Consider the following 57,671-nt stretch of genomic DNA (forward strand, 5'->3'; position numbering starts at 1 on the left):
TTTAAAGCATGATTAATGCCTTGCTTGCTGACACCCAACCGTTTGGCGCGCTCGTACTGATATGCGTCCGGATAATTCTTGACGTCCTGCGCCAACATTTCCATGTTGATCCTGGTAGGCAGGTTTGTTGCGGGTGGTCTTGGGATCGGGAGTTTTGATCCAACGCATCACGCTGGCGACCCCTACATCAAAACGCTTGGCCACTTGTACGATTGAGAGGTTCTCCTTCTCACGAACGGATAATACTTTACGGCGAAATGATATCGGATAGGTCATCTGTAAATTATAATCAATTTATAGGAGGCATGCTATAAAGCTGGATACTCAAAATGGCTCCCAACGGAGACTTTAGTTCAAGAAAGTATTATCTGATTTTTATAAATTTTTTTGGTTTTCCTCTGTTGCAAAAGAAAGAGCGCTTTTACTTTCAAGTAATTTGCGAGAATAGATGTTAAAAATGAACAGGGTGAGTGTTGAACCTACTCTACTGGTATGTTACTTTTGATGGTACTAAAAAACGTTTGTCGCAATGGGGTGGCAAGACTTGAGTCTGTGGCTTGTATTTTTACATTAGATAATATATTAGGTATATTAATGATGTGAGAAATAGATTGCTGGGTTTTAGTTCTGTCGCCTTGCGCGGTTTCCCTGACTTGTCGGGCGTTGCCCGTCGTCCCGAAGTCGCCAATACTTGCTCCGTGAAGCGCGCATTGCCAGCGCGTTGCGCCATTCGCTTCTTTTATCCGCCCTGATGCCAATTCATAACATAACAGCTTGCGGTCAGCTCCCTATCTATTAGGTGAACCGTGGCTCGTTCTCCCTTTCTCCCTTCAGAGGAATGTTGATTTTTATACTACCGCCGTACATTATCGATATGAAGATGCCAATATTACATTCTAGTTGGAAAACATTGGTAGACATCGAAGCTACGTCTTCCCTTATTAACCTCCGAAACAGGAACAATAGTATCGCCGTTAATTAACGCCGCTTCATTCCGCGCAAGATCAGCAAGTTCATCTGCAACTTTTTCTTGATCACGGTTAAACACTATTTTACTGACTACTTTAGTTTCAACTCTGCCAATTTTTTTGCATGGCTGGACTGCTTTGGCTGAGTGTACCAAGCGTACTCCTTCGCCTTTGGAAGTAACCTTAACCCATGTACAGGAAGAGAATATTAAACAACTGGCAACAGCAATAAGAATCTTTATCATTACACTATCTCAGTTATAGGGAAAAATTTTAATGAATAGTTTATTCGCAAAATAGGGCGCTCCATATTTTTTGGTTGTCAGATAATCGTTTTGCGCGAACGGAAGTGATTGTAAGGATCGTTTACATAGGTTCGCTTTATTTTTACGAGGTGGTGGTAGCTTTTATCGAAATAAGTTTGGGTAGGTACTGAACTGTCTTTAAAGCTGATGAAAGCACCTGAAGTATTGGGAATATCATAATCACGGCAAACTTCCATCCAGTCGAGCGCCTGGTTGACGCGAGTATACACATGATTATTCTCACCTTCTCTTTTTTCTTTTTCAGTTTCATTCCACCAGGTTTGGTATTGTATGGTGAAAATTTTATCCTTGTAAGGAAAGGCGCTTTTGTCTTTCTGCTCCAGGGTCATGACCTGCTGATAATAGCTGCCGGTAATAGCCCCTAAGGTAATATAAGTAAAGAGTCCCAGGTGCACGTTGCCGCTTAATACCAGGGGAGAAGTGAGACTTTCCAATAATTTATAGTGGCCTTCTGTGCCAAGCCCCTCTTTATTTACTAAACGTGAGGTGATTTTGTGGGGGGCCGGCTGGTCTTCATCAGGTGGAAATGGTGTGCCTTCTAGTCCCTGTTTCAGCAAATTCATATTGTGAAACGAATAGCGATCCCAAGCACTCATCAGGTGATCGCCATAGGGTAAATCTTGGTACTTGCGCCCAGCTTTGCCCATTATGGTTACCGTGTAGGTGCCAGTGTGTCTAAAGTGTTTATCTACAAATTTCTGCAGGCTGTTTTCATCTCCTTCCCAATAGCCATACATCACGCAGTTGTGGCTTACAGTATGGGGATTAAAGTGCTCACCTTCGCTGGCATGTTTAGCCGCAATTTTCAGATTAGTCCCTACTAACTGGTTAGCGTCTGGCTGGGTGGAAGCAATGACTTTTTCCCATGTTTGCAACACATGCAAGGTAGGTGTGGTATCGCGCAGAGCAAATAATTTGTTTTCAGGCACATAGTGGTATTTATTCCACTCAATCTGAAACTTAATCATTTCATCGGGCAGGTCAAAGGTTTCAATTACAAACTCGGTCACTATGCCGTAGCTGAAACCACCTCCACCTTTTATAGCCCACAGCAGTTCTCGATCGCCAATTATTTCACTATTCATACTCAACTCGCGTATGCTGCCATCGCCCAGCACCAGGGTAGCCCCTACGACACTTTCGCAGCACATGCCATGCTTGCGAGTCCAGGGACCCCAGCCTCCTCCCATGGTATAGCCTGCTATGCACACGGTAGCACAAGTGCCATGCGGAATCATGACATCACATTTAGCCAGCTCCGTGGTTAGGCTCTGAAAGCGTATACCAGGCTGTATGCGAGCAATCTTACGCTCACGATCAATTTTGACCTTATTCATCTTCGAGAGATCGAGCAGAAGGGTATCAGTGCCGCTGCATTCTCCTTCATGATCATGCCCACCCGAGCGCACACGTAAAGGCAAAGCATGTTTACTGGTAAATTTAACCGCTACGCTTACCTGTTGAGCTGTCTCACATAGCACAATAGCAGTAGGCATAAATTGGAAGAGACGGTTAAAAATTTGACGATATTGATCATATTTTTGCTGGTCTTGCGCACAGTTAAAAAGAATTTCGGGAATTTCCACACCGTCTGAGCAGTAGGTCTCTTTAAGTTTTTCAATTAGGTCATGCATCTGTTTTATATAGGTTAAAGGTTTCTTATAAATGAGATAATTGATATTTCTGACTAACTATAAGCAAGTACCAGATTCGGAGAAAAGGTAGGATTTGAGCGCCTGCGCGGTAAGCAGTCATGTAAAAGCAAATTAACACTGATATGTTTTTTAAACCGTGCAATGCACAGTGTTTCCTTCTAATGCCATTCTTACAAGCGCGAACTAGGTATGCCTGCCAAGTACTTCCATTTCTAAATCAAAACTGACTTTGTCAGTTTCACTTTGCCATATTATTGATACTGTCGGCGGCTCGCCTTCGCGTCATTTTTGAGTTGGCAATCGAATACACCATGACTGATAACCCTCACAACTTTGATTGAGTGAGATTGCACGTCAGCCGGACCGGAATGGTGAAGTCATACTAAAGTTGGGCTTTCCACAATCACGCTCTACTTTTTGTCATAGGTTATTTTTAATATCCCGAAATGCCTGCATGATGTATAAGATTTTATCTATTTACCAGAATAGGGCATATTAATAACTGGGAAACTGTAACTTTAGCGCTGATCTCAAAAACTCATTCCCACCATATAATAAATATTAACTCAGAAAGGGAACATTATCTATTATTGAAATTAGCATATGATTAATGTATGCCAAGAGCAAGCTGAATCATATTTGTTGATAAACCCTATTGTAATAACCTGAAATGAAATCCGGGAGAATGACTTCACCATTGCTGTTGGAGGTAGTTAATATTCCGGCTATTGCTCGGTGTCAAGCTGGCTTTGCTTGTCATTCCTGGCTGGCTGCATGATTATAACTAGCTTTAACGTGATTCATGTGTTATACATTAACAATCATTTGGAATTCTTATTCTTTCTGTTGATAAAAATTTTCCCATGATCGGATTAATAATGCGCTAGCCAGATTACAAGGAAAATTGTTTTCTTCGTGTTATGGTAGCGGGATACAGATGGTATGCTCGTGCATTATTGCCTGGTCATTAGTCATTCCCTGGCATCGGCATGTAATAAAGATGGTATTCCCTTATGGCTCGCTTTCGTGCCAGTTTGATCTGGAGGTGGATGTTTGATTTCAGGACAGAATTAAGACCAATACGACATTGATATAGCCTTTTATCTTATTGATGATACTCTTGTCCTAAAAAGCTCCCGGTTTACACCAGTACACCATCAATCAGTTGCAAAACCCGTTCTGCCTGGTTGGCGAGTTGCGGATCATGCGTAACGATGACAAGAGTAGCATTCACTTTGCGATTGAGCTCCAGCATTAAATTGAATACTCCTTCTGCGGTATGGCGGTCAAGATTGCCAGTAGGTTCATCGGCCAGCACGCAGGCTGGCTGAGTTACCAATGCTCGTGCTACGGCTGCCCGTTGACGCTCCCCTCCAGAAAGCTCACCAGGCGTATGAGTCAGGCGATGGCTCAGGCCGACGTGCTGCAGCATGTCCGCTGCACGCTCCATCGCTTCTTGTTTATTCATGCGCCGTATCAGCAGTGGCATGGCCACGTTTTCCTGAGCGCTGAACTCGGGAAGCAGATGGTGGAACTGGTAAATAAAACCAAGTGAATGATTGCGCAATTGACACCTTTTTTCTTCGCTGATAGTGGTGAGTCCTTGACCTAGCAGCAAAATCTCCCCTTTGCTCGGTGAGTCCAGTCCGCCCAGCAGATGCAGCAATGTACTTTTGCCCGAACCGGAGGCACCGACCACCGATACCATTTCGCCCCTGCTCAACGTTAGGTTAACTCCTTGCAAGACGGGCACTTCGAGCTTGCCCTGAAAGTAGCTTTTATAGAGATTCTTGCATGAAATGACGGTGTTATTCATAGCGCAGTGCCTCTGCCGGATTAACTTTTGATGCGCGGTAGCTTGGGTAAAGCGTTGCGAGTAGTGTAAGCGTAAAGGATACCACTGCCACTGTCACGATATCATCCAATTGTGGATCAGAAGGTATTTCGCTGATGTAGTAAACTTCCTGTGAGAGAAACTGAATGCTAAATAGCCGCTCGATGAACGCAACCACTTCTCCCACGTTATAAGCCAGCAGCGTTCCACCAATGAGACCCAGCACTGTGCCAAGGACGCCGATTAGGGTCCCCTGCACAATAAATATTTTCATAATGCTGCCAGGGCTGGCACCCAAGGTGCGCAGGATAGCGATATCCGGTTGCTTGTCAGTCACGGCCATGACCAGGGTTGAGACGATGTTGAAGGCTGCAACCGCGATGATTAATGCCAGAATCAACGACAACATGCGTTTCTCGATCTGAATCGCCCGGAAGTAATTAGCGTGCTGATGCGTCCAGTCAGTGATGTAGTTATCAGCAGAAAGCATCAATGATAGTTCTTTTACCACCTGGGGCGCTTGAAACATATCCTTCAGCTTCAGCCGCACTCCCGATACCTGGTTAGGTTCCATGCGATAGAGTTTCTGCGCATCTGCCATATGAATAAGTGCTAAGCCAGAATCATATTCATAATGGCCGGCTTCAAATACGCTCGTTACGGTGAATTGTTTTAGACGAGGTAACATCCCTGCAGGGGTTACTTGGCCTTGCGGGGAGATCAGGACAATCTTATCGCCCGGAAATGCACCCAGACTACGTGCCAGCTCGATGCCAATGGCAATATCGAATTCACCTGCTTTCAACTGATCAAGTTCGCCCATCACCATCATTTGCGCGAAATCAGCTACACGATTTTCATAGTCTGGCAAAATTCCACGCACCATAATGCCTCGTACTACCTGATTGTGAGAGAGCATGCCTTGTGCGCTGACATAAGGGGCTGCTGCAATTACTTGCGGATGTTTGCTTGCCATGTCGGCAATTTGTTGCCAGTTAGTTAAAGTACCGCTAATGGTGCTGATTTGAACATGTGAAGCAACACCGAGTATACGTGAGCGGATTTCCTTATGAAAACCATTCATGACTGACATGACGGTGATGAGTGCCGTCATGCCCAGCGTGATGCCCAGCAAAGAAATCAAGGAAATAAAAGAGATGAAGTGATTACGCCGTTTTGCGCGTGTGTAGCGTAAGCCGATTAGCAGTTCATAGAGGAACACGAATATTTTTCCTGGAGAAAATGAGATCTTATGGGCTATATATTCTAATGAAGCTGGGTAAGTAAATGTCAGGAAATTTCCACAAAAAGTTTGAATTTTTGCCAAATTGCAGAAAAGTACCTCTCGTCTTCAGTATAATTGATCAAGAGAAAACAGAATTTGATGTGGTTGGTTTTATGGTGCGAGAAGGAAAGGTTCGAATTATTGGTGGCAAGTGGCGCAGCCGGGTGATCACTTTTCCTGATGAGAAATATTTACGGCCAACACCTGATCGAGTTCGAGAAACGGTATTTAATTGGTTGGGACAGGACTTAACTGGTAAATATTGTTTGGATTTATTCGCAGGAAGTGGCGCAATGGGTTTTGAAGCAGCCTCACGAGGGGCTGAGCGCGTCGTGATGGTGGAGTTGAGTAGGCGCATAATGCATCAATTGGAGGCAACCCGGAAGAAGCTGGATGCAACGCAAGTAGAATTAGTGCAAATGGATGCGCTGGCATTTATTGCCTCGGATGTGAGGCAATATGATGTCATATTTTTAGATCCTCCTTTTCAGTTTAATCTGCTGCCTGAATTATTGATGCGGCTTCCTTCACATATGACAGGAGACAGTTTGGTTTATATAGAAAATGATCATAAATTTGATCTGGATGAACAATGGCTTGTGTGGCGCAGCGGACGGGCAGGCAAGGTTTGCTACCACTTACTGAAATTGAAAAAAAATGGATAAAGCGGTTTATCCTGGAACTTTCGACCCATTAACGCGTGGCCATGAAGATCTGGTGCGTCGTGCCGCAAAATTATTTAAACATGTTATCGTAGCCGTGGCTGCGGATAGTGGCAAAACCCCTTTTTTTTCCTTGACCGATCGTATTCAAATGGCCCAAGAAGTGCTAAAAGATTGTCGCAATATCGAGGTGATGGGATTTACTGGTTTGTTAACCGTGTTTTTGCAGCAACAAAATGCCCACATCATTCTGCGTGGTTTACGTGCTGTGTCTGACTTTGAATATGAATTTCAATTGGCGGGAATGAACCGTCATCTCTATCCAGAGGTTGAAACTGTTTTTTTAACCCCATCTGAGCAATATATGTTTATTTCTGCCACGATTGTACGAGAAATTGCCAGATTGGGAGGAAATGCAGACGAATTCGTGCATCCCATTGTTGCAGAACTGTTACGAAAGAAAATGAAAAACTGATTTTTTGAGGTGGTTGAGATGGCATTATTAATTACTGATGAATGTATTAATTGTGATGTTTGCGAGCCGGAATGTCCGAACGAAGCAATTTCGCAAGGTGAGGAGATTTATGAGATCAATCCCAATTTATGCACAGAGTGTGTAGGACATTATGATACTCCTCAATGTGTTGAGGTTTGCCCCGTCAATTGTATTATTACCCATCCCAATGTGACTGAGAGTCATGAGCAATTACTAGCTAAATATCATGCGTTGATTACTGGCGCGGAGCGAGCTCCTCAGGAATAGCATAACGCCTCGGACCAAAAATGGCGGTACCTATCCGTACAATTGTGGCGCCCTCTGCAATCGCAATATCCATATCCTCAGACATACCCATGGATAGGGTATCGATATCGAAGCCATCCTTTTTGAGCTGCTCAAAGATCTGCCGCATGATTTGAAATTGCTCGCGTTGCAGTGCAGTTGCTGAAGTCAGCTCGGGTACCGCCATTAATCCTCTTAATTTTAAACGAGGCAGTTGATTAACAAAGGTGGCGAGCTCTGCAGCCTGTTCAGGCGCAATACCACTTTTGGTCACTTCACCACTGACATTGACTTGGACACAGACTTGTAGCGGCGGAAGCGATTCAGGTCTCGCATTGGATAGACGCACAGCAATTTTTTCTCGATCTACACTGTGTGCCCAGGCAAAATTTTCTGCAATAGGTTTGGTTTTGTTGCTTTGGATCGGGCCAATAAAATGCCACTCTATAGGTAAATCAGCAAGTGCGCGAATTTTGATCAATCCCTCCTGCAGATAGTTTTCTCCAAATACAGTTTGCCCCGCTTCCCAGGCTTCTCTTACCTTTTCAGGAGGATTGGTTTTGCTGGCAGCTAATAACAGAATGTCCTCTGGTCGTCGTCCTGCATTCCTGGCAGCCTCTGCAATATGGGATTTAACTGTTTGCAGACGTGTGGCAATTGTTGTCATGGTTTACTAATTGGTAATAATGGCAATAAAAAATAATGAAATAATGCTCGCTGGGAAAAGTGGCGCTGAATAAGATTAACTATCCGCTACCAAATATCTTCTCAATTTTTATTTATCCCTACCGTTATAAACAAGCAGGCTGTTACTTTGAGCTGGAAAACCAGGAAGAAATTCATGAAGACCAACCTTACCTACTTATAGCATCTAGGGAAAACGTAAATGAACATAGTAGAACTACTTGCCTTTGTGGTCAAGAATAATGCATCTGATTTGCATTTGTCTGCGGGTATGCCACCAATGATACGTGTACATGGTGATGTCCGGCGCATCAATCTGCCAGCCATGGAGCATAAAGATGTCCATGACATGATTTATGACATTATGAATGATGGTCAGCGCAAATTCTATGAAGAGCATCTCGAATGCGATTTTTCTTTTGCCGTACCTAATCTTGCGCGTTTCCGAGTTAATGCATTCAATACTCATCGAGGTGCAGCTTCAGTCATGCGCACAATTCCATCAAAGGTGCTAACACTGGAACAGATCAAGGCGCCCAAGATTTTTGCAGAAATTGCGCAGCAACCACGAGGCGTCGTGTTGGTGACAGGTCCAACCGGTTCGGGTAAGTCAACTACGCTGGCGGCGATGATCGACGATATTAATGAGAATCAGTATGGTCATATTCTTACACTTGAGGATCCGATCGAGTTTGTTCATGAAAGTAAGAAATGCCTGATCAATCAACGTGAAATCGGAAAAGATAGCCATAGTTTCGCTAATGCATTGCGCGCAGCCTTACGAGAAGACCCGGACATTATCTTAGTGGGTGAGATGCGAGATCTGGAGACGATTCGTTTGGCATTGACAGCGGCAGAAACAGGTCATTTGGTATTCGGTACCTTGCATACCAGTTCTGCCGCCAAAACCATTGATCGTATTATCGATGTGTTTCCTGCGGAGGAAAAGGAAATGGTTCGTGCCATGCTATCGGAATCCCTGCGGGCAGTGATCTCTCAGGCATTGTTGAAAACTAAAGATGGGACTGGCCGGGTCGCAGCGCATGAGATCATGATCGGTACCCCTGCCATCCGTAATCTGATCCGGGAAGGAAAAGTGGCTCAGATGTATTCAACTATTCAGACCGGTCAGAGTGTAGGAATGCAAACACTTGATCAAAATCTGGCTGATCTGGTGAAGCGTAATGTCGTTTCCATGGTGGAGGCAAGAGCCAAAGCTATGAACAAGGACAATTTTCGAAGTTAATATACCTAATCCATTTCTAAATCAAAACTGGCTTTGTCGGCTTCACCTTGCCGTTTATTGAAACTGTCTGCGGCTCACCTTCGCGTCATTTTTGATTTAGAAATGGAATAAAAGGAAAGGATATTAAAATTTATCATGGAACAAGAGCAGACAACAAAATTTATGTACGATTTGCTGCATTTAATGCTCAGCAAAAAGGCTTCCGATTTGTTTATTACAGCTGGCTATCCGCCTGCGTTTAAAATTGACGGAAATATGACCCCCGTATCCCAGCAGCCCCTTTCCCCCCAGCACACGGCGGAGCTGGCGCGCGCTATTATGAATGACAAACAGGCGGCAGAGTTTGCAGCGACCAAGGAGTGCAATTTTGCCATTCATCCAGCGGGCATCGGGCGATTTCGTGTGAATGCATTTATTCAACAACAGCGAGTGGGTCTCGTGATTCGCACGATCACTACACAAATTCCAAAATTTGATGATTTGGGTCTACCGCTTGTGCTAAAAGACGTGGTGATGAGCAAGCGTGGTTTAGTTATTTTTGCAGGTGGTACCGGCTCAGGTAAATCGACCTCACTTGCCGCTCTGATCGGACACCGTAATCAGAACAGTTATGGCCATATCATCACTATTGAAGACCCAGTAGAATATGTGCATGAGCATATTAACTGCGTTATCACACAACGAGAAGTGGGCGTGGATACGGATTCCTGGGAAGCGGCACTCAAGAATACCTTGCGCCAGGCACCCGATCTTATTTTGATTGGTGAAATTCGTGATCGTGAAACCATGGAGCATGCCATTGCTTTTGCCGAGACGGGCCACTTATGCATGGGGACACTACACGCCAATAGCGCCAACCAGGCACTTGACCGTATTATTAATTTTTTTCCGGAAGAACGCCGAGCACAGCTGCTGATGGATTTATCATTAAATTTGAGAGCCTTGATCGCGCAACGGCTGATTCCCAGGAAAGAGGGGAAAGGGCGGGTGGCAGCCATTGAGGTGATGCTGAATTCTCCATTGATCTCAGATCTGATTTTTAAAGGAGAAGTTCATGAAATCAAAGAGATCATGAAGAAATCGCGAGAGCTCGGTATGCAAACTTTTGATATGGCGTTATTTGAGCTTTATGAAGCTGGCCTGATTAGTTATGAGGATGCGCTGAGAAATGCAGATTCCATGAATGAGCTACGCTTGCAAATCAAACTGCACAGCTCAGAAGCGCAGCACAAAAACATCAATGAAGGCATTGAACATTTGACGATTACCTGATGTATGGCGGAATGAACTCGTCATGTTATATTTTAGAAAGCTTCTGGCAGTTTGGCTTTCACCAAACTGCCGTTTAGGATGATTGCTTCTCAATAACAACCTGATTATTCAGTACTCAGCTATCGGTCTATCAGTATAGAATTATTTCCCTGATAAAATATTTCGACCGTTTAAATTTTGAGGTAAACGATTATTATTGGCGTAGAAGCTTTTTAATTGGGTAAGTTGTGCATCTGAAATGGTGATCAATTTGGGCAGAATATACCATTGAACACCTTCGCTACAGGGCGGGGTAGTTAACGATCCTGCTAAGGTGAAGTACTGGATCGGTTGATCAAGTTTTGGTAATAACGCTGCAGGGTCGAATTGCAAACCGGAGTTTTGATTTTTACCACCTGAATCAGGTGGCATATTGTCTAGAATCGTTTGGAATACTGGGTTTTGATCCCCTAAATTGATTGCCACCGCCAAAACGACCAGTCTGCCATCACTCTTGACATGAACATAGTGCAATTCAGCTGGAAAACTAGTGGTACCCACGACATGTTCACTTGGTTCATGAAAATGAAATTGAGTTAACGGAAATGATTCTTCTCCAATCTTAAGATGGCCTGTGTAACCGGAGGAAGTATTAACTTGTATCGCATGACCCGTATTGAAAAAAACGGGTGCATTATCAACAGGATATGAAATTTCCAGAGGATTCACCTCTGTCCCCTCAATTTTTGCTTTAGCCAAGTCAATAGGAGATTGATGCTGCCCTACCCCGCATTCAGCAAAAGGAAAACTTAACGGTGGTGTTTGAGAGGTGTCTTGAAGGGACCACCAATTTTCCTGCTCAGTATGATCCCAGTGAGGTGGGTCTGAAAAAACACTGGTTGCGTAAGATACAATGACAGCAGCGAATAAATTAGTTAATAATTTTCTTTTCATGATCACTCCAGCAGTAACTAGTTATGAGATTAGCAAGTATGTTCTTTGCAGTAGTCTTCCATTGGATGCCCCTTTTTGGGAGTGGAAGATTCTTGCCCTGCCCCTGAATCGTTATCTTTTGATGATTCTGAGGTTTCATTTTTAGTTGATGTATCAGATTGCTGTGTTGGCAGTATCAGCTCATTTGAGCTTGTTGATGAATTGGGTGATGTGGATGATTTGGATGAATTGGATGTCGTGTCTGCTGCGGAACACGAAATGCTGAAACTTAGCAAGACAATTAACAAAACTTTAGTAAACATAATAAAGTCCTTGTGTATTAAAAGAATTTATAAAAACATACTTAAATGGTGAATAATTAACTTTTTAAGCCCTTCAGTTAGCTTGCTTTTAATTTATATGACTGATTTTCCGTTCAAGTAAGATGATCGGCTAAAAATCCATCATCTTTAGTCCTAACAGCTCAGCAACGCTTCTAAAAGAGCAATTTTTTAATAGACATAGAATTTTCCTCCCTTGTAAAGAAATAAAGTGAAAATGGTGAAATCAAAATGAGGCAGCAGGAGAAATGCTGTCAATTTGTATTTATCTTTCGCCCCAGAATATTGACTAAGCTTCATTCAAATTCTCGTGTAACATCCGAATCTAAAACCATGGAAAGCGCACCCTTGGATAAAGGCAGTACTGTCACGTCGGTGTTGTATTCCTTCGTTTCAAGCGAGATTTCAGAGGATGTGCCTGCTATCTGCGAGGGGATCAGCTTGATAATGACCTGTTCGATAGCATAATTTCTATTCCCGTTGTAAACGCTGCCATTAAAGATTCCCCAACCGAAGCCGGCAGCAATTTTGATCTTATTCTCCGCGTCAGAGGGAAGCGTTATTACATTTGAATTGTCACCAGGAGAAGCCTCATCACACTGATTGCTCAATTCATGTTTTTGATTATTATTTTGCATAGAAGCTTTTAAGCAATGATCATAATCAGCTAAAGCTGGACTAGCGATAGTTGTAAGAGGCCAGAGAGTAATACCGATCAGCATAAACCTGGCTAATAAAAATTGTTGCATTAACAAACTCCTTCTCTGTTTTCGCTTATTGAGATCTCAGCTTTTGTATAAGGTACATTACTTAACCTAAATAAAATGTGAAGATGGAATAGTCTGAAGCAGACTAAATGAAATTTTAGGTGATTACCAATCGCGCTTTGCTGTTAAATGGGGTTACGTGCCCTGGTTCGATATGCAGGTCAATCCGACTATTGCTTATTTCATTTCCAGATAAAATATGACACGAAGATGAGCTACAGGCAATATAAATAATACGGCAAGGTAAAGCTGATAAATTTTGATTTAGAAATGGAATGACATTCACGCATGAGGCCGGCAATCAAATTAAAGTGAGATGCTTGAACCTCATGAAAAATAAAAAAATGAAAGCAAGGTTAAGGATCATCCCAGTCAATTTTGCTATTGAGTTGCCGTACTTGTTTATCTCTCAACTCATCAATTAATGACTCGTGCATTGAAAGGATAGTGGCGCGGCTTGTGCTGAATACTGATCCATTGATCAGTAGTAAATGCTGCGACGGCCCAGGCGCCGTTGAAACGACCGATTCCTGAATTTTTTTCACCACCAAATGGGTTGAACGGTAAATCATTGACCGGCTGATCATTAATATGCACCATGCCTGATTCAAGCTCTTGTGCGAACCGAAGGCCGCGCTCGGCATCTTGTGTAAACACAGCAGCAGCAAGTCCAAGGTCTGTGTCATTGGCGATTTCCAGCGCATCGGCTTGATCGCGTGCACGTATGATCGGTGCGATAGGACCGAATGATTCCGTTTGTGCCAACTGCATTCGATTAGTTACTTGGGAGAATACATGGGGTGGAAGCACTAAGCCTTGTGCTTCACCCCCCACTATCTGATGGGCTCCTGATGAGATGGCCTCATTAATCCGGCGCTGCAACCCGTTTAGCTGGGATTCATTAATAATGGGGCCAATCATGGTATCTGGCGCATTGGGGTCGCCTACTTTCAGCTGGCGTACCCGATCAGCGAAGCGCTCCACAAACTCATCGTGAATCCGATCATCAATAATAAAGCGATTCACACTCATGCAGGTTTGGCCTTGGTGTAAAAATTTACCAAACACCGCAGCTTCCACAACTTGCCCCAGGTCGGCATCACTCAATACCACGAATGGGCCATTACCGCCCAGCTCCAGTTCAAGTCGTTTCAGCATGGAACCTTCTGCCGCTAACTTTGCGATATTGCGGCCAACCGGTGTGGAACCGGTAAACGATATGACACGAGGAAGCGGGTGAGTAACAAATGCATCGCCAATCTCGTTGCATGCACCGACGGTAATGCTGAGTACCCCAGCAGGAAGTCCGGCCTCCTCCAGAATTTTAGCCAATAGCAATCCGCCCGTTATGGGTGTGTCACTGGCTGGCTTGACCACAACAGCGTTATCAACGGGCCAATGCAGGTGCTGCAGAACGAGCAGTGAGCTGGAATGGCCAGTTCCAAGGACTGATCACACCGACGACACCGACGGGTTTACGATACATGCGGCTTTCCTTGCCGGGAATCTCCGCCGGAAGAATCCGGCCTTCTACCAGATAAGGCAGCGTGGCTGCCTCGAGCAGTACGCCATGCACGGCAGTCCATTCCAGATTGGCTTTGATGCGGGTTCCACCGGATTCATGAATGATCCATGACACAATCTCTTCACGGCGCGTTTCCATGATCTGTGTCACTCGCCGCATGATTGCCGCCCGCTCACCCGGTAATAATGCCGCCCATTCAGGTTGGGCCTTGGCGGCACCTCGATAGGCTTCGTGCATGTCATCACGATCGGCATGCGGTATCTCGACCAGAACATTGCCATTATAAGGATTCAAGTCATTTAAAACCTTTGTTCCCTTGTCATGGCGCCACTGGCCGTTGATCAGTAACTGATCGAAATTTGAATAGGGTGGTGGAGCCTCTTTTTCCTTTTCCATCATGCATTCCTCATGCGTGTTTTCATAGAGAGCCCATTTGAAAAGGGAGTAAAAAAATTCGTACTACAGCCGGATGATCGGTTTAATCGTGACCCCTTTCTCGCTATCTTCAGCCGCCTGATTGATTTGATCGAGCGTATAGAATTTCACCAGCTTGTCAAAAGGAAATTTCCCCTGCTGATAAAGCTCAACAAGCGCTGGAATAAAAAGATCCGGTTTGCTATCGCCTTCGATAATTCCGATAATGCGCTTCCCTGCTGTCATCACCCCATTCACGTCGAAACTCGCTTCAGTACCCAAAGCAGGGGCGCCGACAATGCCGCATGTTCCCCGAATAGCCAGTGCATCAATGGCTTGACGCAATACAGCAGGGCGTCCACTCGATTCCAGCGTGAAATCAGCGCCTCCTCCGGTAATTTTGCGAACCGCTTCGACAGGATCGGTTTCCCGGCTGTTAATGGTATGGGTTGCGCCCAGTTCCATAGCCAGAGTCAAGCGCGCAGGCACTACGTCTGCCGAAATGATGGTGGTTGCGCCGGCCGCACGCGCCGCCATCACGGCACTGAGTCCCACTGCGCCGCCTCCAAAAGCGGCAAAACTGCTGCCAGGATTGACTTTGAGAGCATTTATGACAGCTCCGGCACCGGTTTGAATGCCGCAACCCAGCGGGCCGAGTAGCTCTAAAGGCGCATCGCTGGGGACTCTGATGACGTTACGCTCATGCACGAGCGCAAATGTGCCAAACGACGACTGCCCGAAGAAATGATCATGGACTAGCTCTGGAGTATTACCTGCTGTAAAGGTTGACGTACTGCCGTCTTCGCGTGCTCCATTGAAATTCAGCGCATAAAAATGTTCGCAATAGGTCAAATCACCACGTAAACAGGGCTTGCAGTGTCCGCACCACATATAGGTCAGCACAACATGATCGCCAACAGCGACTTTCTTCACATGGCTACCTATCTGTTCGACTACGCCCGAGCCTTCATGACCTAACACCACCGGCAGCGGCACCGCATAAAGCTGATCGCGCGCGACCATATCAGTATGGCACATGCCCACCGCTAAGATGCGAACGCGTACTTCATCGGATCGTGGATCATCCTGCATCAGATCTTCAATTTGAAACGGCCCACCCTGTTGGCGAATTACTGCTGCCTTGATTTTTCTCACTGTTACCTCCGCTTTAGAAGGGGTGTTTTCTGTTCACAGTTAAGGCGAAGCTAGCGAATGCCTGATTTTCCCGGAGCAAGAATTCCATTGGGATCCAGTGCTTTTTTAAGTGTTTTGTGCACATTTCTCTGCACGGGGCCATAGGTTTCGGCCACTTTATCCATAAATGCCGTATTGACGCGATAAGTTCCATATCCGCGCGCCGAGAATTCGGTCAGCAATTCATCGAAACACTGGTAAGCTGCTTTGGTCTGCTCCGGGTCAGTTTTATCGTACAGTACGTCGACAATATGATGCATATCACGCATGCCGACGATAAACTCACCGGAATAATCCAGGCCGTATTTGGCAAGAATCTGCTTGGTCAGAGCCATCTGCTTGAGCGTTTCACTGCCCCGTGCCTGTGAGACGGGTGCGAACCACATCGACCCGCCACCACCGCGCCAGTTATACAACGAAAATTCTGTAAGTGTCATTTCTCCACGCATGAGCTTGGCGCGATAAACAAATGCGGGATCCTCCGCCGCTTCCTGCTCTGTCAGGATTTTTGCCTTGCCGGATCGACCAAAAGCCTGTGTCACGATTTTCCAGTTCACATCAATCTGCTCCTGCGTGCCATAGAGAGCCGCATACACATTCCAAATACCCAGTTTATGGTCTTTCATAATCCGATAGACTGCTTCATCCGGGATTGAACCAGGCCCGGACACATAATCACTACGCCGAGCTTTTACGGGTGCCTCATACAGTGCATGAGCAATGACTACCGCATTCGGAATGACACCACTGATGCGCAGCGGACGGATCGTTTCCACGATCTCTACGATATCTTCTTCGTATTCATATTGAATCACAAACGGTTTGAACGCTGGTGGTTCAGGCATCAACCAGAAACCGAATTTAGTGACAATACCGTAGTTGGATTGTGTAAAAATGCCATCCAGATAGGGGCCGTATCCCCATTTAAATACCTGCCAAGTATTGGAATTGGGCATTGAGCCCATTCCTGTGCGCAATACTTCACCATTGGCCAGAACCACTTCCATGCCGCAGGCAAACAGAAAATGTTCTCCATAGGGCGTATATCCGACTCCACGATCGAGCGTATTACCCACCGGTCCTGCAATGGCAGAGGGCGCTGGCATGGATAGCCATAAGCCCAGTTTGTGTTCTTTGATGTAGTCATCGAGCTGCTGATAGGTGACACCCGGTTCCACCAAAGCAAAGGCTAAATCTTTATCTACTTCGAGAATACGATTCATACGTTTGAGATCAAGCACGACCTGTCCGCGCTCAGCAGGAGCTGCCGAGCCATAACCCAGATTTTTCCCAGTGGAAATCGTCCAGATCGGTACTTTGTATCGGTTACAAATCCCAACAATCTTTTGAATCTGCTCGACAGTCGTGGCCAGAAGTGCCGCTGAGGGTGCATGTTCGGCATCGGAAACCGGCATCATCGTCTTGATGTAGGGTGCCAGTTGTTCTGCGCTGATGAGCACAGCGGCATCGCCAAGCACGCTGCGAAAATCGTTGATAGCTGCATCAAATACTTTCTCTGTTACGCTTTTAGGCAATGCAATATATTTACTGGTCATGCTGTGTTCTCCCTACACGTCGATTACAAACGAAACAAAATGTTTTCCCGCTAACCCATGCTGATCCGGATAACGCTGAACCGATCGATGCACGAATGCGCGACTGGAGCAAAGTTCCTGATGTATCCCCTTATCCAATGCGGTCGCTACAGTCGCGTAGCCGGTGACTTCTATCCAGTTGTCAAATTGGGGAAGCTCAATTGCTGTAGCACTGGCTGTCTTATCTTGATAGGTGGAAGAACCATCGGTCTGAGAAAATATAGGTTGCCAATTTTCTGATGCCCTCCAGCCAATGAGTTGACTGGCTTCCAGTGGAGATACGCCAGCACAATGTAAACGGATTGGCGCCTGATCAGCCCACTGATAAGATAAAAATTCGGATAGGTTTGCCTCTTTTCCTGCCCTATCTCCGCGCGGCGGTGCAAGAAAATTTTCGACAATAGAAAAATTGTGCTGATTCTGCATGAGTATTGATGCGAGTAACTCCCCGGCACTGTATGCGGGTGATGCCGTCGTCCACACATGACGCAAGGGGAGGGAGATGTTATCGCTGGATATAGAAGTATGTGAACCTAATGCCAGCAGGCGCCCTTCAGCATTCCGTACCAATTCAGTGAATATGGCCGCATTGGCATCATCCATGACGGCAACCCAGCGCATATTATGAGATTGTGTCAATAGATCGACTATGCGCACAGGATTCGTTAATAGCTCATCCTCTAATTGGAATGCCGGCAATATACCTTGACGGTAACTGCTATAGAGAGCGCAAGCAGTTTGGGCGCCTTTGGCAAACGCTTCGTCGATAGGTGTAGCCCCCATCAATAACTTGCAATTATGTGTACTGTCGAACAGCGATTGATTGATGGGGGCTGCTTGAGTGATTCTGGGAATACCCAAAGCCAATAAGGTTCCACCGGTGAGTATGCCTTTGATGAGGTGACGTCGAGTTTCATCCATAGGATGTGACCTCCTTAATGCTGAGCTTCCGTTTTTGAAATGAAATCCGCCAGTTTTGTCAGTGATTCATCGTCGATCTCTGAAGAGCGGAAAGAGGGCATGGCCCGGTTTCCATTACGAACGATAGTGCGGATATAGCTTATGGGAAGCTCACGGTTACGAATGGGTGGCCCGACCTGGGCTTCATGGCAATAAGCGCAAATTTTGGCATAAATTTCTGCACCATCCTTCCACGCAAACCCAGCACTAAGTTTCTCTTCCTGCGCTGACCATGCATGGTTTATCGCGGGGAAGAATATTACCAACATGAAACCGAATACTACGAATGCGCCTCCCAATCTTGTTTCTTTCATACTGGTCCTCCGCAGAATTTCAGTGAGTTGTCGGGTGGGTAATGTGATGTATCTCCAGAAGAGTTAATAAAATTTTTCTGCTACTGCCACAGAAAGCTCGTAACTCTTTTACCCATGATTTCCTGGTTAAACACAACTTTGGCTGTCGGTGTGTCGATACAGACAGCACCATAACAGACATGTAACGGTAAAAGATGGTCTTCTCTAGGGTGGCAATATCGAGCAGAGGGAGCTTTTTCCCACTCAATCAATCTTTGCTCGCGCTCATCTGGCAGAAAATCTCTGCTGGCACATGTTTCTATCAGCCAGCTATCAAACTCATCGTTTTCTTTGTTGCCATCATTGCCACTCGAAAAGAACCGCTTCAAATTATGAAAGGACATCCCGGAACCAACAATCAGAACATTTTTCTTTCGTAAAGAGGTGATGGCTTTCCCTAAATTAATGTGTTGACCTGGGTCTAAATTCTTGAGTAGGGATAACTGGAGGCAGGGGATGTGTGCCTGTGGATACATCAGCATGAGTGGAATAAACATGCCATGATCAAAGCCCCGCTGTTCGTCCAGTTTAGCTGGAATTCCACTGGCTGTTATCATTTCAAGGGTTGCTTGCGCGAGTTGCGGATGACCTGGAGCAGGGTAACGGATTTGATAGGCTCTTTCCGGGAACCCATAGTAATCATAAATTAATTCAGGATGGCTGTTACTCGTGATGGTTGCTTGATCCTCTTCCCAATGAGCACTGATGACTAATATGGCTGAGGGCTCACTCAAATTTTTTGCGATCTCTTTTAGAAAAAAAACCATCCTTTCATGCTCTTTATCGCCCATAACGGGTAAGGGCCCTCCACCATGTGGTATATACAACACTGGTGAAAGTGTCTCTGATGGTTGATTGCTCATATACTTATTCCCTATCGCAAGAAAAACTAATATATTCCAATCATGAGAGGGATTTTTGGTTATTCCTTTTCTAATCAAACCTGACTCTGTCGGCTTCACCTTGCCTTATTATTGATACTGTCTGTGGCTCACTTTCGCGTCATTTTTGATTTGGAAATAGAATGACATTCCCTCTTGAATCAGAAATTCAGGCTAATTTTCTGGTTATCTTGGCTACATGAGCTCCCTGAAAGCGAGCAATTTTTAGTTCATTTTCTGACGGTTGACGGCTGCCATCTGCGCCGGCGAGTGTGCCTGCCCCATAGGGAGAGCCTCCGGTAATTTCACTCATATTCATGATTTCCTGGCAGGAATAGGGAACACCTACGATGATCATGCCCTGATGTAATAAAGTGGTATGAAAGGATGTAATGGTAGTTTCCTGACCCCCGTGCTGGGTAGCAGTGGACGTAAAAACGCTCGCAATTTTACCAATCAAGCTACCGTTAAGCCATAAGCTACCGGTCTGATCAAGAAAATTGCGCATCTGTGCGCACATATTGCCAAATCGGGTTGGCGTACCAAAGATAATAGCTTGATAGTTCGGTAATTCATCTACTGTCGCGATCGGTGCTTCCTGATCAAGCTTGACACCAGCCTTTCGTGCCACCTCTTCCGGGATCAGCTCAGGCACTCGCTTGATAATGACTTCAGTATTCTCGACGCTTTGCACCCCTTCCGCAACTGCTTTCGCCATGCTTTCAATATGTCCATACATACTGTAGTAAAGAACAAGAACTTTCGTCATGTTTTCTCTCCTGTCTTGATTTCCTGGTTCGAAAAATGGCTTGTATTGAATTCATCCGTTTTTATTTCTATTTTTATTTCTATTTCTAATAGGCTTCTATTTTTTAAAAAAGTTTTGTAACTTTAATAAGGTTATTCCTGAACCAAATTTATGGCAATAAAAATTTTGATTATCAATTTTAGATTAGATGGGGCTCTAATTTTTGAGTTGTCAGATCAAATTTTAGTTACTGCACGTCAAGATATGACGGCACTATCTTTACGCTTGCCGCCTGAGATTGGCCGCGTAGCTCGGCCGCGTCAATACGGTGGATATATGCATCGGTGTACGCTTGCCGAATACCACAGTTAGCTAACATAACCATAACCGCATGGGCTCCATGTTTGAAAACACACCTCGCACTGAAATGCACTCATTCATCAAAATATCATTAAAGTGACCTAAAAAGCTGGATAAATTAACTTAAAAGATCATTTCTACTTATTATTTCTTTAAGCTCTTTCAAATAAAGAGTTATTAATTTTCTGTGTAATCAGGATATTATTTTTTATTAATATCCAGAAATACGCTTCTTAATAGCAGCGTGAACAAAAAAGGAATAAAACTCATTCCTGTTACCCAATAATGCTCATAAGTGAATTGATCGCCTTCATCCATTATGATATACGTAAAAAAGATACCGACGGGTGCAATCAAGGAAAGGAATTGAATTAATAAAAATAGTCTTTTGATCATATGGGGTTATCTTATATATTAATTTCTATCAGTTATTATAAACTTGATAGATTCCTGCGTAGTCAAAGTAATTTGAGTTTAGTATAAAAAAGAATAAAAGGCTTTTGAATCTTCCCGGCTTTTGAATCTTCCTGTGTATGAGACAAAATGGAAGCTATACTTATTATCACCAATTTTCCTGACAAAACGAGCGCGTTAACGCTCGCTCAAAAACTCATTGAACGTCGAGCTGCAGCGTGCATCAATATTTTGGCCGAATCCACTTCAATATACCGATGGCAGGGAGAGACTGAAGTAAGCAATGAGATACCGGTTTTCATTAAAACATTAGCAAAACATTATAGGGCGGTAGAAGAAATCATTAAAGCCATCCACCCTTATGAACTCCCTGAGATTATTGCAGTCCCTGTAAAGTTGGGATTGCCAGCCTATATACAGTGGGTTGCCGATGAAGTGACCAACCATTCTTGAATTAGCAATATAAAAAAACAAATTTGGGTCAGCTATGCGTTTAATTCAATTTTTTTTAATTTTATTTATTTTTGTTAGTACAAATGTAGTGGCTGAAGAAGAAAGACGCTCTAGCGTGCTATCGATCTTGCAGAAATTCGGTGCTAGCTTTGGGGAAGCAGAACAGGAGTTGCTGCCTCCGGATGAGGCATTTAAGTTTTCGATTGAGGTGAGAGATGAGCATACACTCATTGCCAATCTTATTCCTGCAAAACACTACTACCTTTATCGCGATAAAATTGCCTTTGAGCCGAAAAGTGATGGTATCCATATAGAAAAAATCACCTTGCCACCCGGCAAGATAAAGGAGGATCAGACCTTTGGTAAGACGGAAGTTTATTATCAGCCTGTTCAGGCAGTTATTTCATTAAAACGAGAAGCACCAGCTGTAAACCAGCTTTCTATTGCCGCAACTTATCAGGGATGTAATGAACCGATCGGTGTGTGCTATGCACCGATCAAAAAAGAAAACGATATCACCCTGCCGACAATCAAAGCCGCTCTGAATACGGCTGCTGAGACGATCAGTGGCAGCGCAGCGGCTGCAAATGTGGATGCTACTGCAGAGTTGTTCCAAACACCCGCAGGCTTACCCGCTATTGAAACGGAGTCGTACAAAATCGAGCAAATGTTTGCGAGTGGTAATTTCTGGTTGATATTGACCGGTTTTTTTGGCATAGGCTTATTGCTCGCGTTTACGCCATGCGTTTTTCCTATGTTTCCGATTTTATCGGGCATTATTGCCAATAGGAGTCAGCATCTTACTAAACGACGTGGCCTTGTTCTTGCGCTGGCTTATGTCCTGGGAATGGCGATTGCTTATGCCATTGCAGGTATTGCGGCCGGCTTATCAGGTGCGATGCTGGCTGCGGCTTTGCAAAATGCCTGGGTACTAGGTACCTTTGCGCTGATCTTTGTGGTATTAGCTTTTTCAATGTTTGGCTTTTATGAATTGCAGTTACCCAGCTTCCTCCAGAGCAAGCTTTCAGAAGAAGCAGGACATTTGAGAGGAGGGCACTTATCTGGTGTCTTTGGTATGGGGGCGCTGTCTGCCTTGATTGTCAGTCCTTGTGTGGCGGCGCCCCTTGCTGGTGCGCTGCTCTATATCAGTCAGACCCGTGATGTCGTATTGGGTGGAGCGTCATTATTCATGATGGCGCTGGGTATGGGTGTCCCGCTGTTATTATTGGGGGTTTCAGCAGGTGCGCTGTTACCTAAATCAGGCCCATGGATGGAAGCCATCCAGCAGTTTTTTGGTGTGCTGTTATTGGCGGTTGCCATCTGGCTGATATCACCGGTGATTTCTGAAGTCGCTCATATGTTGCTATGGGCCGCGCTACTCATTATCTCGGCAATTTATCTGCATGCGATCGATCCGTTACCTGAAAGAGCATCTGGTTTCAGAAAATTTCTTAAAGGCCTTGGGGTCATTGCGTTACTGACCGGGGTCGCTCTTTTGATCGGCGTATTGTCTGGCAGCCGGGATATTCTGCAGCCTCTCTCAAAATTGAGTGTTGCTAGTGCAGGGAACAATGAAGTGGCGCAGTCTGTAAGCTTGAATCAAGCTGACCATCTGCCATTTCAGCGAATAAAAACAATTGCTGAGCTTGATGAAGTGATCCAGCAATCAAAAAATAAATACATTATGGTAGATTTTTATGCTGACTGGTGTATTTCCTGCAAGGAAATGGAGCGCTTTACATTTGCTGATGCAAACGTGCAAGCGCGATTAAAAGATGTGGTGTTATTACAAGTAGATGTGACTGCTGGAACACCGGATGATACAGCGCTACTGAAACGTTTCAAATTGTTTGGTCCACCCGGAATTCTATTTCTTGACCGCCAAGGGAACGAGATACCGAACATCAAAATTATTGGCTATCTCAATAAGGAAGATTTTCTTACTGTATTGGATGCCGTATTGATTTAGCTTATCTGTTTTACCGTTTAATTAATCCACAAGGAAAGATTGCATGTCAAAGTTAGGCAAGTGGTTGCTTTATGTTGCTATCGCTTTGGGAGCGATAACTGCAGGATTTATGTTCAAGGCTCACCAAGTGAACCCAAAGTTAAGCAGCACCCAGAAACAAGCGGGCGCGGAAGCGTTCTTTGCGGCTAGTTTGCCGGATATCGAAGGGAATATACAGTCTTTCTCTCAATGGCGCGGCAATGTGTTGCTCGTAAATTTCTGGGCTACCTGGTGCGCACCCTGTCGTGAAGAAATACCAGAATTTATGGAAACACAAGATAAATTTCGTAAGCAGGGATTGGTGGTAGTAGGTATTGCTATCGATCAAAAAGAAAGGGTAGATGCATTTAGTAAAGAATTTGCCATTAATTATCCTGTCGTGGTGGGGGATTTGGATGCTTTTTCACTCGCAGAGGCAATGGGTAATCCGCAAGGTGCGCTACCTTACACAGTAATGATCAATCGCGCGGGAGAAATTGTTGATACTCATTTAGGCCGCATCCACATGGATAAAGTCGAAAAAGTACTGAAACCTTTGCTATAACTTTGGAAGGGATGCAGTTAGCGGACATCATATTGATCATTCATTTTTTGTTCGTGTTATTCGTGGTAGGCAGTGTTCCTCTTATTTGGATGGGTGAGTGGCTGCATCTAAAATTTGTCCGGAATTTTGTATTTCGACTCACCCATCTTGCAGCCATACTGTTTGTTGTGGCTGAGTCGCTGATCGGTGTAATTTGCCCACTCACGAGTTGGGAAAACGAGTTACGTGGAATCAAAGCAGAGCAAAGTTTTATCCAGTACTGGTTACATCGAATGCTATATTATGATTTTCCTGAAGGCGTACTCACGGCAAGTTATGTGGTATTTGCGCTGTTAGTAGCGATCACTTTCAAGTTGGTTCCCCCAGACATTCCCAGCAAATTTAAGTTTAAGCGCTAATAAGGAGCAATCTAATCACTTTCTCTTTCGGTTAAGTTATTTTTAGTCAGAGAAAGGAGCTCTGCAATCGGTGGCTCAAATATTTCTTCATCAAAAGCCTTATCCCCATCAGCGGCGGGAGCGCCATTGGGTTTGAGCCCTTGGAAATTGTAGCGCGCTTTGTCTGCTAAGTGAGATAATTGCACATTCTGGAGCGCAGTAAACATCGTTTCGAGCCTTCCTGGGAATTTTTTATCCCATTGCTGTATCATTTCTTTGATTACCTGGCGTTGCATATTTTTTTGAGAACCACATAAATTACAGGGAATAATTGGAAAATTCTCAATTTCAGCGTAAACAGTCAGATCCTTTTCTTTGCAATAAGCCAATGGACGAATGACGATATGATGACCGTCATCACTAATGAGCTTGGGCGGCATTGCTTTGAGCTTGCCGCCATAAAACATGTTGAGGAAAAAAGTTTCGAGTATGTCGTCCCTGTGATGACCTAAAGCTATTTTGGTTGCGCCAAGTTCAGTTGCCACACGGTAGAGTACCCCTCGGCGTAAACGGGAACATAAACTACACGTGGTTTTTCCTTCAGCGATTACTCGTTTCACGACACTATAGGTATCCTGCTCAACAATGCGAAATGGCATCCCCATTTGCGTAAGATATTCAGGTAGGACATGCTCAGGGAAACCAGGTTGTTTCTGATCCAGGTTGACCGCAATCAGTTCAAAATCCAAGGGAGCATGTGCCTGAAGATTGCGCAAAATATCGAGCAGAGCATAGCTATCTTTTCCACCCGATAAACAGACCATCACCCGGTCGCCAGGTTCGATCATATTGAAATCAGAGATAGCCGTGCCTACCAGGCGACGTAATCGTTTACGAAGTTTGTTGGTGTTATATTGTACTTTTTTGGATAAAGGTTCCATCATGAGAAATGCTGTCGTGTAAAAGTTCTAAAATACTTTATTGGTTAGGTTATATCACTGCTTTCGTAACAAACTAAAAAATAAATAGTTTAACAGCCGGAACAATAAAACAGTAACGCGTTCTAATGATAGGATTTAAAATCACAGTTTTGTACCATAAGCACAGAGGGCAGAATTATATGAAGAAGCACATCACCGTATTCTTCTCGATTATGATGTTCTGGGTGATGAGTGTATCGGCTGGTTTGAATCACAATCAACATAGTATCAATCCTTCTGCCATTGGTAAGCCAGGTGATCCTGCCAATGTGACACGTACGATAGAAATCACGATAATGGATAATTACTTTTTACCTTCCAAAATTAATGTGAGGCAAGGTGAAACGATCAAATTTATTGTTAAGAACGAAGGTGTGAGGCGACATGAAATGGTCATTGATTCCTTGGAAAATTTAAAGAAACACGCCAAAATGATGCGTTCGAATCCTGGTTTCATCAGTGACAGTCCCAACTATGTTGATATGCTGCCACGTGAGCAAAAAGAGCTCATATGGCATTTTACAGAAAGTGGTATAGTTAATTTTGCTTGTGGTTATCCTGGACATTTCAAAGGGATGCGCGGCGAGATATATGTGGAGATGAAATGAAAATAGCAATGAATAGATTTTTGTTGAAATCGATGATGGCTGGTGCATTAGCCTTAACAACATTGTCGACTTTTGCTGCTGAAACAGTTGAAGTTTATAAAAGCCCGACATGTGGCTGCTGCTCAAAATGGGTTGATCATCTGAGAGAGAATGGGTTTACCGTGAATACCCATGATGTGGGTAATAAAGAAGCAAGAGCGCGCGCAGGTATCTCTCCTTCTTTAGGCTCTTGCCATACCGCTCTGGTCAGCGGCTATGCCATTGAAGGGCATGTACCTGCACGTGATATCAAGCGGCTTCTGCGAGAACGCCCTGAAGCGGTTGGCTTGGCAGTTCCTGATATGCCCCATGGTTCCCCCGGTATGGAAGGCGCACGTAGCGATCCTTACAATGTTCTTCTGGTCAAACAAAAAGGCGACCAACGACGTGATGCCGCCGTTTACAGCAGCTATCCTTCTAAATAAAAAACGATAAGTAAAATCCAATATTCTCTATTAACTCTAAAAGATTTTTGCTTTTTTATACGATTATGTGGCTTGAAATGAAAAAGTGTTTGCTGCCGACTTTAACGATAAGTGGATTTATTTTAATGTCGGGCTGTACCGATTCTATTTCTACTGCCAATAAGCTTCTGCAGCAGATCCAACAAGGACAGACTGAAATAGTTGAGCGAAATTTTGATCCCGCCCAGATTACTCGAGGGCGGGCAATTTTTCGCGAGAATTGTGCTGTTTGTCATGGACCAAATGCTGAAGCCACACCCAATTGGAGAAAGCCATTGGAAAATGGGCGGTATCCGCCGCCTCCTTTGGATGGCACGGCGCATGCCTGGCATCATTCGACTGAGGAATTGAAACGTTTCATTTTAAAAGGTGGTCCTCCTGGAGAAGGTCGTATGCCCGGCTGGGAAGGTAAACTCATAGAACAGGAAATAGAGGATATTCTTGTTTGGATTAAGTCTTTATGGCCTGATGAAGTATATGATGCTTGGTATAAACGAATTGAGCATCGCGAATAAACCGCTTTTTCAAGCATAAGTAAGCTGACTTTGTCGGCTGCACCTTGCCGTATGATTGATGCTGTCTGCGGCTCGTCTTTGCGTCAAGTTTGATTGAGAAATGGAATGACTAGTCCGTTATTTGATAACGAGTGGCTGATGATGGCGCGCCCAACACGATTCGAACGTGTGACCCCCGCCTTCGGAGGGCGGTACTCTATCCACTGAGCTATGAGCGCTTAATACTTAAATTCCCGATAGGGAATGATAATAAAGAACATTAATCTGGATTTATTCCTTTAACCCAGGCTTTGGCAAACCTGGATAAATACGGACAACTTTGACTACTTGATTTTTCGTTTGAATAATCTCCAGGGGATACCCAGCTATATTTAATCCAATCCCAGCCTCTGGGATATCCTGAAAATGCTCCAAAATTAAACCGTTTAAAGTTTTAGGTCCATCTAAAGGCAATTGCAACCCAAGCTTCCGATTAAGATCACGTAATAACACACTACCTTCTACAATTATACTACCATCTGGCTGCCGAATGAATGTGCTCGTCTGAGTAGGTGGGTGTGTGGTAAATTCACCAATAATTTCCTCAAGAATATCTTCGAGGGTTACCAGCCCTATCCACTCACCATACTCATCAACAACCAAACCTATTCGTTTCCGATTTTCCTGAAATAGTTGCAATTGTGAAAACAAGGGGGTGCCAGATGGGATGAAGTAAGGCTCCTGCATAACTTTCTCAAGTATGGTCGCAGTAATTTTTCCACCTCTCATTTGGTTGAATATTTTGCGTACGTGAATGATTCCAACTACATTATCAAGATGTCCGCGATATACCGGCAATCGAGTATGGTGGCAGGTCAGTAGTTGATCATGGATGGTTTCATCATCAGCCTCCAGATCGATGGCTTCAATCTGACTTCGTGGCACAATGACATCGTCAACGGTAACGGTTTCAAGATCAACAAGATTAATCAGTACGCTCTGATGTTTCTTCTGGATGAAATGGCCAGCTTCCAGAACAAGTGTTTTAAGTTCTTCAGGACTCATTTTATGATTTTGTATTTCCTTAAGCTTTAGGCGAAAGAGGATTAATAGTCCTTGGACGAAAAGATTAACAAACCAAACGACAGGGTAGAAAATTTTTAGCAAGGGTGTTAATACGTAGCTTGCCGGTAATGCAATTTTCTCTGGATAGGCAGCGGCGATAACTTTGGGCGTAATCTCGCTGAATATCAGTATTGCCAGTGTTACACCTATTGTGCCGATAAGTAGCGCCAAATCATTGTGTGCAAAGAACATAGAAATAATTACTGCCACCAGGGTGGCCGCGGCTGTATTTAATAGATTGTTTCCAAGCAAAATGACACCGAGCAATTTGTCGGTGTTGACTAATAATTGAGTTGTTAAGCGAGCGCCGCGATGCCCTTGTTTAGCAAGATGCTTCAAGCGATAGCGATTAATCGCCATCATGCTGGTTTCAGAGAGCGAAAAAAAACCAGATAAAATGAGTAATAAAAATAATGCTACAAGTAATACAGATAAAGGTACGTCTTCCAAATGGCTTTGTCCTTGTAATTTTCCGCAATCAAGCGTAAAAACAACTTCAGCCTCATACCAACTTATGAATTGGTTTCAGCTGCTAGCACACATATATTGTTGAAGAAGACTTTCTATCTTTAAACTCTATTTCTTTAGCCAATCGAAATAAACATAACTACTTTGTGGAACTTTCGACTCGGTAAAACGCTTAAGTTCTTCTTGATTCAGTTTCTTATCCCACCACATAGCGCGAGCTTCCTTTTGCTGCTCGGCCAAGTAGGGCCTTTTTTCAAATAATTCTTGCAGAAATTTAGTGTGCTCAGATTCATAATTGTCTATAGTCGGTTTGCTCATAATAGTAATAATTTGTAAACTTTAACTACAATTGATTGGATTGTTTTTGTAAATGTAACTTTTGCTAATGATAACTTCAACTGGGTAAATTATAAAAGAAGAAAAATGATTAAGAAAAGATTAAGCTAATGGTTACTAATGAAAAGCTATTCAAATTTAATAGGAAATTTATATTTATTGGCTTCGGGAGTGTTGGACAAGGATTTCTTCCCTTATTATTAAGGCATGTTGATATTTTACCTGCCCAGATTAGGATTATTGCTGCAGATGAAAGGGGCAGAATTGAAGCAGAAAATCAAAATATCTCCTTCGAGGTTAATCCACTGACGCCGCAGAATTACCGCCCAATACTTGGCCCCCTGCTAGAGCGTGGTGATTTTTTACTTAATGTGTCTGTCAACGTATCCAGTCTGGCATTGATTGAATTATGCCACACACGAGGTGCGCTTTATCTTGATACTTGTATTGAACCTTGGGTAGGTGGCTATGCTGACACCAATTTATCACTTTCTGAGCGCTCTAACTATGGATTACGTGAGAAAGCGCTGGCGCTGCGTGAGAAATTAGGGTGCGGTCCGACAGCTGTTCTTTCTCATGGGGTTAATCCTGGTCTTGTTTCTCATTGGGTTAAGCAAGCGCTGCTGAATATCGCGCATGATATTGGCTTGAGTTTAGAAACCCCGGCTACGCGTAACCAATGGGCAAAGTTGGCGCAGATGCTCAATGTTTCCGTTATTCAATGTGCAGAGCGTGATACACAAACAATTAATCCGCCGAAGCAGGTTGATGAGTTTGTTAACACCTGGTCAATTGATGGCTTTGTCTCCGAAGGAATACAACCTGCGGAGTTAGGGTGGGGAAGCCATGAAAAGCATATACCGCTTGATGGAAGACGTCATGGTTTTGGTTGTGATGCGGCTATTTACTTGGCACGGCCGGGTATTCAAACGCAAATTTATGGCTGGACTCCGCTTGAAGGAGCTTATCGCGGTTTTTTGATTACGCATAGTGAGTCCATCTCCATTGCGGATTATTTAACAGTCAAAGAAGGAAATAAGCTTTGCTACCGTCCCACAGTTTATTATGCGTATCATCCTTGTGATGCGGCTGTTCTTTCAATACATGAATTCAATGGCAAGAATTTTAACCTACAATCAAAAGCTCGCTTACCTATGGAGGATATTTTTGATGGTGCCGATGAACTTGGGGTGTTGTTGATGGGACATGCCAAGGGGGTATATTGGTATGGCTCGGTACTGTCTATCCATGAGGCGCGCAAGCTTGCTCCTTACAACAATGCCACTAGTTTGCAAGTGGCAGCGGGTGTATTAGGGGGGGTAATCTGGGCCATGAAAAACCAGCAAGCGGGTATTGTTGAGCCCGATGAAATGCCTTTTGAGGATGTTCAGAAAGTGGCGGCTTCTTATCTGGGGAAAATGGTGGCGCAATATAGTGACTGGACCCCACTTAGCGGACGAGGAGTGCTGTTTCAAGAAGATTTGGATAAAACTGATCCATGGCAATTCAAGAATTTTCGTGCTAGTTGAATAGTCGATAGATAGCTTTTGTTTTTACGGCGGAGATAAGAAAATGCAGTTGGGTGTATCGCTTGATTTGCAATACAATATCGTAATGTGGTCGATTTTCAGTTCAATTTTGAAAAATAATGTTTCACGTGAAACATTATTTTTGAGGTTGAATTTTTTATGAATAAAAATGCGGAATCCCTTAGAATTGAACAATAATTAGATTACCGGTGTTACAACGCACATTTATGAGCTTTTCGGAAAACTTTGATGTCATCGTGGTAGGCGGGGGTCATGCAGGAACAGAAGCAGCGCTAGCGGCTGCTCGCATGAGGCAGAAAACGTTGCTGCTTACCCATAATCTCGAAACGCTAGGGCAGATGTCTTGTAATCCCTCCATAGGGGGTATAGGTAAAGGGCATTTGGTCAAGGAAATTGATGCTTTAGGTGGTGTGATGGCTGAGGCCATAGACGAGGCGGGGATCCAGTTCCGAATGCTTAATTCAAGTAAAGGTCCCGCTGTGCGTGCGACACGTGCTCAGGCTGATCGGGTGCTTTATCGTCAGGCTATTCGCAGGCGCCTGGAGAACCAGCCAAACCTATGGTTAATTCAACAGGCGGTCGATGATCTGGTGCTGCAAGGTGATCGCGTCGTGGGAGTAATGACCCAGCTGGGCGTTAAGTTTTTTGCATCAGCCGTTATCTTGACAACCGGTACTTTTTTGGCTGGATTGGCGCATGTGGGTAATAATAATTTTCAAGCTGGCAGAGCAGGGGATCCGCCCTCCATCAGCCTGGCGCAACGACTGCGTGAGATGAAATTACCGGTTGGACGCCTCAAAACCGGCACACCTCCGCGTATCGATGGGCGCAGTATTAATTATGCTTTGCTGCAGGAGCAGCCTGGTGATGATCCTGTGCCGGTATTTTCATTTCTAGGTAATGTGGCGCAGCATCCGCGCCAGATAGCCTGCTGGATGACACGCACGAATCGCCGGACGCATGACATCATTCGCGAAGGCTTGGATCGTTCACCTTTATTTACAGGAAAAATAGAAGGAATAGGGCCACGTTACTGCCCGTCTATTGAAGACAAAATCGTTCGTTTTTCGGATAGAGACTCGCATACGATTTTTCTTGAACCCGAAGGACTGGATACGCATGAGGTGTATCCTAATGGTATTTCGACCAGCCTGCCTTATGATGTGCAGGTTAATTTAGTCCGGTCGATCAATGGGCTAGAAAATGCGCATATTATCCGTCCTGGTTATGCCATCGAATATGATTATTTTGATCCGCGCGCACTTAAAAGCTCACTAGAAACCCGTGGTATAGAGGGTCTGTTTTTTGCGGGCCAAATTAATGGGACAACGGGTTATGAGGAAGCGGCTGCACAGGGATTACTGGCAGGATTAAATGCAGGCCTCAAAGTGCAAGGACGTGCAGCATGGTGTCCGCGTCGTGACGAAGCCTATTTGGGTGTACTCGTGGATGATCTGGTAACTCGTGGTGTGACGGAGCCTTACCGCATGTTTACCAGTCGTGCAGAATATCGTTTGCAGTTACGAGAAGATAATGCCGATATGCGATTGACTGAAATAGGATATCGCTTAGGAATCGTCAGCGAATCACGTTGGCGAGCGTTCGAGCTTAAACGTGAGGCCATTGAAACCGAGCAAGAAAAATTACGTAAGATATGGGTGCGTCCGGGGATGTTGCCAGAAGCGGATTTACTCAATGTGCTCGGTAAGACTATTGAAAAGGAATATTCGTTATATGAATTGTTGCGTCGCCCGGATGTGACTTATATCGGATTAATGGAATTGCTAGGCATAAAAGGTAACATGGCTGATGAAAAAGTTATTGAACAAGTGGAAATCAATGTTAAATATGAAGGGTATATTGAGCGGCAAAAACAGGAAGTCGCTCGTTATAGCGTCTATGAAATGACGAGCCTGCCAAAGGATATCGATTATGGAAGCGTACGCGGTCTTTCGAGGGAAGTGCAACAAAAGCTGAATCAGCATAAGCCTGAGACGATTGGCCACGCAGCGCGCATTTCTGGCATTACACCTGCGGCTATTTCTCTATTACTGGTCCATCTAAAACGCGGTTTCGTATTGTCAGAAATAAAATAAGTTATGAGTTTAGAAAAACAGCTACTGGAAGGTCTTAATAAACTTGAGGCTGGTCTGCCTGAAGAGAGGGAGCGGACTAGCATCCGCTTGCTGCAATATATCCATTTTCTGGATAAATGGAATCGTGTTCATAATTTGACCGCCGTGCGTGAACCAGAAGAAATGATAACCAAGCATGTGCTCGATAGTCTGACGTTGCTCCCTGTGATTAGCGGGACTCATCATGCTGATGTCGGTGCTGGCGCGGGCCTGCCTGGTATTCCGCTGGCGATTGCGCGATCGGATTGGCATCTGACCTTGATTGAAAGTAATCAGAAAAAAGCGGCTTTTTTAAAACAGGGCTGCATTGAGTTAGCGTTGAAAAATATCGAGGTGATTTGTGAGCGTGCTGAGTGCTTCTTTCCCTCTGAGAAATTCGATACAGTCATTTCTCGGGCTTTTGCTGATCTGAGCACTTTTGTCAAATCAGCGAACCATTTATGTGCTGAGCATAGCAAAAGTAGGTTGATCGCGATGAAGGGCCGATTTCCCGATGCCGAGCTGATGCAATTACCCGCGCAATTTGAAGTGGAAAAAGTATTGCGTGTCATGGTGCCTGGCTTGAGAGCCGCTCGGCATCTCATCGTTATTAAGCCAGATCTCGGAACGCGAGATTAAGGAGCGGGTGTTGTGGTAAGAATTCTTGCGATCGCCAATCAAAAAGGGGGGGTCGGTAAAACAACAACGGGTATCAATCTGGCTGCAAGCTTGGTTGCGGTCGGTAAGCGTGTGCTACTCGTGGATCTCGATCCCCAAGGAAATACTACCATGGGAAGCGGCGTGGATAAACGGGGGTTGCAACAGACGATTTACCATGTTTTATTGGGTGAGCAGCCCATCACTGAGGTAAGAGTGGTTTCCACGCCGGGTAAATATGATTTGATCCCGGCCAATCAGGAACTGGCTGGCACAGAAGTGGAAATGGTCAATTTGGAGCAGAGGGAAACACGCCTCAAAACAGCCCTTCAGCCTGTCAAGGAAGAATATGATTTTATTCTGATGGATTGCCCTCCATCGCTCAATTTGCTGACATTGAATGGTCTTTGTGCCGCCCACTCAGTCGTCATTCCAATGCAGTGCGAATATTTTGCACTGGAGGGGCTCAGCGATCTGGTCAATACGATCAGAAAGGTGCGGCTTAATTTTAACCCTACGCTTAAGATTGAAGGCTTGCTGCGCACCATGTTTGATCCACGTAACGTTTTGGCAAAGCAGGTTTCCGATCAACTGCAACAGCATTTCGGCAATAAAGTGTACCGGACGGTAATTCCGCGCAACGTCCGGTTGGCGGAGGCGCCGGGGTTTGGTGTGCCTGTCTTATTCCATGACAAATTATCAAAAGGGGCACAAGCTTATCTTGCCCTTGCGAAAGAGATTATGGGCGTTGCAGCTTAACATGCCGGGTTTTCCAGATAAATTAGAAAAAAACAGGTAATCAAGAGCAAATGGCTAAGGTAAAAGGTCTGGGAAGAGGACTAGACGCACTATTATCAAGTGATCATAACGATCATGCGTTAGCAGAATCGTTGCAGCATTTGGAGATCAATTTGTTGCAGCCAGGTAAATATCAACCCCGTACCAGCATGGATCAAGACTCTCTGATGGAATTATCCGAATCCATCAAAGTGCAAGGGGTAATGCAACCCATTCTGGTTCGGCCGTTAACTACGGAGCGTTATGAAATCATTGCAGGTGAGCGCCGCTGGCGTGCGGCCCAGTTAGCTGGACTAACTCAAGTGCCTGTCATCATACGTGAAGTACCGGATGAATCAGCGCTGGCAATGTCTCTGATTGAGAATATCCAGCGTGAGAATCTGAACCCGTTAGAAGCTGCCACAGGCATCCAGCGTCTCATCAAAGAGTTTGGCATGACCCACCAAACTGCGGGTGAGGCACTGGGAAGTTCGCGCAGCGCAATTTCAAATTTACTACGACTGCTTAATCTGGCTGGGCCTGTGCAAGAATTAATGTTGCAGGGGAAAATCGATATGGGGCATGGCCGTGCGCTGCTTGTTTTACCTGCTGCGAAACAAGTTGAAATCGCCCATCTAATTGTTCACAAGCAATTGTCAGTACGTGAAACTGAAAACCTGATCAAACGCATCGAGCAGGCTCCGGTAGAAAAAATGGTCAAGCAAGACCGTGACTTGCTACGCTTGCAGGAAGACATTTCTTCCAGGCTAGGCGCCAATGTCGTTATCAAGCCTGGAAAACGTGGAGCAGGCAATCTGGTTATCCACTATACCAGTTTGGAGCAATTGGATGGCATTCTCTCTAAATTCTAAAAGATCGCTTGGGTTTCATGTTAAAAATAAAACATTAAACTCATCTGGAGTCTAATAAGTGAATACGCACATTCTCATCAACCCTGACGTTGCTGCCATCCTCGGCGCCCTCGTTGCGGATGCAGCATCACTTGGTCTGCATTGGCTGTATGATCCAGTGCGCATTGCAGAAATAGAAAAGGATGCGGAGTTAGTATTTCGCCAACCCGATGCTGCCGATTATGCCGGATCAAGCGGTTTTTTTGCACATGGTAGCAGGCAGGCGGGAGAATCTTCAGGTTATGGAGAAGTATGTCTGCTAATGCTTAAACACCTGGCACAACACGGTGATTTCAATCGTGCAGCTTACCAGCTCGAATTTCGTACGCATTTTGGACCTGGTGGTGAATATGTCGGGTATATCGATTCACCTACTCGCCAGACCCTACGGATTTTATTATCGCTTGATAACGCCAGCTTTCCGGAAATATCCGGTGCAGATGATGATCAAATGCCCGCACTCGCTGCCATTCCCGCACTGGTTGCCGCGCACCATGGGTCATACGATGCGCTCATGCAGCGTGTCAAAGAAGTGGTGCGCATTACCAATAACAATGAAATCGCAGTTTCCGCAGCGTGCTGTGCGGCAACTGCATTGCAAGGCATATTGAGTGATAGATCAATGACTCAGGCTTTGACTGATGCTCTTGCTGTTGCCGGGGAAGTATTGAAGCCCACGTTGGAGCAGGCACTTGCTATGGAGACGCTGGATAGCCTGTCTGCCGCAAAGTCCTTTGGTTCAGCCTGTCATGTCACGGAAGGGCTTCCTCTTGTCTTTCATATCGCCAAGCATGCGCCGGATTACACTACTGCGATCAAAGCCAATATCCGAGCTGGTGGAGATAGCTGCGGACGCGCCATTATGCTCGGGGCATTGGTCGCCGCGCATCAGGCCAAACAACAAAACCTGGCCTCTTCCATTCCATTATACTGGCTGGCGCGCTTTCGCAAACTGGCGATAGCGGCTGAGGCTTGTGAGAGGATTTAATTGCCTGATAACAGCCTCCAGAGTAGATCATTAAAAATTATTTTATTTTCAATCAAATATATGCGAAGGCGAGCCGCAGGCAGTATGAATTATACGGCAAGGGGAGTCGACAAAGTTTAAAAAAGGAAATAGCTGGCTTTCAAAGCAATATTTTTGAGTAGATAGAGGCATTATTATCTACGGAAGCTTGTGAGTATCCGTGCTCTATGTTGCTAGAACTTCTTTAATTTGTGCTCCTTTTATGGCCAGAGAACTGGCTCAAGATCATAACTCTCCAAAGCACAATTACTGCCTGCGTAATAGTAGTATGGCTCTCATTTCATTCCAATTCAAACGGTCATTGCAGTTTGCTCCTCACCCCATATAATGAAACACCTCCTAGAGGTGCTAGGGGTGGCACTTAGCAGAGGTAACTGAATAATTCCATTTCTATAAATCAAAATTGACATTGTCGACTTCACCTTGTCGTATGATTGAGATTGTCTGCGGTTCGCCTTCGCGTCATTTTTGATTTGGAAATAGAATAAGCATGCAACAGGCCAATATTCCGCATCGTAGTATTCTGCCGCGAGATTTTTCTGCGCCCAAATTTCGTGATATTTCACACTAATGATCATGAGAGCATTGCTTCGCCCCGAATGATAAAAGATAAAAACGGCGCGGTGTGCAGTTATGAGAAGTTGTTCAAGTTTATGGAGATTTGACTCCGCACGCTAATATGGCTCAAGTGATCAACTCGCCTCCAAATTGTTGCCCCATAGTAAAAAGGTCGCTTGCCATCACAGGATTGCAGGCAATTTGGTCGCTTGACAACAAATATGCGCCGTAATAATGCAGTACTTGTGTTAGTCATCTTTCCTTACCCATCCCGCTTTATGGTGTCGGGTGTTTTGTCTTTTATCTATGTTCTTTCATAGTAAACCTGACATTCCCCGCTTTTCCTTGATATATTATTGATACAGTCTGTGGCTCGCATTTGCATAAATTGATTGGAAATGGAATAACATGATCTGCTTCTCCTTTCAAATTTACTGTTTGAAACTCAAATCCAACCCCAACCCCAGCCAGTGGTATAATTACGCTTAAATCAAACAACTATACAATCTGCTTGGCCGGAAATATTAGCTTGAACGTGCAAACACCGTTAGAAAACAATACAGCCATTAATCTGCTTTACGCCCACCGTCGCTTGCTTCAAAAGAAAAAATTCTAAATATGCTTCATCACTTCCACTTCCTGTTTTTGATTCAGCGCTACAGATTTACCGATTTATATTATTTATTGGAGGAGAAATGAGTCACACATTGTATGAAACCAAGATTCAGCGCGTGCAACGTTGCGAGTTGGCCGTGCCAGGTTCACGTCCGGAAATGTTTGAAAAGGCACTGAAGAGCGGGGTGGATTTTATCTTTCTGGATCTGGAGGATGCCGTTGCGCCGGATGATAAAATACAGGCCCGTAAAAATATCATTCAGGCAATCAACGATCTGGACTGGAAAGGGCATGGCATCACGTTGTCAGTGCGCATCAATGGCCTGGATACGCAATACATGGTACGCGATGTGGTTGATCTGGTTGAGCAGGCCGGCCACAAAATTGACACCATTCTGATTCCCAAAGTGGGGGTTTACGCAGATGTTTACATGGTTGAGGCGATGCTTAATCAGTTGGAAATGCAGCAAGGACTGAAAAACAGAATCGGCATTGAGGCCTTGATTGAAACTGCTTTAGGTATGGCTAATGTCGAGGATATCGCGCGCAATGGCACTTGTGGACGGCTGGAGGCGCTACATTTTGGTGTGGCTGATTATGCAGCCAGCAATCGCGCGCGCACTACCAATATCGGCGGACTAAACCCGGATTATCCTGGCGACCAATGGCATGCAGCCATCAGTCGCATGACCGTGGCTTGTCGTGCTTTTGGCTTACGACCCATCGATGGGCCATTTGGTGATATTCAGGATCCTGAAGGTTATAAGCAAGCTGCTAAACGGGCAGCTGCTCTCGGTTGCGAGGGGAAATGGGCGATTCATCCGAGCCAAATTGCATTGGCTAACGAGGTATTTACGCCGCCTCCAGCTGAAATTGAGAAAGCCAAGCGCATTCTGGCAGCATTGAAAGAAGCAGCGGCGCAAGGTAAAGGTGCTGCTTCACTTGATGGCCGCTTAATCGATGCCGCTTCAGAAAGAATGGCTAACAATATTGTGAAAGCTGCTGAGGCCATTGCTGCCAAAAACAAATAATCAGAAGGCAGGTTTTTGAACAGTTTTTAAATAGAAGGGGTAGGCATTGGATATTCACGAGTATCAGGCAAAAGAAATTCTGGCGGAATATGGTATCAAGATAGCCGAAGGTGGCTTGGCATATACGGTGGAAGAAGCAGTACAGCGCAGCCGGGAAATTGACGGAAATGTCTGGGTGGTAAAGGCGCAGATTCATTCTGGGGCACGTGGCAAGGCTGGCGGTATCAAAGTTTGTAAAACCAATGATGAAGTGGAGGCAGCAGCCGAAGCGCTGTTGGGTAAGAAGCTGGTAACCCATCAGACTGGGCCGGCTGGCAAGATGTGTAGTCGGCTTTATGTCGAAGCCGGGACGGATATTGCCCGAGAGCTCTACCTTTCTTTCATGATAGACCGCAGCCATGAGCGCGTCATTATGGTGGGTTCTGCGCAAGGTGGAATGGAAATTGAGCATCTCGCTGCCACTAATCCTAAAGCAATCGTTAAAATTTATATAGAGCCTGCGGTAGGATTACAGGATTTTCAGGCGCGCACCATGGCTTTTGCCCTCGGTCTCGGAGAAGATCTGCTCAATCACGCGGTTAAAACTATCAAGGGATGTTATCGCGCTTTGCGCGATCTGGATGCCAATGTTTTGGAAATCAATCCGTTGGTCGTGACCAAGAGCAATGAGTTGATCGCGCTGGATGCAAAAATGAGTTTCGATGAAAACGCCTTATTCCGTCGCCATCGGATCGCCGAATTGCGCGACAAGACACAAATTGATTTGCGCGAGGTTGCTGCAGCAGAGGCTGGTTTGAGCTATGTCGGTTTGGACGGAGATATCGGCTGCATGATCAATGGTGCTGGCTTGGCGATGGCCACCATGGACATGATTAAGCTGGCAGGCGGTGAGCCAGCCAATTTCCTCGATGTAGGCGGCGGTGCTTCAGCAGAGCGTACTGAAAAAGCATTTCGTTTGGTGCTGGCTGATACAGGTGTCAAGGCCATGTTGGTCAATATCTTTGCTGGTATCAATCGCTGTGATTGGATTGCAGAAGGCGTGGTGCAAGCGGTTAAAAATATCGATATGCAAGTACCCTTGGTGGTGCGTCTATCCGGCACGAATGTTGAAGAAGGTCGCAAGATCATTGCAGACAGCGGATTGCCGATCATTACCGCAGAAACATTGGCGGAGGCAGCAGAAAGAGTCGTTCAGGCACGCAACGAAATGGTGGCAGGACAAGGTTAAGGAGAACAGAGTGGCCATTTTAATTAATGAAAATACGCGCATTATTGTGCAAGGGTTTACCGGTAGAATCGGTACTTTTCATGCGCAGGAAATGATCGAATATGGGTCGAAAGTCGTGGGAGGTGTTACCCCGGGTAAGGGTGGACAAACTCATTTGGGGCTGCCGGTTTTCAATACTGTGAGAGAAGCGGTCGAACAGGTCGGTGCCGAAGCGAGCATCGTGTTTGTACCACCGGCATTTGCCGCTGATTCGATCATGGAAGCAGCCGACGCGGGTATCAAATATTGTGTCTCAATCACAGATGGTATCCCGACGCAGGATATGATGACAGTCAAGAGTTTTTTGCGCCGTTTTCCCAAGGAACAAAGAATGATGCTGACGGGGCCAAATTGTTCAGGCACGATTAGTCCGGAGCGCGCGATGCTGGGTATCATGCCTGGTCATATTTATAAACGCGGGAATGTGGGTATCGTTGGTCGTTCGGGCACGCTGGGTTATGAGGCTGCCGATCAAATGCGGCGACTGGGAATCGGTATTTCGACCTCTATCGGTATTGGCGGCGATCCGATCATTGGGAGCTCCCATCGTGATGTGTTAGAAAAGCTGGAACAGGATTCTGAAACCAAAGTCGCGTTGATGATTGGTGAAATTGGTGGGCCGCAGGAAGTGGAAGCGGGTATTTTTGCTAAAGAGAATATGAGCAAACCACTGGTCGCCTATATTGCCGGATTGACGGCTCCTCCTGGTCGGCGTATGGGGCATGCCGGCGCAATCATTTCTTCTGCGGGCGAAAGTGCTGCAGAAAAAGTGGAACGGCTGAAAGAGCTGAATGTCACCATCTGCCCAACGCCGTCCTTGATGGGACAAACGGTGGCCTCCGTATTGGCTAAGTTGTAAGTCATATTGTTTCCTCAGCTTACTGGCCAGGTTTTGCCATGACTGTATGGTAAGTCTGGTCAATTTTCTTGAATCTGTTATCAGCCATTTATAAAATAAATGCACGTTATCGTGCGCGAAATTGACGTAATTTCTGAAATTATGGACATTAATCAAAAGACTGACAAAAAAAGAATCTCAGCAATAGCCCGCTTTCTCTTTTTATCGCGCTGGCTGCAGCTACCGCTTTATCTAGGGTTAGTACTGGCACAATGTATCTATGTATTTCATTTCTGGGTAGAATTGATCGATCTGTTAGGCGCTATCATGGGTGATAAAGAATCATTAACGCATATAGTGCATATCGTTTCGCATGAAAATGGTGACGGACCGATAAAAATTACTGAAACGGCGATTATGCTGGTGGTGCTGGGCTTGATAGATGTCGTGATGATTTCCAATCTACTGATTATGGTCATTATTGGCGGATATGAAACATTTGTTTCACGCATGAATCTGGAAAGTCATCCCGATCAGCCTGAATGGCTGTCGCATGTCAATGCCTCGGTATTAAAGATCAAGCTCGCCACTGCCATTATCGGTATTTCGTCTATTCATCTGCTCAAAACCTTTATCAATGCCGGTGCGTATGATGAAAAGACATTAATCGCTCAAACAGGTATTCATATTACCTTCCTGATATCGGCAATTGCGATTGCCTTTACAGATCGCCTCATGTCTGCAACGATACACGCCAGCACAGAATCAAGCGAGTGAAGGAGGAATGTCTTTTAATAGTTTGAGAATACCCTGTAAGGCGGTCCCAACAGCTTGCCGCCTTACTGCTTCACGATTTCCTGAGAAAAAATGAGTTTTGCTGCGTGCGAATCCTTGCCTGGATGCCCAAGCAAAGCACACCATCCCGACCGGCTTTTCCTTCGACCCCCCTGTCGGGCCGGCAATGCCCGTTACTGCCACGGCTAGCTGAGCATCACTCATTTTAATAGCGCCTGCTGCCATTTCTTGTGCGGTTTGTTCGGATACTGCGCCATATTGAGTCAGCGTGGCAGACTGTACTCCGAGCATTTGTTGCTTAGCGTGGTTACTATAAGTAATAAAACCCCGATCATACCAGGCTGAACTTCCTGCCACGGCAGTTACCGCTTGGCCTATCCAACCCCCTGTGCATGATTCTGCACTAGTCAGCATAAAGCCTCTTTTAGCAAGTGCCTCGCCTAACTGCTGGGCATAAGTTACCAGCATTTGATCATCAATCATAACATCACCTCTAGAGTTATCTTGCAGACGAATCGCAGCCCTGCGTTTCACCCATTTTAAACGTGACAAGCAGGTGAGGTGCAAAGCTTAATAAATCATACCGTAAAGGAAAACGGTAAAATCAGGTTTGATTTAGAAACAGAATTAGAAGTAACTTTCAAATAATACCAGTGACTTCCAGCCAGCAAGACAAAGTAAGGTATAGAATGCTGCCAGTAAATCATCAAACATTACACCGAATCCACCGTGTAACTTGCGTTCAAAATATGTGATAGGAGGAGGTTTGAGTATGTCAAAAAAACGAAATAATATAAATGCAGCGCTATACCATAGCACTTGATCGGGAATGAAATAAAGCACCAGCATGAAAGCTACGATTTCATCCCATACCATACCTGAATGATCCGGTGCGCCCAATACTTTGCCAGTAATACTACACGCCCAGATACCTAAAATAAACAATATATCGATAACGAGTAACAGTGTGATCGGTTCGAACCACGAATTCAGAGACCAGAATAGTGGAAAAGCAATGAGTGTTCCAAACGTGCCAGGCGCCCACGGGATTAATCCTACTCCAGCACCAAATGCGACAAAGTGGGCAAAGCGGCTATGAACAAACGCTAAATCAGGCTGCAAACGGGGGGGAGGGAGATCAGATTGATAAGGTTCAGGTAAGGAAGTGGTCATAGCCTTTTTTCTCGTATGTGATCGAATTACCGTTTGCATCCAGAAGGAGCAACCCTTCTCCTTGGGATATTTTACCAATGCGGTTAAGGGGAAGATCCAATTCCTGGGATAGCTGCATTATTTCTGCAAATTTTATCTCGGGTGCAGTAAAACAGAGTTCATAATCATCTCCCCCTGCGAGTAAACAGTCAACTGCAAGTGGTAAAGATAAGTATTTTTGCATGACCCATGAGCATGCTATTTTTTCTACCTGGAGCGTGGCGGCCACATGGGAACATTCCAGGATATGCCCAAGATCAGCCAGCAATCCGTCGGAAACATCGATAGCGCTATGCGCAAGATTAATTAACCGCTGCCCGAGCTCGACGCGTGCGTTAGGCAGATCAAGTGCAGGTAAACATATTGCCAGTTCTGCTGGAGCCAAAGTGATGCGTTTCTGCAGATGAGCCAGTGCTAAGGCAGCATTACCTAAATGCCCGGAAATCCAGATATCATCTCCTGCTATTGCTCCATTTCTTCGCAAAGCTTTATGTTTGGGGACTTCTCCTATGATTTGTATACCGATATTAAGCGGGCCACAGGTAGTGTCACCACCGATGAGTTCTACTTGGTATTCGCTGGCTAATGTAAAGAAGCCTTCGGTAAACGCTTCCAGCCAGCCGCTATTCATGTTGACCAAATTGGCAGGTAATGTCAGCGAGAGGGTGCTCCAACGCGGAATAGCCCCCATTGCTGCCATATCAGAGAGATTGACTGCTAGCGCTTTATGACCGAGTTTATAAGGATCAGCATCGGCGAAGAAATGCTGATCGACTACCAGCGTATCAGTAGAAATAGCTAAATCACTTGTCGCGGTGTAGGGAATGAGCGCAGCATCATCGCCTATGCCAAGAATCGCCAGCGGAGTTGGTCGTGTGAAATAGCGACGAATAATATCAAACTCGGAACTCACGATTAGGCTATGGAATGGAAATAATCATGAAGGATATACCAGACAACTGGCAGAACGTAGCTATGATGCCGGTTCAATTTTTTTCCTGGCCGCCGACTGAATTTCAATGGTGCGTAATTGTGCTGCGAGCTTATCCAGCACTCCATTCACATATTTGTAGCCGTCGGTTCCCCCATATGTTTTGGCGAGCTCTATGGCTTCGTTGATAATGGCCCGATAAGGAATTTCCAGATGATAAATGAGCTCATAGGTACTGAGTAAAAGAATAGAAGACTCAATAGGGCTGAGATCGGTCAGAGAACGATCAAGACAGGGTTGTATATGTTGTTCCAGCGTAGTTGCATTTTTAAGTACACCGCGCAGTAACTCGCAAAAAAAAGATTCATCTATTTTGGGAAAAAGGCTGGTATCACGTAATTGTGCCTCGATGAAACTGGCATCGCTGCCAGCGACCCGCCATTGGTAAATACCTTGTAGCACGAGTTCGCGCGAAAGATGACGACGTTTCTTGTATTTAAAGCCAGATTTTGAATGTGAAGTTGATTGTGCAGCAGCCATGAACGAGTTTTTAGGTGATTTCATCAAATTTTGCCAGAAGATTGGCCATTTCAATCGCTGCGCGTGCAGCTTCTATTCCTTTTTGCGTCATGCGGGCAAGCGCTTGATCATCGTTGTCTGTCGTAAGAATGCCATTTGCCACAGGAATATCCGTATCGAGTTGCACGGTGATTAAGCCTCTGGCTGATTCATTGGCGACGATTTCAAAATGATAGGTATCGCCCCGTATGACCGCTCCTAATGCAATCAAGGCATCAAACTGATCGGATAAGGCCATTTTTTGTAAGGCGAGCGGGATTTCCAATGCACCAGGTACCGTAGCTAATAATATATTGGGTTCTTGAACACCCTGCTTAGTTAATTCAGCAATACACGCGCCAAGTAGTCCTTCTGCTACTTCAATGTTAAAGCGGCTCATTACGATGCCGATGCGAAGTTCGGTTCCAATGAGCGTAGTTTCAATTTCTAGAATATTGTCATAATACGTCATGCTAACTCCAATTAGGCTACTAATAGTAGAAAAAATAGAATAGGCTGGATTTTATTGTAAAGCAGTTAGTTTATTACGAGTTTCCAGATATCCCGTCACTTCCAGGCCAAAACCCGTCATGCTGGGCATTTTGCGGGGCGTTGCAAGCAAACGCATCTTACCTACGCCGAGATCTTTCAGAATTTGGGCACCAATGCCATGATCACGTAAATCTGTCTTGGGTTGATCATGGTACTGTGCTTTGCTTTGCAAAAGACGATCTGTCAAGACAGCGGCATCTCCTTTACGATGAAGCAGTACGATAACACCTTGTCCTGCCTCAGAAATGGCACGCATGGCATCATTGATGCTCCACGAATGCGTACGATCATTGATATCCAGCACATCGATGACAGATAAAGGTTCATGCACACGGACGAGCGCCTCTTTATCAGGATGAAGCATGCCTTTTACCAACGCAAGGTGGATAGTATTAGCCATTTTATCATGGTAAGCAGTCAGATGAAATTCGCCATAAATAGTTTGAATGGATCGTTCCGCCACGCGTGTAACCAAGCTTTCGGTGAGACTCCGATAATGAATGAGATCTGCGATAGTGCCAATTTTGAGTTGATGCTTGGCGGCAAATTCAATAAGATCCGGCAGCCGCGCCATTTCACCATTCTCTTTCAGAATTTCACAGATGACGGCAGCAGGGGTCAATCCTGCCATATGCGCTAGATCGCACCCTGCTTCGGTATGACCCGCGCGTACCAATACACCTCCTTTCTGGGCCTTGAGCGGAAAAATATGACCTGGCTGAATGATATCTTCGGGCTTGGCATCTGCTTTAACAGCAGCTTGAATGGTACGCGCGCGATCAGCGGCAGAAATGCCTGTCGTGACTCCATTTGCCGCCTCAATAGAAACGGTAAAGTTGGTGCCATGCGCTGAATAGTTAGCCGAAACCATCATGGGCAACTGGAGTTGATGGCAGCGTTCTTCGGTCAGTGTTAAACAGACCAGTCCGCGGCCATACTTAACCATAAAGTTGATCGCTTCTGCTGTCACAAAATCAGCAGCTAAAACCAGATCACCCTCATTTTCACGGTCTTCTTCGTCGATGAGAATGACCATTTTCCCAGTTTTGAAATCTGCAATGATTTCATCGGTCGTGCTAATTGCCATAGTTATTTAATTATTTTCCAGAAGAGAATTCCATCAGACGCGCTACATAGCGTGCCAGCATGTCCGATTCCAAATTTAATTGTTCACCCGGTTTAAGATGTTTCAGGTTTGTTTCAGCTAGTGTATGGGGAATGAGATTGATTTCCAGGATATCGTCACAGATACGATTAACGGTCAAACTGACACCGTTGACCGTAATCGATCCTTTTACTGCCATATATTTTAACAGTGATGGCGGGGATTTGATTGCCAGCAGATAATTTTCTCCAACTTGCTCGAATTTCGTTACTTCACCGATCCCATCCACATGGCCACTGACCAGGTGACCACCTAATCGATCCGTTAAGCGCATAGCCTTTTCCAGATTAACATAATTACCTACTCTATTCAGGCCAAATGTACAATACAACGTTTCCTCGGACACATCGACTGTAAAAAGATGGTTAGTTAATGAAGTTACTGTCAGACACACACCATTCACTGCAATACTATCACCCACTTTGACATCGCTCATCTCGAGCTTGCCTGGCTCAATTTGCAGGCTGATTGCATTCGATTTCTGGGTAAGTTGTTTAATTTCTCCGATTGCTTCGATGATTCCTGTAAACATTTTTATTTTCCTAACATTGAGAAGCCATCACCTTGATTATGCTTCTTGGCGACGCAATCACCAGCATACGCCATCCTGAAAGTTTTTTTCAATTCAAATTGCCCAGAACATACGGCTAGTACCAGCTTTATTAATGCTAACGGCTTTTGCCGAAATGTTTTTCGCTTCCCACGAATTGTTTTATTACTTTGGCGAAGCTAGTTTCGCCAAATTTCATAGTTCCTTTTCCATATGATGCCTCAGATCGGTTAATTATTTCATCATATTTTCAACCTATTAAGTAATTTTTAAACCAAGTGCTCTGGCAGCAACCATTTCTGGCACGATCCTTGCGCATATCTATTTGAAGGCAACCAAGGTTGAACAGGCTGACCTGACGAGAATGAAACCAAACACGTTAACGCAAGACCTGATGACTGATTTGATCATAACCCGATGCGTAACGAAGATCTAAAAATTGGAGGACTAAGCCATGCATGATATTGATCGCACAATGATGGAATATGAGCCAGAGATGGAACCTGAAGCTGGTTATGAGTTCGGTGAATTTGAATATGCTGATATGGAAGGAGTACTCGATGAAGCCGAGGAAATGGATTTGGCAGCAGAATTGCTAGGTGTGACAGATGAAGCAGAACTCGATCAATTTATCGGAAAGCTGTTCAAAAAAATCGGAAGCAAAGTAGGCAAGTATATTAAATCTCCAACCGGCATTGCACTAAGGGGCATTCTGAAGAGCGCTGCGCAAAAAGCACTGCCAATGCTAGGCACAGCGATTGGTGGTCCCGTAGGCGGTGCACTGGCCAGTCAATTGGCAGAAGCTGGAAACGAAATCTACGGTATGGAGCTGGAAGGGCTAAGCGAAGAAGATCAAGAATTTGAAATGGCAAAACAGTTCGTACGTTTTGCCAGTACGGCGGCGGAGCAAGCGGCCGGTGCCCCTCCTCATATCGAACCAAAGGTAGCGGCAAAATCTGCCGCGATAACATCAGCCCAGCAGCATGCGCCCGGCCTGTTACGCCCTGCCCCTTCCGCTATGTCCATGTCTACTATGTCGCTGCCGGGTAGTGGCCGCAGTGGGCGTTGGGTCAGACGGGGCAGCAAGATCATTCTGTATGGCGTCAAGTAGTCATTGCATTGATTGGAGTGTCACTCATGGTGAACAAACCTGTTTATGTGCGCTGGATGTTAATGCAAGAGGCTCGTGCCATGCTAGTTCGGCTGTCTCAGGTAAAACCGTTTGTACTGACCGAGTCAACTGTGCCGGCGGCAAATGCCTCGTTATCGGCTCAAACCGCAATTGATCGCTATCTGATGGCAGGGCGACATGCATTGCGGTTGCAGGTGCAATCCTATTTGCACTGGTTGCAAGGCCTGGACGATGAGAGCACCCGTCCAGCTGAGGCGCAGCAGCGTTTGAGTTTACTGCGGCTACGCTTCAACGCAACGCTTTCACAGCTTGATATTTTTGCAGATGCCTTGACGCAACGCAGTGAATATGAAATAGGTATCTGGTTAGCTGGGCTGGATGTCGTGGCCGCTGATGCATTGAGGTTGGAGGATTATTATGTGCCACCTCCCGTGATCTGTTATCTCGATCGTGGCTCGGGTGCGGCGATCCGCCGGGCCAGGACCCGCTTGCCGGGTGGTGGAGAAAATCCGGTGGCCGTGATTCGGGTGCCGCGCGAGCGGATGATTGGTAGTGGCATTGCCTCATCATTGATCCATGAGGTTGGTCACCAAGCGGCGGCGTTGCTGAATCTCACCAACTCCCTTCGGCAGGTATTGCAACAACAGGAGCGTGAGGTCAAGGATAGTATTTGGCGTTACTGGGAACGGTGGATATCGGAAATTGTTGCGGATTTCTGGTCGGTTGCCAGGGTAGGGGTGACTTCAACCCTTGGCTTGATGGGGGTGGTAAGTCTGCCACGGGCGTTTGTCTTTCGCATGAATATGAATGATTCCCATCCTTTTCCATGGATTCGGGTCATCCTAAGTTGCGCTATCGGACAGGCACTTTATCCTCATCCGCAGTGGCCTCGACTGGCCCAACTCTGGAAGTCGTTTTATCCAAAGGCAGACTTGGATACGGCTGGTTATACCTTAGTTAATCAGCTTGAAGCCGGGATACCTGAGTTCATCAACCTGTTAATTCACCATCAGCCTCGAAGTTTGCATGGCCAGTCACTAATTGATGTCATGGATACCGCCAATCGTCAACCTGATCGATTAAATGCTTATTTTGATCACTGGCAGCGGACGCCCGCAGCGATGTATCGCACTGCTCCGACTTTGGTATTTGCGGTGATTGGGCAAGCACGATCCGATGGCAGGATGAGTCCGGAACAGGAGAGCGCAATTTTGGCCAAGCTGCTGACCCATTGGGCAATACGCAGCACATTAAAAACTCATGCGGCCTGTGTAATGCCTGAACTAACACCCCCGATAGCCAAGGTATCTTCATGAACCTGAGGGTGGCATAGCACAAGGGGTGCAATTGATTTTAATTGAGGAGAAATATTATGGAAAATGAAAAGGACGACAATGATCTTGGAGAAAATCGCATTCGAATTCACCATTCTACTGGAACATATAGTGATATAGAGGGGGGAAGTGCAATCACGACGCTTATACAAAAAGCGACTGCGTATTTCGATGCAGGTTTCGTTAGGCAGACAAGCACAGCTTTGGAGCCTTCGGCAGGAACGCCAACGGACGACCAGGCACTTTGGGCAGCGATACGGGATCGCACGAATGCTATTAGCTTTGAACAATACAATAATTTTATCGAGCGAGTATTTTGCGCCCCCCGCACATCTGACCAGGGCAGAGCAGTATGTTGTCCAGAGTTTGAGGATTCAGGTCCAATAGGGATAAGCTCTACATCGGATAACTGTCGAAATATGCCGTGTAGTACTTCAGATATTGAAGCATCTAATAATTTCGTTAAAACCAGCTCGATCGGATCGCCGTCGATTAATGAAAGGTATGAAGAATTATGCAGGCGACCCGGCATTTATGGCACCGATGCCTATCAGTTATTAAAGCTAGCGACACAGGCATTTTTGCTGTTTGAAAGCGGAGTCGTGATTGAAGGAGCAAGAGATCCTGGCAGTGGTCGATTTCTCGTACCTAATTCTTCTGGTCTTCGCGGACGTAAATGTGATGACAATGTGCCGGTAGAAAAAGAGCGGGGTAACCTAAATGATACTTCTTTTGGAACGCTCCAGGGTACATTAGAGCGTTATCTCACAACCACCTTAGGCGCTAACAGAGCACTACCTTATTTGAAACGTATCGTCAGCGCTCTTCCTTCATTGAATTTGAGCACTGAAGAGGGACCGCCGTATTGTAATATTATTCTGCAACATCGGCTCAGCTGCCCGAGCCTCCTGGAGCTCATCTGGTCCTATTGGCACGAGGAAGGCATGCTGGTACAGACAATGAATGCCATTTCCCTGCGATTCCAAAACAAGAAGCGGCACGCAAAGGATCCGCTGGCGAATCTGGCACTTGATTCTTTACGTCCTCTGAATAATATTCTTTGGGGATATATCCAGGATGAGCCTAATCGGTTAAGCATACAACGCCGCTGCTACGAATACGACAGTCAATACGGCATTACTCTGGTAGGTAAAGCTGTGCCCAAATTGGAATCTGCCGATAGCCGCTCCCAGTTTATCAAGGCATTTCATAATTTGCTTTATCGTACAGTATTGTTTTACCGTGAAGATGATGATAACACCATCAAAGCCGATGCTTTCTCATTACTCAACGCCCTGCGAGAAGTACATATTATTCTGGCGGAAGGAGCGATCAACCAGTTCGGCGATTTACCATGGACTGCACGCCATGAGATGTTGCTGATGCAATGGATGCTGGCACGGCCCGAAACGAAGGAGTTCTTGCGGGGCCGTTATTCTGTGCCATACCAGGAAACATGGATGGGGGCAGTGGATGATATGAAGCGCTTACAGGGCTGGTCGGATGTCACCGTCACACATTTCCATGAACTCGCCATAAAAGGGGAGCAGATCTTGCTCTCCATCCGCTATGGCGATTGGATTGATATTAATAATCAGGAACAGGCCAGAAATTGGGCGCGTGACTGGCGGCCTGAAATTCAGCGCTATATACATGCCTACTATGCAGTGTCGGGGGTTGATCTAACTTCGGAAACCGTCGATGCCCGCGCAGCGGAAGCGCGTTATGCACAGCCATCTCTATTGCTTCAAAAACGACTCGCGATGCAGCAGCCAAAAAATAGGGTTGCCGGCCCTAATCAGCGTTTGGCGAATATCCGGCGGACGGGGTATGGACCCTTGACAAACAAAATGGCGAACCGTCTGCGCATTGAGCGAAGCTGATTGCAGCTCAGAGTAAAGTCTGAAGGAGATCAATTATGAAATATGCATTGAATCTAGAACCCGAAAGCGGCGGCAATACATTCGAAATGGATGAATTCGAGGATGAGGCAACTGATAACTTTTGGGAACTGGACGGAAACCCTGGTTATGAGTGTGGATCAAGCGCTGAATTCGACACGGAGTTAGGCGAGGCAGAATGGGAGGCCGAAATCAGAAGAGGGCAGCGTATGCCTATGCGTCCAACCGGGCTTAGGCCTGCTGCTTACCGAAGACCTGGCTCATCAGGTCAACCTAAACCTCGTGGTAACTATCCGTTTCATAAACACGGGAAATATAGGCGCTGGCCTGCGGGCGTTATAACAGCACCCCATAGTTGCACCTGCCCAGCGCCTAACTGTCCACGGCATGGCAGCGAGTATGTGCGTTGGGTGCAAAACACGTTGAATCAGGTTTTGGGACTGCGACTCCCGGTTACCGGCATCATGAATCCGGCGGCACGGAGCGCTGTTCGCAGCTTCCAGCAGCGCCAAGGGCTCCCCGTCGATGGCATTGCCGGTCCTGATACAGAACGTGCGCTAATTGCGGTGAGAAGTGGAAAATCACCCGGCAGTGTTGCTGCAAAACCTGCTGAGACAGATATGGTGACACCGCTTGCATCGGTCAAGGTACCACTTACTGCAGAATTCGACTTTGAATTCGAGCGGCTAGAAGCCGCTGGAGAGCGTCAGAGCAAGGCCCTGGCTAAGCGCCTACAGAACACACCAGTCGGCCGAGCGCTTACAAAGATGGGAGCAAAAATTACCATTGAGAAGGCCCCGCTCTTGCACCCCGCGCATTGGGTACGCGGCCTGAGCAGTTTTGAGGTGCGCTGTGGTGGACAACGAAACATCAATGTCGTGTTTGGGCTGTTTGACCAGCAGAAGAAAATGCTGGCTTGGTACCTGTTTTCTTCGACCGTAGACTTAAGGTCAAGGCTCGCGTGCAAAAGAAGTGGCTCAAGACCAGTCGTGAAACCTTTTGGAGTTGCTAGCGCCGTTGCCACTTTCACTCCCGACCTCCAGAAAAGCCGGATTGACGTATTCGAATTGGTGCGTGACGCTAAAAGTCCATCTGCAACAATGACATTGAACACTAAGATTGATAAGAACCGCATAACTTGCCGCTTGGATAACCTCAATACTAAATCAAATGGTCTGGTTCACCTAACTTTCGGTTTAATAAAAGTCTCCGAACCTTCAAGCGCGAATGCCCCCATACCTGGCAAGCTGTTTTTCCTAGATGTTGAGCCGTTTGATGAAGAAAAGTTCAGAGAGCCTTCTTTTCTGGACCCTCGGCGTATATGGGGTCCTCAGGCAATAGCCGAGAGGAAAGCCATATCTAACTTTTGACCATGGTTTATTTCTTGTGAAAAAAATTGGGATGAGGCAATTTTGGCTAGTTACTGGTGAGGATATTCGTGAGGCTGAGTTGGCGTGTCGCGGAGTTCACCAACAACTTTCCAAAAATACCGACTTCAAGAATGAAATGAATTAGGAGTGAAGACGGCGACAAATATCATAAAAACGTAATTAGCCGGGGGTCCTAAAAATGGAGAACAAAAATGAATGCAAGTGAAATAGGGTCGGAGTGAATTTCATTGTAGAGAGGGCGAACACTATCGAGGAAAACGCATTCTTTGCCAGGAACAACTTACCAGAGGATCGCGAATGGTTGCTGTTTCTACCGCCTTGATGAGGACACCCTTTACTCTTCTGTTCTGTGAATAACCGCTGTAAGCCCGGAATAAACGCCAGCACATTGGAAGAATAATTATGGAGTTTAGTCATGAGCAATGAATACAGTTTTAAAGAGCAGCCATTTAAGGCTTCTTCCGAATTTGGGGAAGAAGAGAGCGAATTCGATCCAGAGACTTTCGGTGCTGAGCTAACCTACTCCAAATGGAAGGAGGGAATGCGGGGCAGCACGCCTTGGTCGTCCAAGCGCCGTATATGGAGGTATTCATCTCCTCCGTTGTTTGTGGACAAGGTTGAAGGTGAATCTGTCTCCTGTGCCTGTCCCGTGCACGGCACTGCGTTCGTCCACTGGGTGCAAAGTTCATTGAATCAGGTTTTGGGTCTACGGCTCCCGGTCACCGGCATTATGAACGCGGCGATGCGGAGCGCGTTGCGCCGGTTTCAGCAACAGCGGGGTCTTAGGGCCAACGGCATCGCCGGCTCGGAGACCCGGCGCGCCTTGGTCGAAGCGAAGAAATCTGAAAAGGGACAAACCGGCGGCTTAACCGACCCGGCCGAATATGCGGAATTATTGGCTGAGGTTAGTGATAGTGGAAAAGCAGATGCTTTTGTCGCTGACAAGAACGGAAAAAAATACTTTGACTCATTTCCGCAGCTTGGAAATTTAAAAGTTCAACGAATAACCATCTTGAAACCGTCAAATTTCGAGAATCTCATCGATCTGATGCTGGCATCGAATCAAAAGAACTTCGTGATTGATGCTCATGGGAACCCTTATGGCTTGACTATGCCTTTGGCAAGCTCAACTAGAATATCTGCAACAAAAAATGCTTTGTTCATCCTGGGGGGTATTGAATCTGTTCGATCCTTGGTCCGCTGGGCTAAAGAAAGTGATACTTTCTGGGGACGAGCTTCTGGGATGGATTTAGATAGATGGCGGCGGATTGTGGAAGTCATGCATTCCAAAACATGGCAACAGATGGTGGCTGGATGGCCAAAGATAACCCCCAAAGTCTCCACAGTAGATGCAGCTAAGAGGATTGTTCAAGCTCGCCTCAACTCACTCGTGGATTCCCTATTCCCCGGAAAAGTTACCAACAAACAAGATCGAGTGAATAGGCTTATCAATAAAATGCTGCGCTTGCAAGCCCAAGGCATCCGTGAGATCCAATTTCGTGCATGCAACATCGGGAAAGACTTGGATTCACTGTATGAGTTTCGGAAGTTTTTTGGAGCTGATCACCTCTGTGCTCCTGATGTGCGTAGTGGCATGGGACCCCTAAGAAGATTTGATATTAGTCGGGGAGCTGTTGATCGATTAGCGCGCAATCGTCGAACCCAGGTATTTAGTATGCCTAGTGGCCGATTGGCCATCCTCATCAATGTCCTGAATCACGAATTTGAAGCATTTTGTGCAGCAGATGCACAGGCAGCCGTGAATGAATGGATTGCCACTCACATCATGGCTCACTCGACCTATCGACGAGGAGCATTTCCAATTCATTTTCTGCAAACGCAGCCGCCAGTCTTTCCATTAGATAATGACTATGCGGCTCATATTAAGTGTCGTTCATCTTTCTGGGAAAGTGTCATTCGTAAGAGTGAAAAGCGCCAGCAAGAAATCGAGGATTATGACGAACGGGAAGAAAACTGGGCGCTCAAGAAACCGGAAAATGAAAAATATGATGAATATATTGGCCAATTGAGCGAAGAGGAATTTGAAGAAGGTGGCACAATGCCGGTGCTGTCGCTTGACAAGCTCAAGATCGATGGCCTTCCTGAGATTATCTTGACGTTAGGGGATAGTGGGCAATACCAGGGGTTTATTAGAAAACCTCCATCGTCATACAATGGATCGGTAAAGCTAAGCGGAAGGGTTCAAATTGAAAAAGCGGGAACCCGTCGGAACTATGATTACGATCTCGATCGTAGCCAATGGCTTTTGGGTAAGGTATGGGCCAATGTTGAAATTGGCGGCGCTATCTCTTCAAGTAGCGCAAGTTTCTCTTCTGTCAAGCGCGACGGGGCGTTTACCACATCGACCTGGATCGGCTATAAACCTTACCTGGTTCGCCGTCTCACAATAAAAGTGATATTGGCGCTGAGAAACGGCAAGAGGTTTGGAACCAAAGTAGTGGTGGAGCTAATCGACCTGGCCGGGTTCCTATCGGTCGTTTTGACCCTAAGGAGAAGACCCGCCCTGGGTGGCAAACCCACTTGCAGTTTCTAGCCTCGGTGCGAAAGGTTTTTCATGGTAATGCCAGAGAACCCCAGTTCATCGGGCCATTCAACTGGATATTGTATCGACATCGGAACGTAGAGCCACTGTTTAAGTTTTGCACTCCCGATGAAGAACGGCTTCAAGCCAAGCCCAAACATTGTAATCCCGCGCAACAAGCCGCAGAAAAGCGGCTTCGGCTCTACAAAATGCTCTATGACAAAGGAGAGTGGCTTGAAATAGGACATGTACTTGCCGGGATTGAAGGCTCGCCAAAGCAGGAGCCGAATAAGAATCAGAGTGTTCCAATACCAATCCGACCGGAACTAATCGTGACTTGGTCGGGCGATTTGGGTAGTGCTTTGCAACGTTATATTCAGCATTTTTGGCTTGCAACTGACAAATACGGGAACCCCATAGACAAAAACGATCCACTGGACCTGAATTACTATCTTGTGAGGGAAGCGAGCCGGTCTGATTTAATTGGAGATATCGATGGAATCAATATCGGAAGCGTCTATGATTCCTCACGTTCTTTAGCAGATAATCTGAATGCCTACTATGGCAAGAAAAGCCTTCGCCGGTATCATGATTTTATTGCTAACTCGAAGAACGAGAAAGGCGTGGCGGAGTTACCGCTGGAGCCTGGCAAGAAACCTCCCAAGCTCTCCAGACAAGCTTGGCAGACGATTGCTATTCATACCCATGGATATCTGAAATATTTCTGGGTGACAGGCGCACTGTACCATGGCGCGGAGCCTGCCAAGCGCAAGCGGGTAGATGACATCATGAGGGTTAATAGCAAGTTGCTTCCCTTATCTGCAGAAATTCAGCAGGTTACTGATTATTTTGTCCGCTTTCTTGAGGATGGGCTTGCGCTGGAACAAAGACAAGGTATCCAACCGGAACTTGAAGAATTTGATGAATTTCTTGATGAATTGAATGAGGAACAGTAAAAGCCAGAGAACGAGTTTGAAAACTGGAGCAAACAGAAAACGTCTTCTGCCCAAGAAAAACATCCCAACTTACAGGAGAAATACAGGGGCTACTGTCTCTATTACATAAATGATAGAAAACTTGACTCTGCATCTGCCGTTTTAAAGGTGGGTGCGACAAACCGAGTATAACCAACCTGTGTTGCGTATCAAATAAGCAGGTAAACGCGGGGGCGCAGTTTCATCAGAATCAATGACCGAGCCCAGATATCGAGTTGGTCAACACTAACCAGATAGCTCCCGCGGGGAAATATGAAATTGTCGTTCAGCCGGTGGCAATATCTGTTTAGAGACTACCAGCCAATTTGGAGCAGGACAGAGCGTCATCGCGATTGCCAATGCTTCGGTCGCCTCGTCCGTGGCTCCTGCTGACGGTGGAATCTTGTTTGTCGAGGGCGGAGCGCTCATATGGATAGTTCATCGGCTATTCCTAACCAAATGCTCCATCTCTTGAGATGGTAAGTCCCTTTTAATTTCTAAGAGGAGGTGGACCGTGATCATTGATTGCCACTGTCATGCCGGAACAGGCGATGGCTTGACCGGCCCTTGGGACACCCGGGCAGCATTGCACGATTATCTGCGACGCGCATCAGCAGCAGGAATACACAAAACGGTACTGTTTGCTGCTTTTCATTCAAACTATGCCATAGCCAATGAAGAAGTGGCACGCATCGTATCGAAGAATCCTAAGCGCTTTTTCGGCTTTGCTTTTGTCCATTCTGCACGTGATCGGGGACGTGTGCATGAACTGGTCAAGATTGCCGTTGAGTGCTATGGTTTCGTGGGCATCAAAGTTCACCGCCACGATGCCTCCATCACACGCGAAATCTGTGCAGTTGCGCGCATTTACAATTTGCCGGTGCTGTACGATGTAGCGGGTGAAGTATCGGTCTGCGAGCTACTTGCTCAAGAATATCCAGATGTTAACTTTATCATTCCGCATCTCGGCAGTTTTGCCGATGACTGGCGTGCTCAACTTGCTGTGATCGACCATCTGGTTCGCCATCCGAATATCTACGCTGATACTTCTGGTATACGACGCTTTGATTTGCTGAAACAAGCCGTCAAACGAGCGGGAGCAAATAAACTCTTGTTTGGCTCCGACGGGCCGTGGCTGCATCCGGGAGTTGAACTGACCAAGATCAAGGCATTAGGACTGCCGCCATCCCAGGAAAACTTGATTTCAGGAGGAAATTTTCTAAATTTAATTAGCGTAGCTAGAAATGGCAAATCATCAATAGTGACAGGCAAGTTAGCTGGTTCAGCGAAAATAATGACTGCAAGCGCTCGATTTTAGCTTATTGGTCATGTGAGATAGAGCATATTGTCTATCTTGTTGCGTATTTGGTTATTTTTGTGAGATACGCTAAAAATTTTCCTGGCGCTGCGCTGCCCGACGCATCTGAAGTGCACGGTCAGTAACGCCCAGACGCTGGGCAGCTTTTTGCAGGTTGCCGCTAGCTTCATTCACAGCAATTCGGATAGCGACATTTTTACTTTCCCGACTGATGGTTTTGAGATTCACACCGCGCGTCAGAGCGACGCGGATAGCGCGCTCAAAGCCACCGTCGCACCATGTGCTCCAGTAACCAGTATGATTTGGTCGGTCTTCCGGAGGGATGCAGCCTACCGTGATTGCTCCTTGCCCGGCGTAATGGCAGAGCATACGTGCTACAACCTGTTTGAGATCACGTACGTTGCCAGGGTATTCGTGACGCAGCAGGTATTCCTGTACTAAAGCATCCAGCTCAGGGGGGCCTTGATTGGGGAGGAATACCTTCAGGAAGTGATTGGCCAAGGGAAGAATGTCTTCAGGACGTTCCCGTAAAGGCGGCAAATGGCAAACATAACTGGCGATACGGTAATAGAGATCCGCACGGAATTCACCGCGTTGCACTTGTGCGCAAAGATCGCGATTGGTGGCGCAAATCAAGCGGAAGGAAGTTTGCTGCCAAGTGTTGCCCCCGACACGTTTGAAGGTATGTTCTTGAATAACCCGCAATAGCTGGGCTTGCAGTGTCAGAGGGAGTTCTCCTACTTCATCGAGAAACAACGTACCACCGTTGGCAAGCGCGAACACCCCATCACGGGAAGACACCGCGCCAGTAAAAGCACCCCGCTCATGACCGAAGAACTCGCTGCCGGATAATTCCGGCACGATCGTGGTACAATCCTGAATGACCAAATTGCCCTTG

General features: G+C 45.8%; 59 protein-coding genes and 1 tRNA gene (1 of these 60 running past the window's edge). 31 read left to right on the top strand and 29 right to left on the bottom strand.

The window, feature by feature from the left end; all coding sequences use genetic code 11:
- A partial coding sequence (locus tag BM283_RS20495; protein WP_217646453.1) for an IS630 transposase-related protein occupies positions 1 to 104 on the bottom strand: 104 nt, incomplete at its 3' end.
- A 495-nt stretch (positions 105 to 599) separates the two neighbouring features.
- Here BM283_RS20495 and BM283_RS18710 point away from each other — a divergent pair.
- On the top strand, positions 600 to 752 hold the full coding sequence (locus BM283_RS18710; protein WP_175492043.1) for a hypothetical protein: 153 nt from the start codon (positions 600 to 602) through the stop codon (positions 750 to 752).
- A 137-nt stretch (positions 753 to 889) separates the two neighbouring features.
- Here BM283_RS18710 and BM283_RS05670 read toward each other — a convergent pair whose 3' ends face one another.
- The 4 genes from BM283_RS05670 to BM283_RS05685 form a co-directional block, all read right to left on the bottom strand.
- Positions 890 to 1,213 (bottom strand): DUF4156 domain-containing protein, encoded by a 324-nt coding sequence (locus tag BM283_RS05670; protein ID WP_090690664.1) that lies wholly within the window; start codon positions 1,211 to 1,213, stop codon positions 890 to 892.
- Positions 1,214 to 1,290: 77 nt separating this feature from the next.
- Entirely contained in the window at positions 1,291 to 2,928 is a 1,638-nt protein-coding gene (locus tag BM283_RS05675; protein WP_090690666.1) for an FAD-binding oxidoreductase, read from the bottom strand.
- A 1,162-nt stretch (positions 2,929 to 4,090) separates the two neighbouring features.
- Positions 4,091 to 4,765, bottom strand: a complete 675-nt coding sequence (lolD, locus tag BM283_RS05680; protein WP_090690671.1) for a lipoprotein-releasing ABC transporter ATP-binding protein LolD — start codon at positions 4,763 to 4,765, stop codon at positions 4,091 to 4,093.
- Entirely contained in the window at positions 4,758 to 6,005 is a 1,248-nt protein-coding gene (locus BM283_RS05685) for a lipoprotein-releasing ABC transporter permease subunit (protein ID WP_090690674.1), read from the bottom strand. Before BM283_RS05685 ends, lolD begins: the two co-directional genes overlap by 8 nt.
- 65 nt (positions 6,006 to 6,070) lie before the next feature.
- Between BM283_RS05685 and rsmD the strand changes: the two genes are divergently transcribed.
- From rsmD to BM283_RS05700, 3 genes are read left to right on the top strand one after another with little or no spacing between them, the layout of a single operon-like run.
- On the top strand, positions 6,071 to 6,733 hold the full coding sequence (rsmD, locus tag BM283_RS05690; RefSeq protein ID WP_368086406.1) for a 16S rRNA (guanine(966)-N(2))-methyltransferase RsmD: 663 nt from the start codon (positions 6,071 to 6,073) through the stop codon (positions 6,731 to 6,733).
- Positions 6,726 to 7,205 (top strand): pantetheine-phosphate adenylyltransferase, encoded by a 480-nt coding sequence (coaD, locus tag BM283_RS05695; protein ID WP_090690678.1) that lies wholly within the window; start codon positions 6,726 to 6,728, stop codon positions 7,203 to 7,205. Before rsmD ends, coaD begins: the two co-directional genes overlap by 8 nt.
- Positions 7,206 to 7,223: 18 nt before the next feature.
- Entirely contained in the window at positions 7,224 to 7,493 is a 270-nt protein-coding gene (locus BM283_RS05700) for a YfhL family 4Fe-4S dicluster ferredoxin (RefSeq protein WP_090690681.1), read from the top strand.
- Here the strand turns inward: BM283_RS05700 and BM283_RS05705 are convergent.
- Entirely contained in the window at positions 7,462 to 8,178 is a 717-nt protein-coding gene (locus BM283_RS05705; RefSeq protein ID WP_090690686.1) for a YggS family pyridoxal phosphate-dependent enzyme, read from the bottom strand. The two genes, BM283_RS05700 and BM283_RS05705, sit on opposite strands and share 32 nt — an antisense overlap.
- Before the next feature lie 219 nt (positions 8,179 to 8,397).
- On the opposite strand from BM283_RS05705, the gene BM283_RS05710 reads away from it, so the two are divergent.
- Positions 8,398 to 9,441, top strand: a complete 1,044-nt coding sequence (locus BM283_RS05710) for a type IV pilus twitching motility protein PilT (protein WP_090690691.1) — start codon at positions 8,398 to 8,400, stop codon at positions 9,439 to 9,441.
- A gap of 135 nt (positions 9,442 to 9,576) precedes the next feature.
- Complete coding sequence (locus BM283_RS05715; RefSeq protein WP_090690694.1) at positions 9,577 to 10,713, top strand: PilT/PilU family type 4a pilus ATPase; 1,137 nt, start codon at positions 9,577 to 9,579, stop codon at positions 10,711 to 10,713.
- A 141-nt stretch (positions 10,714 to 10,854) separates the two neighbouring features.
- Here BM283_RS05715 and BM283_RS05720 read toward each other — a convergent pair whose 3' ends face one another.
- Positions 10,855 to 11,646 carry a carbonic anhydrase gene (locus BM283_RS05720; RefSeq protein ID WP_090690696.1) on the bottom strand — a complete coding sequence of 264 codons (792 nt, stop codon included), beginning with the start codon at positions 11,644 to 11,646 and terminating at the stop codon, positions 10,855 to 10,857.
- 75 nt (positions 11,647 to 11,721) lie between these two features.
- Here BM283_RS05720 and BM283_RS05725 point away from each other — a divergent pair, with 75 nt between their 5' ends.
- The gene (locus BM283_RS05725; protein WP_090690700.1) at positions 11,722 to 12,000 is read left to right on the top strand and encodes a hypothetical protein; all 279 of its coding nucleotides are present in this window, start codon (positions 11,722 to 11,724) and stop codon (positions 11,998 to 12,000) included.
- Between the two features lie 262 nt (positions 12,001 to 12,262).
- Here BM283_RS05725 and BM283_RS05730 read toward each other — a convergent pair whose 3' ends face one another.
- From BM283_RS05730 to wrbA, 9 genes are all read right to left on the bottom strand, one after another.
- Entirely contained in the window at positions 12,263 to 12,715 is a 453-nt protein-coding gene (locus BM283_RS05730; RefSeq protein ID WP_090690703.1) for a hypothetical protein, read from the bottom strand.
- Positions 12,716 to 13,150: 435 nt separating this feature from the next.
- Positions 13,151 to 14,110 carry an aldehyde dehydrogenase family protein gene (locus BM283_RS19875; RefSeq protein WP_254776207.1) on the bottom strand — a complete coding sequence of 320 codons (960 nt, stop codon included), beginning with the start codon at positions 14,108 to 14,110 and terminating at the stop codon, positions 13,151 to 13,153.
- 10 nt (positions 14,111 to 14,120) lie between these two features.
- Positions 14,121 to 14,654 (bottom strand): aldehyde dehydrogenase family protein, encoded by a 534-nt coding sequence (locus BM283_RS19880; RefSeq protein WP_254776208.1) that lies wholly within the window; start codon positions 14,652 to 14,654, stop codon positions 14,121 to 14,123.
- A gap of 63 nt (positions 14,655 to 14,717) precedes the next feature.
- Positions 14,718 to 15,827, bottom strand: a complete 1,110-nt coding sequence (locus tag BM283_RS05740; protein ID WP_090690706.1) for an NAD(P)-dependent alcohol dehydrogenase — start codon at positions 15,825 to 15,827, stop codon at positions 14,718 to 14,720.
- A gap of 50 nt (positions 15,828 to 15,877) precedes the next feature.
- Positions 15,878 to 17,422 carry an FAD-binding oxidoreductase gene (locus tag BM283_RS05745; RefSeq protein WP_090690709.1) on the bottom strand — a complete coding sequence of 515 codons (1,545 nt, stop codon included), beginning with the start codon at positions 17,420 to 17,422 and terminating at the stop codon, positions 15,878 to 15,880.
- A 12-nt stretch (positions 17,423 to 17,434) separates the two neighbouring features.
- Positions 17,435 to 18,382 (bottom strand): hypothetical protein, encoded by a 948-nt coding sequence (locus tag BM283_RS05750; protein ID WP_090690712.1) that lies wholly within the window; start codon positions 18,380 to 18,382, stop codon positions 17,435 to 17,437.
- Positions 18,383 to 18,396: 14 nt separating this feature from the next.
- Positions 18,397 to 18,735 (bottom strand): c-type cytochrome, encoded by a 339-nt coding sequence (locus BM283_RS05755; RefSeq protein WP_090690715.1) that lies wholly within the window; start codon positions 18,733 to 18,735, stop codon positions 18,397 to 18,399.
- Positions 18,736 to 18,815: 80 nt separating this feature from the next.
- A complete protein-coding gene (locus tag BM283_RS05760; protein WP_090690718.1) occupies positions 18,816 to 19,637 on the bottom strand; it encodes a DODA-type extradiol aromatic ring-opening family dioxygenase in 822 nt (273 codons plus the stop codon).
- Positions 19,638 to 19,824: 187 nt separating this feature from the next.
- On the bottom strand, positions 19,825 to 20,424 hold the full coding sequence (wrbA, locus tag BM283_RS05765) for an NAD(P)H:quinone oxidoreductase (protein ID WP_090690722.1): 600 nt from the start codon (positions 20,422 to 20,424) through the stop codon (positions 19,825 to 19,827).
- An 882-nt stretch (positions 20,425 to 21,306) separates the two neighbouring features.
- Here wrbA and cutA point away from each other — a divergent pair.
- The 4 genes from cutA to BM283_RS05795 all read left to right on the top strand — a co-directional run bounded on the left by cutA (position 21,307) and on the right by BM283_RS05795 (position 24,580).
- Complete coding sequence (gene cutA / locus BM283_RS05780) at positions 21,307 to 21,630, top strand: divalent-cation tolerance protein CutA (protein ID WP_090690730.1); 324 nt, start codon at positions 21,307 to 21,309, stop codon at positions 21,628 to 21,630.
- Positions 21,631 to 21,718: 88 nt separating this feature from the next.
- The gene (dsbD, locus tag BM283_RS05785) at positions 21,719 to 23,599 is read left to right on the top strand and encodes a protein-disulfide reductase DsbD (RefSeq protein ID WP_254776210.1); all 1,881 of its coding nucleotides are present in this window, start codon (positions 21,719 to 21,721) and stop codon (positions 23,597 to 23,599) included.
- A gap of 43 nt (positions 23,600 to 23,642) precedes the next feature.
- Positions 23,643 to 24,182 (top strand): TlpA family protein disulfide reductase, encoded by a 540-nt coding sequence (locus BM283_RS05790; RefSeq protein ID WP_090690737.1) that lies wholly within the window; start codon positions 23,643 to 23,645, stop codon positions 24,180 to 24,182.
- 11 nt (positions 24,183 to 24,193) lie between these two features.
- On the top strand, positions 24,194 to 24,580 hold the full coding sequence (locus BM283_RS05795) for a DUF2784 domain-containing protein (RefSeq protein WP_090690740.1): 387 nt from the start codon (positions 24,194 to 24,196) through the stop codon (positions 24,578 to 24,580).
- 11 nt (positions 24,581 to 24,591) lie between these two features.
- On the opposite strand, the gene ttcA is transcribed toward BM283_RS05795, so the two are convergent.
- Entirely contained in the window at positions 24,592 to 25,500 is a 909-nt protein-coding gene (gene ttcA, locus BM283_RS05800) for a tRNA 2-thiocytidine(32) synthetase TtcA (RefSeq protein WP_090690941.1), read from the bottom strand.
- Positions 25,501 to 25,679: 179 nt separating this feature from the next.
- On the opposite strand from ttcA, the gene BM283_RS05805 reads away from it, so the two are divergent.
- The 3 genes from BM283_RS05805 to BM283_RS05815 all read left to right on the top strand — a co-directional run bounded on the left by BM283_RS05805 (position 25,680) and on the right by BM283_RS05815 (position 27,165).
- Positions 25,680 to 26,147, top strand: a complete 468-nt coding sequence (locus BM283_RS05805; protein ID WP_175492044.1) for a cupredoxin domain-containing protein — start codon at positions 25,680 to 25,682, stop codon at positions 26,145 to 26,147.
- Positions 26,144 to 26,611: a DUF411 domain-containing protein gene (locus BM283_RS05810; RefSeq protein ID WP_090690746.1), complete on the top strand. Its 468-nt coding sequence runs from the start codon at positions 26,144 to 26,146 to the stop codon at positions 26,609 to 26,611. Before BM283_RS05805 ends, BM283_RS05810 begins: the two co-directional genes overlap by 4 nt.
- A gap of 77 nt (positions 26,612 to 26,688) precedes the next feature.
- Entirely contained in the window at positions 26,689 to 27,165 is a 477-nt protein-coding gene (locus BM283_RS05815) for a c-type cytochrome (RefSeq protein ID WP_139225206.1), read from the top strand.
- Positions 27,166 to 27,307: 142 nt separating this feature from the next.
- On the opposite strand, the gene BM283_RS05820 is transcribed toward BM283_RS05815, so the two are convergent.
- From BM283_RS05820 to BM283_RS05830, 3 genes are all read right to left on the bottom strand, one after another.
- Positions 27,308 to 27,383, bottom strand: a tRNA-Arg gene (locus BM283_RS05820).
- A 52-nt stretch (positions 27,384 to 27,435) separates the two neighbouring features.
- Complete coding sequence (locus BM283_RS05825) at positions 27,436 to 28,719, bottom strand: HlyC/CorC family transporter (RefSeq protein WP_090690753.1); 1,284 nt, start codon at positions 28,717 to 28,719, stop codon at positions 27,436 to 27,438.
- 126 nt (positions 28,720 to 28,845) lie between these two features.
- Positions 28,846 to 29,055 (bottom strand): DUF3460 family protein, encoded by a 210-nt coding sequence (locus tag BM283_RS05830; protein ID WP_090690756.1) that lies wholly within the window; start codon positions 29,053 to 29,055, stop codon positions 28,846 to 28,848.
- 128 nt (positions 29,056 to 29,183) lie between these two features.
- Between BM283_RS05830 and BM283_RS05835 the strand changes: the two genes are divergently transcribed.
- The 10 genes from BM283_RS05835 to BM283_RS05890 all read left to right on the top strand — a co-directional run bounded on the left by BM283_RS05835 (position 29,184) and on the right by BM283_RS05890 (position 41,195).
- Positions 29,184 to 30,602, top strand: a complete 1,419-nt coding sequence (locus tag BM283_RS05835) for a homospermidine synthase (RefSeq protein ID WP_090690760.1) — start codon at positions 29,184 to 29,186, stop codon at positions 30,600 to 30,602.
- Positions 30,603 to 30,829: 227 nt separating this feature from the next.
- On the top strand, positions 30,830 to 32,719 hold the full coding sequence (mnmG, locus tag BM283_RS05840) for a tRNA uridine-5-carboxymethylaminomethyl(34) synthesis enzyme MnmG (protein ID WP_090690764.1): 1,890 nt from the start codon (positions 30,830 to 30,832) through the stop codon (positions 32,717 to 32,719).
- A gap of 3 nt (positions 32,720 to 32,722) precedes the next feature.
- Complete coding sequence (gene rsmG, locus BM283_RS05845) at positions 32,723 to 33,376, top strand: 16S rRNA (guanine(527)-N(7))-methyltransferase RsmG (protein WP_090690767.1); 654 nt, start codon at positions 32,723 to 32,725, stop codon at positions 33,374 to 33,376.
- A 12-nt stretch (positions 33,377 to 33,388) separates the two neighbouring features.
- A complete protein-coding gene (locus BM283_RS05850; protein ID WP_090690770.1) occupies positions 33,389 to 34,153 on the top strand; it encodes a ParA family protein in 765 nt (254 codons plus the stop codon).
- Between the two features lie 50 nt (positions 34,154 to 34,203).
- Positions 34,204 to 35,043 (top strand): ParB/RepB/Spo0J family partition protein, encoded by an 840-nt coding sequence (locus tag BM283_RS05855; RefSeq protein WP_090690773.1) that lies wholly within the window; start codon positions 34,204 to 34,206, stop codon positions 35,041 to 35,043.
- Between the two features lie 58 nt (positions 35,044 to 35,101).
- Complete coding sequence (locus BM283_RS05860) at positions 35,102 to 36,070, top strand: ADP-ribosylglycohydrolase family protein (RefSeq protein WP_090690776.1); 969 nt, start codon at positions 35,102 to 35,104, stop codon at positions 36,068 to 36,070.
- A 1,292-nt stretch (positions 36,071 to 37,362) separates the two neighbouring features.
- A complete protein-coding gene (locus BM283_RS05875) occupies positions 37,363 to 38,313 on the top strand; it encodes an HpcH/HpaI aldolase/citrate lyase family protein (protein ID WP_090690783.1) in 951 nt (316 codons plus the stop codon).
- 46 nt (positions 38,314 to 38,359) lie between these two features.
- Positions 38,360 to 39,541 carry a malate--CoA ligase subunit beta gene (locus BM283_RS05880; protein ID WP_090690784.1) on the top strand — a complete coding sequence of 394 codons (1,182 nt, stop codon included), beginning with the start codon at positions 38,360 to 38,362 and terminating at the stop codon, positions 39,539 to 39,541.
- A 10-nt stretch (positions 39,542 to 39,551) separates the two neighbouring features.
- On the top strand, positions 39,552 to 40,439 hold the full coding sequence (gene sucD, locus BM283_RS05885; protein WP_090690787.1) for a succinate--CoA ligase subunit alpha: 888 nt from the start codon (positions 39,552 to 39,554) through the stop codon (positions 40,437 to 40,439).
- Between the two features lie 141 nt (positions 40,440 to 40,580).
- A complete protein-coding gene (locus BM283_RS05890; RefSeq protein ID WP_090690943.1) occupies positions 40,581 to 41,195 on the top strand; it encodes a YqhA family protein in 615 nt (204 codons plus the stop codon).
- Here the strand turns inward: BM283_RS05890 and pncC are convergent.
- The 7 genes from pncC to BM283_RS05925 all read right to left on the bottom strand — a co-directional run bounded on the left by pncC (position 41,184) and on the right by BM283_RS05925 (position 46,163).
- The gene (pncC, locus tag BM283_RS05895) at positions 41,184 to 41,696 is read right to left on the bottom strand and encodes a nicotinamide-nucleotide amidase (RefSeq protein WP_090690790.1); all 513 of its coding nucleotides are present in this window, start codon (positions 41,694 to 41,696) and stop codon (positions 41,184 to 41,186) included. The genes BM283_RS05890 and pncC overlap by 12 nt on opposite strands.
- A 144-nt stretch (positions 41,697 to 41,840) precedes the next feature.
- Positions 41,841 to 42,386, bottom strand: coding sequence for a phosphatidylglycerophosphatase A family protein (locus BM283_RS05900; RefSeq protein WP_090690793.1), 546 nt, complete (start codon positions 42,384 to 42,386; stop codon positions 41,841 to 41,843).
- Complete coding sequence (gene thiL / locus BM283_RS05905) at positions 42,367 to 43,338, bottom strand: thiamine-phosphate kinase (RefSeq protein WP_090690795.1); 972 nt, start codon at positions 43,336 to 43,338, stop codon at positions 42,367 to 42,369. Before thiL ends, BM283_RS05900 begins: the two co-directional genes overlap by 20 nt.
- Positions 43,339 to 43,398: 60 nt before the next feature.
- Positions 43,399 to 43,896, bottom strand: coding sequence for a transcription antitermination factor NusB (gene nusB / locus BM283_RS05910; RefSeq protein ID WP_090690946.1), 498 nt, complete (start codon positions 43,894 to 43,896; stop codon positions 43,399 to 43,401).
- A 10-nt stretch (positions 43,897 to 43,906) separates the two neighbouring features.
- The gene (gene ribH, locus BM283_RS05915; RefSeq protein ID WP_090690798.1) at positions 43,907 to 44,386 is read right to left on the bottom strand and encodes a 6,7-dimethyl-8-ribityllumazine synthase; all 480 of its coding nucleotides are present in this window, start codon (positions 44,384 to 44,386) and stop codon (positions 43,907 to 43,909) included.
- A gap of 51 nt (positions 44,387 to 44,437) precedes the next feature.
- A complete protein-coding gene (ribBA, locus tag BM283_RS05920; protein WP_090690800.1) occupies positions 44,438 to 45,553 on the bottom strand; it encodes a bifunctional 3,4-dihydroxy-2-butanone-4-phosphate synthase/GTP cyclohydrolase II in 1,116 nt (371 codons plus the stop codon).
- A gap of 10 nt (positions 45,554 to 45,563) precedes the next feature.
- A complete protein-coding gene (locus BM283_RS05925) occupies positions 45,564 to 46,163 on the bottom strand; it encodes a riboflavin synthase (protein ID WP_090690802.1) in 600 nt (199 codons plus the stop codon).
- A 472-nt stretch (positions 46,164 to 46,635) separates the two neighbouring features.
- Between BM283_RS05925 and BM283_RS05930 the strand changes: the two genes are divergently transcribed.
- The 6 genes from BM283_RS05930 (at position 46,636) to BM283_RS05955 (ending at position 55,437) form a co-directional block, all read left to right on the top strand.
- Positions 46,636 to 47,292 carry a hypothetical protein gene (locus tag BM283_RS05930; protein ID WP_090690804.1) on the top strand — a complete coding sequence of 219 codons (657 nt, stop codon included), beginning with the start codon at positions 46,636 to 46,638 and terminating at the stop codon, positions 47,290 to 47,292.
- Positions 47,293 to 47,318: 26 nt separating this feature from the next.
- On the top strand, positions 47,319 to 48,629 hold the full coding sequence (locus BM283_RS05935) for a hypothetical protein (protein WP_090690806.1): 1,311 nt from the start codon (positions 47,319 to 47,321) through the stop codon (positions 48,627 to 48,629).
- Between the two features lie 56 nt (positions 48,630 to 48,685).
- Positions 48,686 to 50,530 (top strand): hypothetical protein, encoded by a 1,845-nt coding sequence (locus tag BM283_RS05940; protein WP_090690807.1) that lies wholly within the window; start codon positions 48,686 to 48,688, stop codon positions 50,528 to 50,530.
- Between the two features lie 35 nt (positions 50,531 to 50,565).
- A complete protein-coding gene (locus BM283_RS05945; protein WP_090690810.1) occupies positions 50,566 to 51,918 on the top strand; it encodes a peptidoglycan-binding domain-containing protein in 1,353 nt (450 codons plus the stop codon).
- A gap of 562 nt (positions 51,919 to 52,480) precedes the next feature.
- Positions 52,481 to 54,493 (top strand): peptidoglycan-binding domain-containing protein, encoded by a 2,013-nt coding sequence (locus BM283_RS05950; protein WP_175492045.1) that lies wholly within the window; start codon positions 52,481 to 52,483, stop codon positions 54,491 to 54,493.
- Between the two features lie 5 nt (positions 54,494 to 54,498).
- The gene (locus BM283_RS05955; protein WP_139225207.1) at positions 54,499 to 55,437 is read left to right on the top strand and encodes a hypothetical protein; all 939 of its coding nucleotides are present in this window, start codon (positions 54,499 to 54,501) and stop codon (positions 55,435 to 55,437) included.
- Between the two features lie 264 nt (positions 55,438 to 55,701).
- Here BM283_RS05955 and BM283_RS05960 read toward each other — a convergent pair whose 3' ends face one another.
- A complete protein-coding gene (locus tag BM283_RS05960; RefSeq protein WP_090690818.1) occupies positions 55,702 to 55,884 on the bottom strand; it encodes a hypothetical protein in 183 nt (60 codons plus the stop codon).
- 85 nt (positions 55,885 to 55,969) lie between these two features.
- Between BM283_RS05960 and BM283_RS05965 the strand changes: the two genes are divergently transcribed.
- On the top strand, positions 55,970 to 56,773 hold the full coding sequence (locus BM283_RS05965; RefSeq protein WP_090690821.1) for an amidohydrolase family protein: 804 nt from the start codon (positions 55,970 to 55,972) through the stop codon (positions 56,771 to 56,773).
- Between the two features lie 69 nt (positions 56,774 to 56,842).
- Here BM283_RS05965 and BM283_RS05970 read toward each other — a convergent pair whose 3' ends face one another.
- Positions 56,843 to 57,671: the 3' portion of a sigma 54-interacting transcriptional regulator gene (locus tag BM283_RS05970; RefSeq protein WP_217646448.1), read on the bottom strand. The gene runs 539 nt beyond the window's last position; 829 of the gene's 1,368 nt are visible here — the last part of the coding sequence; its start codon lies off the right edge, out of view — the gene reads right to left on this strand; it ends in the stop codon at positions 56,843 to 56,845.

The organism is Nitrosomonas sp. Nm34 (assembly GCF_900113925.1).
Classification (GTDB): Bacteria; Pseudomonadota; Gammaproteobacteria; order Burkholderiales; family Nitrosomonadaceae; genus Nitrosomonas.

Bases quoted from the DNA above. Each gene is read 5' to 3' on its own strand.
- BM283_RS05670 (WP_090690664.1), bottom strand. From the start codon at position 1,213: ATGATAAAGATTCTTATTGCTGTTGCCAGTTGTTTAATATTCTCTTCC.
- BM283_RS05675 (WP_090690666.1), bottom strand. From the start codon at position 2,928: ATGCATGACCTAATTGAAAAACTTAAAGAGACCTACTGCTCAGACGGT.
- lolD (WP_090690671.1), bottom strand. From the start codon at position 4,765: ATGAATAACACCGTCATTTCATGCAAGAATCTCTATAAAAGCTACTTT.
- rsmD (WP_368086406.1), top strand. From the start codon at position 6,071: ATGTCAGGAAATTTCCACAAAAAGTTTGAATTTTTGCCAAATTGCAGA.
- coaD (WP_090690678.1), top strand. From the start codon at position 6,726: ATGGATAAAGCGGTTTATCCTGGAACTTTCGACCCATTAACGCGTGGC.
- BM283_RS05700 (WP_090690681.1), top strand. From the start codon at position 7,224: ATGGCATTATTAATTACTGATGAATGTATTAATTGTGATGTTTGCGAG.
- BM283_RS05705 (WP_090690686.1), bottom strand. From the start codon at position 8,178: ATGACAACAATTGCCACACGTCTGCAAACAGTTAAATCCCATATTGCA.
- BM283_RS05710 (WP_090690691.1), top strand. From the start codon at position 8,398: ATGAACATAGTAGAACTACTTGCCTTTGTGGTCAAGAATAATGCATCT.
- BM283_RS05715 (WP_090690694.1), top strand. From the start codon at position 9,577: ATGGAACAAGAGCAGACAACAAAATTTATGTACGATTTGCTGCATTTA.
- BM283_RS05720 (WP_090690696.1), bottom strand. From the start codon at position 11,646: ATGAAAAGAAAATTATTAACTAATTTATTCGCTGCTGTCATTGTATCT.
- BM283_RS05730 (WP_090690703.1), bottom strand. From the start codon at position 12,715: ATGCAACAATTTTTATTAGCCAGGTTTATGCTGATCGGTATTACTCTC.
- BM283_RS19880 (WP_254776208.1), bottom strand. From the start codon at position 14,654: ATGGAAAAGGAAAAAGAGGCTCCACCACCCTATTCAAATTTCGATCAG.
- BM283_RS05745 (WP_090690709.1), bottom strand. From the start codon at position 17,422: ATGACCAGTAAATATATTGCATTGCCTAAAAGCGTAACAGAGAAAGTA.
- BM283_RS05750 (WP_090690712.1), bottom strand. From the start codon at position 18,382: ATGGATGAAACTCGACGTCACCTCATCAAAGGCATACTCACCGGTGGA.
- BM283_RS05755 (WP_090690715.1), bottom strand. From the start codon at position 18,735: ATGAAAGAAACAAGATTGGGAGGCGCATTCGTAGTATTCGGTTTCATG.
- BM283_RS05760 (WP_090690718.1), bottom strand. From the start codon at position 19,637: ATGAGCAATCAACCATCAGAGACACTTTCACCAGTGTTGTATATACCA.
- wrbA (WP_090690722.1), bottom strand. From the start codon at position 20,424: ATGACGAAAGTTCTTGTTCTTTACTACAGTATGTATGGACATATTGAA.
- cutA (WP_090690730.1), top strand. From the start codon at position 21,307: ATGGAAGCTATACTTATTATCACCAATTTTCCTGACAAAACGAGCGCG.
- BM283_RS05790 (WP_090690737.1), top strand. From the start codon at position 23,643: ATGTCAAAGTTAGGCAAGTGGTTGCTTTATGTTGCTATCGCTTTGGGA.
- BM283_RS05795 (WP_090690740.1), top strand. From the start codon at position 24,194: ATGCAGTTAGCGGACATCATATTGATCATTCATTTTTTGTTCGTGTTA.
- ttcA (WP_090690941.1), bottom strand. From the start codon at position 25,500: ATGGAACCTTTATCCAAAAAAGTACAATATAACACCAACAAACTTCGT.
- BM283_RS05805 (WP_175492044.1), top strand. From the start codon at position 25,680: ATGAAGAAGCACATCACCGTATTCTTCTCGATTATGATGTTCTGGGTG.
- BM283_RS05810 (WP_090690746.1), top strand. From the start codon at position 26,144: ATGAAAATAGCAATGAATAGATTTTTGTTGAAATCGATGATGGCTGGT.
- BM283_RS05815 (WP_139225206.1), top strand. From the start codon at position 26,689: ATGAAAAAGTGTTTGCTGCCGACTTTAACGATAAGTGGATTTATTTTA.
- BM283_RS05830 (WP_090690756.1), bottom strand. From the start codon at position 29,055: ATGAGCAAACCGACTATAGACAATTATGAATCTGAGCACACTAAATTT.
- BM283_RS05835 (WP_090690760.1), top strand. From the start codon at position 29,184: ATGGTTACTAATGAAAAGCTATTCAAATTTAATAGGAAATTTATATTT.
- mnmG (WP_090690764.1), top strand. From the start codon at position 30,830: ATGAGCTTTTCGGAAAACTTTGATGTCATCGTGGTAGGCGGGGGTCAT.
- rsmG (WP_090690767.1), top strand. From the start codon at position 32,723: ATGAGTTTAGAAAAACAGCTACTGGAAGGTCTTAATAAACTTGAGGCT.
- BM283_RS05855 (WP_090690773.1), top strand. From the start codon at position 34,204: ATGGCTAAGGTAAAAGGTCTGGGAAGAGGACTAGACGCACTATTATCA.
- BM283_RS05875 (WP_090690783.1), top strand. From the start codon at position 37,363: ATGAGTCACACATTGTATGAAACCAAGATTCAGCGCGTGCAACGTTGC.
- BM283_RS05890 (WP_090690943.1), top strand. From the start codon at position 40,581: ATGGACATTAATCAAAAGACTGACAAAAAAAGAATCTCAGCAATAGCC.
- pncC (WP_090690790.1), bottom strand. From the start codon at position 41,696: ATGATTGATGATCAAATGCTGGTAACTTATGCCCAGCAGTTAGGCGAG.
- BM283_RS05900 (WP_090690793.1), bottom strand. From the start codon at position 42,386: ATGACCACTTCCTTACCTGAACCTTATCAATCTGATCTCCCTCCCCCC.
- nusB (WP_090690946.1), bottom strand. From the start codon at position 43,896: ATGGCTGCTGCACAATCAACTTCACATTCAAAATCTGGCTTTAAATAC.
- ribH (WP_090690798.1), bottom strand. From the start codon at position 44,386: ATGACGTATTATGACAATATTCTAGAAATTGAAACTACGCTCATTGGA.
- ribBA (WP_090690800.1), bottom strand. From the start codon at position 45,553: ATGGCAATTAGCACGACCGATGAAATCATTGCAGATTTCAAAACTGGG.
- BM283_RS05925 (WP_090690802.1), bottom strand. From the start codon at position 46,163: ATGTTTACAGGAATCATCGAAGCAATCGGAGAAATTAAACAACTTACC.
- BM283_RS05930 (WP_090690804.1), top strand. From the start codon at position 46,636: ATGCATGATATTGATCGCACAATGATGGAATATGAGCCAGAGATGGAA.
- BM283_RS05935 (WP_090690806.1), top strand. From the start codon at position 47,319: ATGGTGAACAAACCTGTTTATGTGCGCTGGATGTTAATGCAAGAGGCT.
- BM283_RS05940 (WP_090690807.1), top strand. From the start codon at position 48,686: ATGGAAAATGAAAAGGACGACAATGATCTTGGAGAAAATCGCATTCGA.
- BM283_RS05945 (WP_090690810.1), top strand. From the start codon at position 50,566: ATGAAATATGCATTGAATCTAGAACCCGAAAGCGGCGGCAATACATTC.
- BM283_RS05950 (WP_175492045.1), top strand. From the start codon at position 52,481: ATGCGGGGCAGCACGCCTTGGTCGTCCAAGCGCCGTATATGGAGGTAT.
- BM283_RS05960 (WP_090690818.1), bottom strand. From the start codon at position 55,884: ATGAGCGCTCCGCCCTCGACAAACAAGATTCCACCGTCAGCAGGAGCC.